At 64.2% G+C, this 55,829-nt stretch carries 55 protein-coding genes (1 of these 55 running past the window's edge); 14 read left to right on the top strand and 41 right to left on the bottom strand.

Going from position 1 to position 55,829, the window contains the following annotated elements; genetic code table 11:
- Both pyrC and rsmI read right to left on the bottom strand, forming a co-directional pair.
- On the bottom strand, positions 1-506 hold the 5' end (the start) of the coding sequence (gene pyrC, locus VJ673_RS05525; protein WP_324125046.1) for a dihydroorotase. It extends 529 nt beyond the left edge of the window; only the first 506 of its 1,035 coding nucleotides appear in the window; the start codon lies at positions 504-506; its stop codon lies beyond the left edge, outside the window.
- 41 nt (positions 507-547) lie between these two features.
- Positions 548-1,369, bottom strand: a complete 822-nt coding sequence (rsmI, locus tag VJ673_RS05520) for a 16S rRNA (cytidine(1402)-2'-O)-methyltransferase (protein WP_324125045.1) — start codon at positions 1,367-1,369, stop codon at positions 548-550.
- Positions 1,370-1,406: 37 nt separating this feature from the next.
- Here rsmI and VJ673_RS05515 point away from each other — a divergent pair, with 37 nt between their 5' ends.
- From VJ673_RS05515 to VJ673_RS05505, 3 genes are all read left to right on the top strand, one after another.
- Positions 1,407-1,826, top strand: a complete 420-nt coding sequence (locus VJ673_RS05515) for a YraN family protein (protein WP_324125061.1) — start codon at positions 1,407-1,409, stop codon at positions 1,824-1,826.
- A gap of 152 nt (positions 1,827-1,978) precedes the next feature.
- The gene (locus tag VJ673_RS05510; RefSeq protein WP_324125044.1) at positions 1,979-2,575 is read left to right on the top strand and encodes a phosphoheptose isomerase; all 597 of its coding nucleotides are present in this window, start codon (positions 1,979-1,981) and stop codon (positions 2,573-2,575) included.
- The gene (locus tag VJ673_RS05505) at positions 2,572-3,213 is read left to right on the top strand and encodes a BON domain-containing protein (RefSeq protein WP_324125043.1); all 642 of its coding nucleotides are present in this window, start codon (positions 2,572-2,574) and stop codon (positions 3,211-3,213) included. The genes VJ673_RS05510 and VJ673_RS05505 overlap by 4 nt, the downstream gene beginning before the upstream one ends.
- Positions 3,214-3,258: 45 nt before the next feature.
- On the opposite strand, the gene mpl is transcribed toward VJ673_RS05505, so the two are convergent.
- Complete coding sequence (gene mpl / locus VJ673_RS05500; protein ID WP_324125042.1) at positions 3,259-4,611, bottom strand: UDP-N-acetylmuramate:L-alanyl-gamma-D-glutamyl-meso-diaminopimelate ligase; 1,353 nt, start codon at positions 4,609-4,611, stop codon at positions 3,259-3,261.
- 165 nt (positions 4,612-4,776) lie between these two features.
- Between mpl and VJ673_RS05495 the strand changes: the two genes are divergently transcribed.
- Genes VJ673_RS05495 through VJ673_RS05460 form a run of 8 tightly spaced genes read left to right on the top strand, consistent with a single transcriptional unit; the run spans position 4,777 to position 10,999 of the window.
- Complete coding sequence (locus VJ673_RS05495; protein ID WP_324125041.1) at positions 4,777-5,334, top strand: hypothetical protein; 558 nt, start codon at positions 4,777-4,779, stop codon at positions 5,332-5,334.
- The gene (locus VJ673_RS05490) at positions 5,331-5,876 is read left to right on the top strand and encodes a TlpA family protein disulfide reductase (protein ID WP_324125040.1); all 546 of its coding nucleotides are present in this window, start codon (positions 5,331-5,333) and stop codon (positions 5,874-5,876) included. Before VJ673_RS05495 ends, VJ673_RS05490 begins: the two co-directional genes overlap by 4 nt.
- A gap of 57 nt (positions 5,877-5,933) precedes the next feature.
- Entirely contained in the window at positions 5,934-6,425 is a 492-nt protein-coding gene (gene aroQ, locus VJ673_RS05485; protein ID WP_324125039.1) for a type II 3-dehydroquinate dehydratase, read from the top strand.
- Positions 6,426-6,477: 52 nt separating this feature from the next.
- Positions 6,478-6,921 (top strand): acetyl-CoA carboxylase biotin carboxyl carrier protein, encoded by a 444-nt coding sequence (gene accB, locus VJ673_RS05480; protein ID WP_324125038.1) that lies wholly within the window; start codon positions 6,478-6,480, stop codon positions 6,919-6,921.
- Positions 6,922-6,928: 7 nt separating this feature from the next.
- A complete protein-coding gene (gene accC, locus VJ673_RS05475) occupies positions 6,929-8,290 on the top strand; it encodes an acetyl-CoA carboxylase biotin carboxylase subunit (protein ID WP_324125037.1) in 1,362 nt (453 codons plus the stop codon).
- A 15-nt stretch (positions 8,291-8,305) separates the two neighbouring features.
- Positions 8,306-9,214, top strand: coding sequence for a 50S ribosomal protein L11 methyltransferase (gene prmA / locus VJ673_RS05470; RefSeq protein ID WP_324125036.1), 909 nt, complete (start codon positions 8,306-8,308; stop codon positions 9,212-9,214).
- Positions 9,214-10,581 carry a zinc-ribbon and DUF3426 domain-containing protein gene (locus tag VJ673_RS05465; RefSeq protein ID WP_324125035.1) on the top strand — a complete coding sequence of 456 codons (1,368 nt, stop codon included), beginning with the start codon at positions 9,214-9,216 and terminating at the stop codon, positions 10,579-10,581. Before prmA ends, VJ673_RS05465 begins: the two co-directional genes overlap by 1 nt.
- Before the next feature lie 22 nt (positions 10,582-10,603).
- The gene (locus VJ673_RS05460; protein ID WP_324125034.1) at positions 10,604-10,999 is read left to right on the top strand and encodes a diacylglycerol kinase; all 396 of its coding nucleotides are present in this window, start codon (positions 10,604-10,606) and stop codon (positions 10,997-10,999) included.
- Positions 11,000-11,052: 53 nt separating this feature from the next.
- Here VJ673_RS05460 and VJ673_RS05455 read toward each other — a convergent pair whose 3' ends face one another.
- Together VJ673_RS05455 and VJ673_RS05450 are read right to left on the bottom strand one after the other, a co-directional pair.
- Complete coding sequence (locus tag VJ673_RS05455; protein WP_324125033.1) at positions 11,053-11,529, bottom strand: outer membrane lipoprotein; 477 nt, start codon at positions 11,527-11,529, stop codon at positions 11,053-11,055.
- Positions 11,523-12,458, bottom strand: coding sequence for a carbohydrate kinase family protein (locus VJ673_RS05450; protein ID WP_324125032.1), 936 nt, complete (start codon positions 12,456-12,458; stop codon positions 11,523-11,525). Before VJ673_RS05450 ends, VJ673_RS05455 begins: the two co-directional genes overlap by 7 nt.
- 140 nt (positions 12,459-12,598) lie before the next feature.
- On the opposite strand from VJ673_RS05450, the gene VJ673_RS05445 reads away from it, so the two are divergent.
- The gene (locus tag VJ673_RS05445) at positions 12,599-13,027 is read left to right on the top strand and encodes a hypothetical protein (protein ID WP_414635633.1); all 429 of its coding nucleotides are present in this window, start codon (positions 12,599-12,601) and stop codon (positions 13,025-13,027) included.
- A 120-nt stretch (positions 13,028-13,147) separates the two neighbouring features.
- The gene (locus VJ673_RS05440; RefSeq protein ID WP_324125031.1) at positions 13,148-13,891 is read left to right on the top strand and encodes a lysophospholipid acyltransferase family protein; all 744 of its coding nucleotides are present in this window, start codon (positions 13,148-13,150) and stop codon (positions 13,889-13,891) included.
- A gap of 12 nt (positions 13,892-13,903) precedes the next feature.
- Here VJ673_RS05440 and VJ673_RS05435 read toward each other — a convergent pair whose 3' ends face one another.
- The 13 genes from VJ673_RS05435 to VJ673_RS05375 all read right to left on the bottom strand — a co-directional run bounded on the left by VJ673_RS05435 (position 13,904) and on the right by VJ673_RS05375 (position 27,792).
- Positions 13,904-14,710, bottom strand: a complete 807-nt coding sequence (locus tag VJ673_RS05435) for a symmetrical bis(5'-nucleosyl)-tetraphosphatase (protein ID WP_324125030.1) — start codon at positions 14,708-14,710, stop codon at positions 13,904-13,906.
- A gap of 93 nt (positions 14,711-14,803) precedes the next feature.
- The gene (locus VJ673_RS05430) at positions 14,804-16,645 is read right to left on the bottom strand and encodes a polysaccharide biosynthesis protein (RefSeq protein WP_324125029.1); all 1,842 of its coding nucleotides are present in this window, start codon (positions 16,643-16,645) and stop codon (positions 14,804-14,806) included.
- Between the two features lie 122 nt (positions 16,646-16,767).
- On the bottom strand, positions 16,768-17,334 hold the full coding sequence (locus VJ673_RS05425; protein ID WP_324125028.1) for a NeuD/PglB/VioB family sugar acetyltransferase: 567 nt from the start codon (positions 17,332-17,334) through the stop codon (positions 16,768-16,770).
- Entirely contained in the window at positions 17,334-18,356 is a 1,023-nt protein-coding gene (locus VJ673_RS05420; RefSeq protein WP_324125027.1) for an MraY family glycosyltransferase, read from the bottom strand. Before VJ673_RS05420 ends, VJ673_RS05425 begins: the two co-directional genes overlap by 1 nt.
- Entirely contained in the window at positions 18,353-19,297 is a 945-nt protein-coding gene (locus VJ673_RS05415; protein ID WP_324125026.1) for an NAD-dependent epimerase/dehydratase family protein, read from the bottom strand. The genes VJ673_RS05420 and VJ673_RS05415 overlap by 4 nt, the downstream gene beginning before the upstream one ends.
- A 17-nt stretch (positions 19,298-19,314) precedes the next feature.
- Positions 19,315-20,502, bottom strand: a complete 1,188-nt coding sequence (locus VJ673_RS05410; protein ID WP_324125025.1) for a glycosyltransferase family 4 protein — start codon at positions 20,500-20,502, stop codon at positions 19,315-19,317.
- 349 nt (positions 20,503-20,851) lie between these two features.
- The gene (locus tag VJ673_RS05405; RefSeq protein ID WP_324125023.1) at positions 20,852-21,619 is read right to left on the bottom strand and encodes a glycosyltransferase; all 768 of its coding nucleotides are present in this window, start codon (positions 21,617-21,619) and stop codon (positions 20,852-20,854) included.
- Positions 21,620-22,282: a glycosyltransferase family 32 protein gene (locus tag VJ673_RS05400; protein WP_324125022.1), complete on the bottom strand. Its 663-nt coding sequence runs from the start codon at positions 22,280-22,282 to the stop codon at positions 21,620-21,622. It abuts the gene before it with no gap.
- Positions 22,283-22,300: 18 nt separating this feature from the next.
- A complete protein-coding gene (locus VJ673_RS05395; protein ID WP_324125021.1) occupies positions 22,301-23,491 on the bottom strand; it encodes a hypothetical protein in 1,191 nt (396 codons plus the stop codon).
- The gene (locus tag VJ673_RS05390; RefSeq protein ID WP_324125020.1) at positions 23,488-24,375 is read right to left on the bottom strand and encodes a glycosyltransferase family 2 protein; all 888 of its coding nucleotides are present in this window, start codon (positions 24,373-24,375) and stop codon (positions 23,488-23,490) included. The genes VJ673_RS05395 and VJ673_RS05390 overlap by 4 nt, the downstream gene beginning before the upstream one ends.
- Positions 24,362-25,378: an EpsG family protein gene (locus VJ673_RS05385; protein WP_324125019.1), complete on the bottom strand. Its 1,017-nt coding sequence runs from the start codon at positions 25,376-25,378 to the stop codon at positions 24,362-24,364. Before VJ673_RS05385 ends, VJ673_RS05390 begins: the two co-directional genes overlap by 14 nt.
- 496 nt (positions 25,379-25,874) lie before the next feature.
- On the bottom strand, positions 25,875-26,696 hold the full coding sequence (locus tag VJ673_RS05380; protein WP_324125018.1) for a Wzz/FepE/Etk N-terminal domain-containing protein: 822 nt from the start codon (positions 26,694-26,696) through the stop codon (positions 25,875-25,877).
- Positions 26,697-26,784: 88 nt separating this feature from the next.
- Positions 26,785-27,792, bottom strand: a complete 1,008-nt coding sequence (locus VJ673_RS05375) for an NAD-dependent epimerase (protein ID WP_324125017.1) — start codon at positions 27,790-27,792, stop codon at positions 26,785-26,787.
- Between the two features lie 162 nt (positions 27,793-27,954).
- Here VJ673_RS05375 and waaA point away from each other — a divergent pair, with 162 nt between their 5' ends.
- Positions 27,955-29,232, top strand: a complete 1,278-nt coding sequence (gene waaA, locus VJ673_RS05370; protein WP_324125016.1) for a lipid IV(A) 3-deoxy-D-manno-octulosonic acid transferase — start codon at positions 27,955-27,957, stop codon at positions 29,230-29,232.
- 9 nt (positions 29,233-29,241) lie between these two features.
- Here the strand turns inward: waaA and VJ673_RS05365 are convergent, their stop codons facing one another.
- From VJ673_RS05365 to VJ673_RS05255, 23 genes are all read right to left on the bottom strand, one after another.
- A complete protein-coding gene (locus VJ673_RS05365; RefSeq protein ID WP_324125015.1) occupies positions 29,242-30,552 on the bottom strand; it encodes a TolC family outer membrane protein in 1,311 nt (436 codons plus the stop codon).
- A 30-nt stretch (positions 30,553-30,582) separates the two neighbouring features.
- Positions 30,583-30,906 carry a rhodanese-like domain-containing protein gene (locus tag VJ673_RS05360; protein ID WP_324125014.1) on the bottom strand — a complete coding sequence of 108 codons (324 nt, stop codon included), beginning with the start codon at positions 30,904-30,906 and terminating at the stop codon, positions 30,583-30,585.
- Between the two features lie 11 nt (positions 30,907-30,917).
- A complete protein-coding gene (locus VJ673_RS05355; RefSeq protein WP_324125013.1) occupies positions 30,918-31,571 on the bottom strand; it encodes a protein-L-isoaspartate O-methyltransferase family protein in 654 nt (217 codons plus the stop codon).
- Positions 31,572-31,638: 67 nt separating this feature from the next.
- Complete coding sequence (locus VJ673_RS05350; RefSeq protein WP_324125012.1) at positions 31,639-34,857, bottom strand: efflux RND transporter permease subunit; 3,219 nt, start codon at positions 34,855-34,857, stop codon at positions 31,639-31,641.
- Complete coding sequence (locus VJ673_RS05345) at positions 34,854-35,942, bottom strand: efflux RND transporter periplasmic adaptor subunit (RefSeq protein ID WP_324125011.1); 1,089 nt, start codon at positions 35,940-35,942, stop codon at positions 34,854-34,856. Before VJ673_RS05345 ends, VJ673_RS05350 begins: the two co-directional genes overlap by 4 nt.
- Entirely contained in the window at positions 35,939-36,595 is a 657-nt protein-coding gene (locus VJ673_RS05340; protein WP_324125010.1) for a TetR/AcrR family transcriptional regulator, read from the bottom strand. Before VJ673_RS05340 ends, VJ673_RS05345 begins: the two co-directional genes overlap by 4 nt.
- A 122-nt stretch (positions 36,596-36,717) precedes the next feature.
- Positions 36,718-38,073 carry a sensor histidine kinase gene (locus VJ673_RS05335; protein ID WP_324125009.1) on the bottom strand — a complete coding sequence of 452 codons (1,356 nt, stop codon included), beginning with the start codon at positions 38,071-38,073 and terminating at the stop codon, positions 36,718-36,720.
- 14 nt (positions 38,074-38,087) lie between these two features.
- On the bottom strand, positions 38,088-39,542 hold the full coding sequence (locus VJ673_RS05330) for a nickel-dependent hydrogenase large subunit (RefSeq protein WP_324125008.1): 1,455 nt from the start codon (positions 39,540-39,542) through the stop codon (positions 38,088-38,090).
- On the bottom strand, positions 39,539-40,534 hold the full coding sequence (locus VJ673_RS05325) for an NADH-quinone oxidoreductase subunit B family protein (RefSeq protein WP_324125007.1): 996 nt from the start codon (positions 40,532-40,534) through the stop codon (positions 39,539-39,541). Before VJ673_RS05325 ends, VJ673_RS05330 begins: the two co-directional genes overlap by 4 nt.
- Before the next feature lie 159 nt (positions 40,535-40,693).
- Positions 40,694-42,139 carry a sigma-54-dependent transcriptional regulator gene (locus VJ673_RS05320; RefSeq protein WP_324125006.1) on the bottom strand — a complete coding sequence of 482 codons (1,446 nt, stop codon included), beginning with the start codon at positions 42,137-42,139 and terminating at the stop codon, positions 40,694-40,696.
- Complete coding sequence (locus VJ673_RS05315) at positions 42,136-44,052, bottom strand: hydrogenase maturation protein (protein WP_324125005.1); 1,917 nt, start codon at positions 44,050-44,052, stop codon at positions 42,136-42,138. The genes VJ673_RS05320 and VJ673_RS05315 overlap by 4 nt, the downstream gene beginning before the upstream one ends.
- Before the next feature lie 7 nt (positions 44,053-44,059).
- A complete protein-coding gene (gene hypE / locus VJ673_RS05310) occupies positions 44,060-45,115 on the bottom strand; it encodes a hydrogenase expression/formation protein HypE (RefSeq protein ID WP_324125004.1) in 1,056 nt (351 codons plus the stop codon).
- 89 nt (positions 45,116-45,204) lie between these two features.
- Positions 45,205-47,232: an FIST N-terminal domain-containing protein gene (locus VJ673_RS05305; protein WP_324125002.1), complete on the bottom strand. Its 2,028-nt coding sequence runs from the start codon at positions 47,230-47,232 to the stop codon at positions 45,205-45,207.
- 156 nt (positions 47,233-47,388) lie between these two features.
- The gene (gene hypD / locus VJ673_RS05300) at positions 47,389-48,525 is read right to left on the bottom strand and encodes a hydrogenase formation protein HypD (RefSeq protein WP_324125001.1); all 1,137 of its coding nucleotides are present in this window, start codon (positions 48,523-48,525) and stop codon (positions 47,389-47,391) included.
- Entirely contained in the window at positions 48,522-48,779 is a 258-nt protein-coding gene (locus VJ673_RS05295; protein WP_324125000.1) for a HypC/HybG/HupF family hydrogenase formation chaperone, read from the bottom strand. The genes hypD and VJ673_RS05295 overlap by 4 nt, the downstream gene beginning before the upstream one ends.
- A 3-nt stretch (positions 48,780-48,782) precedes the next feature.
- Positions 48,783-49,931, bottom strand: a complete 1,149-nt coding sequence (locus VJ673_RS05290) for a Kae1-like domain-containing protein (protein WP_324124999.1) — start codon at positions 49,929-49,931, stop codon at positions 48,783-48,785.
- Between the two features lie 10 nt (positions 49,932-49,941).
- Positions 49,942-50,865: a hydrogenase nickel incorporation protein HypB gene (gene hypB / locus VJ673_RS05285; protein WP_324124998.1), complete on the bottom strand. Its 924-nt coding sequence runs from the start codon at positions 50,863-50,865 to the stop codon at positions 49,942-49,944.
- 46 nt (positions 50,866-50,911) lie between these two features.
- Entirely contained in the window at positions 50,912-51,253 is a 342-nt protein-coding gene (hypA, locus tag VJ673_RS05280) for a hydrogenase maturation nickel metallochaperone HypA (protein WP_324124997.1), read from the bottom strand.
- Positions 51,246-52,349, bottom strand: coding sequence for a nickel-dependent hydrogenase large subunit (locus VJ673_RS05275; RefSeq protein WP_324124996.1), 1,104 nt, complete (start codon positions 52,347-52,349; stop codon positions 51,246-51,248). Before VJ673_RS05275 ends, hypA begins: the two co-directional genes overlap by 8 nt.
- A gap of 253 nt (positions 52,350-52,602) precedes the next feature.
- The gene (hybE, locus tag VJ673_RS05270; RefSeq protein WP_324124995.1) at positions 52,603-53,187 is read right to left on the bottom strand and encodes a [NiFe]-hydrogenase assembly chaperone HybE; all 585 of its coding nucleotides are present in this window, start codon (positions 53,185-53,187) and stop codon (positions 52,603-52,605) included.
- A gap of 29 nt (positions 53,188-53,216) precedes the next feature.
- Positions 53,217-53,498 carry a HypC/HybG/HupF family hydrogenase formation chaperone gene (locus tag VJ673_RS05265; protein WP_324124994.1) on the bottom strand — a complete coding sequence of 94 codons (282 nt, stop codon included), beginning with the start codon at positions 53,496-53,498 and terminating at the stop codon, positions 53,217-53,219.
- Between the two features lie 81 nt (positions 53,499-53,579).
- Complete coding sequence (locus tag VJ673_RS05260) at positions 53,580-54,098, bottom strand: HyaD/HybD family hydrogenase maturation endopeptidase (RefSeq protein WP_324124993.1); 519 nt, start codon at positions 54,096-54,098, stop codon at positions 53,580-53,582.
- Positions 54,098-55,810 carry a nickel-dependent hydrogenase large subunit gene (locus VJ673_RS05255; protein WP_324124992.1) on the bottom strand — a complete coding sequence of 571 codons (1,713 nt, stop codon included), beginning with the start codon at positions 55,808-55,810 and terminating at the stop codon, positions 54,098-54,100. Before VJ673_RS05255 ends, VJ673_RS05260 begins: the two co-directional genes overlap by 1 nt.
- Between the last annotated feature and the right edge of the window lie 19 nt (positions 55,811-55,829).

Genomic DNA, 55,829 nt, shown 5'->3' with positions numbered 1-55,829 from the left:
TGCAGGCCCGGGAACCGGGCGACCATCGGCGCGAGCACGCGATCGATGAAGACTTGTTCGCGATCGAAGACATCGACGTCGCCATGCGTCACTTCGCCATGGACGCACAGCACCATGCCGAGCTGCTCCATGCGCTCAAGGACGGGATAGACCTTGTCGATGGCCGTCACGCCGGCGTCTGAATTGGTGGTCGCGCCCGCCGGGTAGAGCTTGACCGCGACGACGGCACCGCTCGCCCTGGCGCGATCGATTTCGTCCGGCGCGGTGTTGTCGGTGAGATACAGACTCATCAGTGGCTCGAACTTCAAGCCCGGGGGAACAGCTGCATTGATCCGCGCGCGGTATTCAAGGGCTTGCGCGGTGGTCGTCACTGGCGGCCGCAGATTGGGCATGATCAGCGCCCGAGCGAAGCGTTGTGCAGTGTGCGGAACCACGGTGGCGAGGGCGTCGCCGTCGCGCACGTGCAGATGCCAGTCGTCGGGGCGAATCAGGGAAAGCGTTTGCATGACCAGTCCGTTTCTTGGGAGTGCACAATTATAGGCGCGCTTCAGTCGCCCTTGAGTTCTAGGGCGCGCGCGTAGAGGGCGTTGCGCGAGGCGCCCGTGATTTCTGACGCCAGCCGCGCCGCACTCTTGACGGGCAACTCGGCGAGCAGCAGTGCGAGCACGCGCTCGGCCTCCGCCCCGATCCCCTCGGCCGCCGGAGCCGCCGACACGATCAGGACGAATTCCCCGCGCGCGCGATTGGCATCTCCCGCCAGCCAGGCCGCGGCATCGGGGAGGGGCATGCGTACGATCTGCTCGTACATCTTCGTCAGTTCGCGCGCGATGACGATCTCGCGCTGCGGTTCGAGCACGTCCGCCAGGTCGGCCACGCACTCGGCAATACGATGGGGCGATTCATAGAATACGAGCGGCACCGGCTGCGCGCGCAAGGATTCGATCCCCGCCTTGCGCGCGGCCTGGCGTGCGGGCAGGAAGCCGACGAAGTGGAATCCGTTGTCGACGAAACCGGCGGCCGACAGGGCCGTGATGGCCGCGCAAGCACCGGGCACCGGCACGACCGGGAAACCCGCCTCCCGCACCCGAGCCACCGCACGGGCACCCGGATCGGACACGGCCGGCGTCCCGGCGTCGCTGATCAGCGCGACGTGCTGACCGGCTTCCAGCATCCGAATCACCTGGCCGACCGCCGCCTGCTCGTTGTGCTCGTGCAGCGCGATCAGCCGCGAGCGAATGCCGAGCGCATCGAGCAGCCGCTGGCTGTGGCGCGTGTCCTCGGCGGCGATCACCTCCACGGAAGCGAGGACCGCCTGCGCGCGCAGCGTAATGTCCTGCAGGTTTCCCAGCGGCGTGGCCACCACATACAATGACGGCGTACTTGAAAGAGGGGAAGGACTGGCGGCCATGAGAGAAGAGAAAGGCAATACGAGGGCAGGCATTGTCGACCCCGCGCGGGGCGCGAAGCAAGCGCGCGGCAAGGCAGCCGAACTGCTGGCCGAACGCTTCCTGTCGTCCCGCGGGGTAACGACCATTGCCCGCAATGTGCGCTGTCGCGGCGGAGAGGTCGATCTGATCTGCTTCGACCGCGGCGTGGTTGTCTTTGTCGAGGTGCGCCTGCGCACGAACCCGCGTTTCGGCGGTGCCGCCGCGAGCATCACGACAACGAAGCGCCGAAGAATCGAACTGGCGGCACGCTGGTGGCTCTATGGAGCGGGCCGACGCTATGCCGAACGCCCCTGTCGCTTCGATGCGGTCCTGCTGAAGAATCTCGATGTGGATGACATTGACTGGATTCGCGGCGCGTTCGACGCCTACTGCGCGTAACCGACTGTAAGCGAGCGTGACCGGCAAACGCGACCGATGCACACTCCCGGTCACTGCCGCAGTCCCCGGCGCGACACGCGTGGGGGCAAACTTCGAGCCTTGGCACACATGCTAGACTCTTGCCCCCGATCGAAGTGCCCCGAGGGCCCATCATGGACCTGATTCACCGCATCTCCCGACAATTCGAAGACAGCGCGCGAACCAAGCTCGACGCCCTGGAAGCGCTCGCCGCGCCGATCGCCGGCGCCGTCGAGATCGTGACCGGCAGCCTGCTCAACAACGGCAAGATCCTGTCCTGCGGCAACGGCGGCTCGGCAGCCGATGCGCAGCATTTCGCGGCCGAACTCGTCAATCGCTTCGAGATGGAGCGCCCGCCGCTCGCCGCCATTGCCTTGACGACCGACACTTCCACGCTGACGTCGATCGCGAACGACTACGACTACACCCAGGTCTTCTCGAAGCAGGTGCGCGCGCTGGGCCAGCCGGGCGACGTATTGCTCGCGATTTCGACGAGCGGCAATTCCCCCAATGTGATTACCGCCATCGAAGCCGCCCACGAACGCGAGATGCGCGTCATCGCACTGACCGGCAAGGGCGGAGGTCAGATCGGCGAAATGCTCACGGACCACGATATCCACCTATGCGTGCCATCGGACCGCACCGCCCGCATCCAGGAAGTCCATCTGCTGGTGCTGCATTGCCTGTGCGACGGCATCGATTGCCTGCTACTCGGAGTTGAAGACGAATGAATCAAAAACAAGCCCTGATCCGCAACCGCGCGCTCATCCTGGCCCTCGCAGCGGCAACCACGCTACCGCTGCTGCAGGGCTGCATACCCCTCGTCGCCGGCGGCGTCGGGGCGGGGGCCGTGATCGCCTCCGACCGGCGCACCTCGGGCACCTACATCGAGGACGAAGGGATCGAGTGGCGCGCCAACAGCGCACTCAAGGATCGCCTGGGCGACGCGGTACATATCAACGTCACCGCCTATAACCGCAACGTACTCCTGACCGGCGAAGCGCCGACCGAAGCCCACCGCGCGGAAGCCGAACGCGTTGCAGGCGGCATCAACAACGTGAAGGGCGTGATCAATGAAATCCAGGTCGCCGGCATTTCTTCGCTCACCTCGCGCGGCAACGACTCGCTCCTCACCTCGAAGGTGAAAGCGCGCTTCGTCGATGCGGACCAGTTCAGCGCCCATCGCGTCAAGGTCGTGACCGAGGCAGGCACGGTCTATCTGCTGGGCCTCGTGACGCGCCGCGAGGCCGACGCTGCAAGCGAACTCGCGCGCCGGACCGACGGCGTGCGTAAGGTGGTGCGAGCGTTCGAATACATCACCGACCAGCAGGCCCGCCAACTCGACGGGGTGTCGGACAAGCAGCAGTAAACGGCGGCGCGGTTCGCGGCACGCCGCGAACCGCGCCGGTTGTCGTCAGCAGAGCTGACGCAAGGCAGCGAGCAGCTTCTCGTGCACACCGCCAAAGCCGCCGTTGCTCATCACGAGCACATGGTCGCCCGGGCGCGCGTCCGCCGCCACGTCAGCGATGAGCGCATCGAGCGCCTCATAGGTAGTTGCCCGCTCGCCCAGCGGCGCCAGTGCCGATGCGGCATCCCAGCCGAGCCCATTCGTGTAACAGAACACCCGATCCGCAAGCGCCAGGCTCTCCGGCAGGCGATCCTTCATGACGCCGAGCTTCATTGTGTTCGACCGCGGCTCGAGCACAGCGAGAATTCGCCCGTCCGCTTCGCGCCGGCGCAGCCCCTCGATGGTCAAGGCAATCGCGGTCGGATGATGGGCGAAATCGTCGTACACCGACACGCCGCCGACTTCCCCGCGCAGCTCCATCCGACGCTTGATGCCCTCGAATCGGGCGAGAGTCGCGATCGATTGCGCCGGCGTGATACCAACGTGACGGGCCGCAGCGATCGCAGCGAGAGCATTGCTACGATTGTGGCTGCCGGCCATCGGCATCCGTCCGCGCCCCAGCTCCTCACCGCGCAACCGGAAAACCGCCTCCCCCTTCTCCGCGCCGACGTCGACAGACCAATCGGCGCCATCGCCGAACCACTCCACCTCGGACCAGCATCCGCGCCCAAGGACGCGCTTGAGACTTTCCTCGCCGGCATTCGCGATGATGCGGCCTGAAGCGGGAATCGTCCGCACGAGATGATGGAACTGCGTTTCGATCGCCGCCAGGTCCGCGAAGATGTCCGCGTGGTCGAATTCGAGGTTGTTGAGGATCGCAGTCCGCGGGCGGTAATGCACGAACTTCGAACGCTTGTCGCAGAATGCGGTGTCGTATTCGTCCGCTTCAATGACGAAGAACGACGAATCGGTCAGCCGGGCTGACACACCGAAATTGCCGGGCACGCCACCGACGAGGAATCCCGGGTTCAGGCCGGCATCCTCGAGCAGCCAGGCCAGCATCGACGTGGTCGTCGTCTTGCCATGCGTGCCGGCGACGGCGAGCACCCACCGCCCTTGCAGCACCTGCTCGGCCAGCCATTGCGGCCCGGAGACATAGGGCAGGCCGCGATCGAGGATTGCTTCCAGGAGCGGGTTGCCGCGTGAAATCGCATTACCGACCACGAACATATCGGGAGCAAGATTGATCTGCGCCGCGTCGTAACCTTCAGTCAGGGCGATGCCGCACTGTTCGAGCTGCGTGCTCATTGGCGGATAGACGTTCGCATCGCAGCCGGTGACCGTGTGTCCCGCCGCGCGCGCGATCTGGGCGATGCCCCCCATGAAGGTGCCACAGATGCCAAGAATATGGATATGCATGAAAACTCCGGGGCTTCGGCGCGCTGCAATGCGCTTGAAACCGGCCCGTGTAGAATGGTCGGCATTCTACATCGACCGTCCGCTGCACTCGCGACCATGACCTTCCGAGCGCCTCCTTCCCGATCAGGAACCCTGCGGCGCGAGATCGCTGCCGCAGCAGCCCGCATGATGGCCGAAGACGGCATCAGCGACTTCGGCTTCGCAAAACGCAAGGCCGCGCGACAACTCGGCGCCACCGACGCCGACGCCCTGCCGAACAACGCCGAGATCGAGGCCGAACTGCGGGCTTGGCAGGCGCTGTACCAGGACGAGGAGCAGGCCGAGCGCCTGCTCGAAATGCGAAGGGCGGCCGTCGAAGTCATGCGCCTGCTCGATGAATTCCGCCCCTACCTGACCGGCGGCGCGTTGGACGGCACTGCCGGCCGCTATACCGAAGTCGACATCGAGCTCCATCCGGAAAGCGCAAAAGAAGTCGAGATCTTCTTCCTCAATCAGAACATCCGTTACGAACATCGCGAACCGCGTCGGCCGGCACCCAATACGCCCGAAGCCATCCTCAGCTTTGACTGGGACCAGGTACCCATCCGGCTGTCGATCCATGAAGGGCAAGGCGAGCGCACGTCACGCCGGCATGGCGAACGCGCTCGCCTCCCGGCCGTGGAAGCCTTGCTTGCCGCCGACGAACTGGCGGCGGCGCAAACCGCGAACGTCCCTCAGGAATGAAGCGTTCCGGCACTGCGCTCCTTGTCGCGGCCGTCGCGGCGCTCTCCGCGTTCGCGGGCTACTGGACGCAGCATCGCGTGCAATCCGATGGCGCGTCTGGAGTGACCGCCGAGCAGGGCGCGCCCATCCTGGCCCTGACCCTGCCGGACGCCGACAATCGCCCGCAAGCGCTCGACCAATGGCGCGGCAAGGTGCTTGTCGTGAATTTCTGGGCGACCTGGTGCCCGCCTTGCCTGCGCGAACTGCCCGAATTCTCAGACGTCGCCCGGCGCCACGCCGACCAGCCGGTGCAGTTCGTCGGCATCAGCATCGATCGCCTCGAAAATGTGCGCCATTTTGTAAGCATCACCCAAATACCATATCCATTACTGATAGGCTCCCCGGAAACCGTGGACCTTACCGTTCCGCTGGGCAACACAGCACACGCATTGCCGTTCACGGCAATCTTCGATCGGGCCGGCACGCTTCGATTTGTGAAGCTAGGTACCTTGAACGCCGACGAACTAGCAGGCAAAATCCGCGCACTGCTCGACAGACCCTAAGCGCTGCAGTGCCTTTTTTCTGGACAAATTGCAGCGAATTGCGGCAAACTTGCCGACATGACGCGCTCAAAACGCAGCAAATCTTCAGAATCGGCGGCGCCGCCGCAAACCCGCATCCTGGTCTTGCACGGCCCCAATCTGAACCTTCTGGGCACCCGTGAACCCGAGGTTTACGGGCGCACTACGCTCGCTGACGTCCATTCCGCAATGGATGCGCGCGGCCGCGCCGACGGCGTGGTGGTGGAAAGCTTTCAAAGCAACCACGAAGGGCAGCTGATCGATCGCGTCCAGGCTGCCGCCGTAGAAGGCGTCGCCTACATCATCATCAACCCGGCTGGCTATACGCACACCAGCGTTGCGCTGCGTGACGCGCTTGCCGCCGTGGCGATTCCCTACGTGGAAGTGCATCTGTCGAACATCCACGCGCGGGAAGCCTTCCGGCATCACTCCTATTTTTCCGATCGCGCCAGCGGCGTGATCTGCGGGCTGGGCGCATACGGCTACATGGCCGCTCTCGAATTCGCCCTGACCCAGCTGCGGAAAACCTGAATAAACAACCCTCTGGCAGCGCCTCGCGGCGCCGGCCGTCTGGAGAACCACAATGGATCTGCGCAAGCTGAAGAAACTCATCGACCTCGTCCAGGAATCGGGCATCTCCGAACTTGAAGTGACCGAAGGCGAAGAGAAGGTCCGCATTGCCAAGCACATCGCGGCCCCCACCGCCGCCACGTATCTCGCTCCCGCCCCTGCCATGGCTGCCGCCCCGGCCGCCGCGCCTGCCGCCGCTCCCGCAGCCGACGCACTGCCCGAAGGTCACGTCGTGAAGTCGCCGATGGTCGGCACCTTCTATCGCGCCACCGCTCCGGGCGCCGCACCGCTGGTCGATATCGGCCAAAGCGTCGCCGTCGGCGACCGCCTGTGCATCATCGAAGCGATGAAGCTGATGAACGAGATCGAGTCTGAATTCGCCGGTAGCGTGAAGGCGATCCTGGTCGAGAACGGCCAGCCCGTCGAATACGGCCAGCCGCTGTTTGTGATCGGCTGATCCGCCTATGTTTGAAAAGATCCTGATCGCAAACCGGGGCGAAATTGCGCTCCGCGTCCTGCGCGCCTGCCGCGAGCTCGGCATCCGCACGGTCGCAGTCCACTCCGAAGCCGACACCGAGGCGAAATACGTCAAGCTCGCCGATGAGTCTGTCTGCATCGGCCCGGCAGCGTCCGGTCTGAGCTACCTCAACGTGCCCGCGATCATTTCGGCCGCGGAAGTTACCGACGCCGAAGCGATCCACCCCGGCTACGGCTTCCTCTCCGAAAACGCCGATTTCGCCGAGCGCGTCGAACAATCGGGATTCGTCTTCATCGGTCCGCGCCCCGACACCATCCGCCTAATGGGCGACAAGGTCAGCGCGAAGGACGCGATGAAGGCCGCGGGCGTTCCCTGCGTGCCCGGCTCCGACGGCGCACTGCCGGACGACCCGAAGGCGATCATCAAGATTGCGCGAGGCATCGGCTACCCAGTAATCATCAAGGCGGCGGGCGGCGGCGGCGGGCGCGGCATGCGCGTCGTGCACACCGAAGCGGCGCTGCTCAATGCAGTTGCGACGACGCGAGCGGAAGCCCAGGCGGCTTTCGGCAACCCGGTCGTGTACATGGAGAAGTTCCTCGAGAACCCTCGCCACGTCGAAATCCAGGTGCTCGCCGACGAGCACGGGAATGCCGTCTACCTCGGCGAACGCGACTGCTCGATGCAGCGCCGACACCAGAAGGTGATCGAGGAAGCGCCGGCCCCCGGCATCGACCGCAAGACGATTGCGAAGGTCGGCGAGCGCTGCGCCGAGGCCTGCCGCAAGATCGGCTACCGCGGCGCGGGCACCTTCGAGTTCCTGTTCGAGAACGGCGAGTTCTACTTCATCGAGATGAACACGCGCGTGCAGGTCGAGCACCCGGTCACCGAACTGATCACCGGCATTGATATCGTCCAGGCGCAGATTCGCATCGCCGCCAACGAGAAGCTGTGGTTCAGTCAGAAAGATATCGCCTTCCGCGGCCATGCGATCGAATGCCGTATCAACGCCGAAGATCCCTTCAAGTTCACGCCCTGCCCGGGGCGCATCACGAACTGGCACGTGCCCGGTGGGCCCGGCATCCGCGTCGATTCGCACGTCTATAACGGCTACATGATCCCGCAGCATTACGATTCGATGATCGGCAAGCTGATCGCCTATGGCGACACGCGCGAACAGGCGCTGCGCCGCATGCGGATCGCACTATCCGAAATGGCGGTCGAAGGCATCAAGACCAACATCGCGCTGCATCAGGAACTGATGCTCGACGCGCGCTTCATTGAAGGTGGCACCAGCATCCATTACCTGGAACACAAGCTGGCCGACCGCAACGAAGTGAAGAAGACCTGATCGAACGGAACGGACATGTGGATATCGGTCACGCTGCAGGCTGAAGCCCGCAAGGCAGAGGCGCTCTCCGACGCCCTGATGGAGGCGGGAGCGCTGTCGGTCAGCATCGAGGACGCCGACGCCGGCACCGAGGCCGAGAAGCCGCAGTTCGGCGAACCCGGCCACCTCCCCGTCGGACTGTGGGATCACAGCCGCGTGCTGGCATTGTTCGATGCCGATGGCGATATCGCAGTCGCGCTAGCCCAAGCGGCGGCAGAGGCGGGTTTCGACGCGGTGCCGCCGTTCACGCTGGAAGAAGTCGCCGAACAGAACTGGGTCCAGCTCACGCAAAGCCAGTTCGACCCGATCCAGATTAATGAGCGCATGTGGATCGTGCCCTCGTGGCACGAGGCGCCGAACCCGGACGCGATCAACATCGAACTCGACCCTGGCATGGCCTTCGGTACCGGCTCGCATCCGACGACGTCGCTGTGCCTTGGGTGGCTGTGCGATAACGTACAGCCTGGCACCAAGGTGCTGGACTACGGTTGCGGCTCGGGGATTCTCGGGATCGCGGCGGCGCGTCTCGGCGCAGGCGACGTGCTCGGCATCGATATCGACGACAAGGCGCTCGAAGCCGCGCAGGACAACGCGCATCGCAACGGCGTGTCGCTCCGCTTGCAGCATTCGCGCGAGCCGCTCGACGCCACCTTCGATGTCGTCGTCGCGAACATCCTGACCAATCCGCTGTGCGTGCTTGCGCCCGCGCTCGCCGCACGTGTCGCGCCCGGCGGCCGCATCGCCTTGTCAGGCGTACTGGACACTCAGACCGAGCAAGTCATCGCGGCTTACGCCCCCTTCCTCGAACTGCGCGTCGGAGCGACGCGGGAGGGCTGGGTGCGACTCGAAGGCTTCCGCCCGGCTGAGACGGGCGGCGTCCGCTGATGTTTGCGCGCTGCCCGGCCTGCCAGACAGTATTCCGGGTCCGGCCCGAGCAGTTGCGCACCCACGCCGGTCAAGTCCGATGCGGACATTGCCTGAACGCGTTCGACGCGCTTGAAAACCTGCTGGAGGACGCAGCCTCGCTCGCGATGCCCGCGCATCCTGCAGAGCCCGTGCATCGCGCGCCCGAAGCACCGTCCGCCTCCGCGGAGGAACCGGAGTTATCCGCACCTGAACGTGCCGCCGCTGCGGTGTCCGCAGCGCCTGCAATTGCACCGCGACGAGTGGACCTGGACCTGACCAGCCCGGACCCGGTCGAGCCAAATCCGCCCCCGGCGAAGGACGCGAGCGAACATTTTTTTGTACTGGAAGAGCGCATCGCTGAGCCTCAGCTGGCCGAGGCCACCTCACCGCCCGATCTGGATTTCGATATCCCGGAGACGCTGGTTCCGTTCCGCCGGCGCGGCGTGCCTCCACCTCAGCGCCCTCCCCGGCAGCCGCAAACAACGCCTTCTCCGAGCTTCGACGACTTCGTCCTCGAACCGATCGAGTTCATCGAGCCGCCTGCGCCTGGCTCGGCGCCGCCCGTCGCGGAGCCAGCGGGGAAGGATGGGGAACCAAGACCTGTGCCGGACAGCGGTGCCGCCCAAATGAGTCGCGACGCGGACCAGGAGGAGCCGCCGAACTCGCGCCATCTCTGGGCGAGCGAACCGCTCGACAGGATGGAGCCTCGGCTCGCAACGCCCCCCGCCCAGCAATCGGCTTCCCCGGCAGCGGAACCAACCGCGCTCATCCGCGGACTTGCAGGGCAAACCGACGAGGAGCGGGAGGACGAGCCCCCCGAGTCCGAAGCGGAGGCCACGGTCGATGACTACGCTCCGCCTGTCCTGTCAGCCACAAAACGTTGGCTGCTCGGACTTGGCATGGGTGTGCTGACGGGAACGCTCGCGGCCCAGGCGGCCTACATTTTCCGCAACGAGATCGCACGCGACTGGCCAGCGCTCCGTCCCGCGCTGCAGGCGGCCTGCGCGCGCTTGAACTGCACCGTCACGCTTCCCCGGGTCGCGGCCCAGGTCAGCGTCGACGCCTCCGACCTGCAATCCGAGCCAGGCCGCCCCGGACGCTACACGCTGAGCGCGACGATCCGCAACCGGGCCGAGTATGCCCAGGCCTATCCGCACCTCGAACTGACTCTGACCGACGCGCGCGAGCGCGCGCTCGCCCGGCGCGTGCTCGCGCCTACGGAGTGGGCTCCTGGCGCGGACTTGGAGCATGGGCTCGCCGCCGGGCGTGAAATCACGATCAACCTGCCCTTCGAGGCAACCGGCTTGAGCGCGGCCGGCTATCGCATCTATGTCTTCTATCCCTGACCCGATACCCGGCACCATCGCCATGGAACCTTCGCCTCACAAGGCCGGCACCGAAAGCCCCTTCAAGGGCAAGCGGGGCCTCATGCGCGTGCTCAACGCGCTTCGCTATTCGATGGACGGACTGAGCGCGGCGTTCCGCCATGAAGACGCCTTCCGCCAGGAATGCTTCCTTGCCGCGATCCTGATTCCGGTCGCCTTCTTCGTGCCGACGAGCGGCGCAGGGAAAGCGCTGCTCGTCGGCAGCGTGCTGCTGCTAATGGTCGTCGAGTTGATCAACTCGGCCATTGAGGCAACGGTCGACCGCGTGTCGCTCGAGCGTCACCTGCTCGCGAAGCGGGCCAAGGATATCGGCAGCGCGGCGGTCTTGATCGCGCTGATCAACGTGGCCGCGACGTGGGGCCTAGTGATTCTCGGCTGAAGAAAAGATCCGAAGCGGCCGCCCGTCGCGGCAGCCGCTCCCAGGCTAGGAACTTAGCGGCTCACGCGGGTCGTGCCGCCATCGCGCACAACGCGGACAGATTGACCCGGCCGGAAGCCTTCACCGCGGTCGTCCTGCACAACCGCAAGGATCTGACCGTTGTCGAGACGCACCGTCACTTCGACACCGTCGGAGCGCGTCGCGCCCTCTTCGATCGCCGAGCCGGCGAGACCGCCCGCCACGGCGCCGACCACTGCGCCGATGGCCGATCCGCGCTTGCCGCCGACGCCGCTGCCGGCGATGCCGCCGACGGCCGCACCTGCTAGCGTACCCACCGGCGTCTTCGTCCCCTCGAGCCTCACCGGCCGCACCGATTCGACCACCGCATACTCGACGGACATCGCCCGGCGCGCTTCGCCGCGGGAATAAGTGTCTCCTCCCAGTCCACCGGCGCACCCGCCGATGCCAGACATTGCGAGCACGAGCGCCAGAGCGCCCGCGACACGCCGCAAACCCATACTCGTCACCATAGCGTTTCCCCGAATGCTGCCCGGAAGCGGGCGGAAATTTCATCGCGGCTGGGAGCATGATTCTGTCCCCCGCGACTTGCAATCTTGATCGATCCCATCAGCGACGCCAGACGCCCCGTACGCTCCCAGTCGAAACCATTGGCAATGCCATAGAGCAGGCCAGCCCGGTAAGCATCACCGCAGCCGGTCGGGTCGACGACTTCGTCGGGCGGGGCCACCGGAATCTCGATATGGCTGCCATCCGCATAGATTCGGGACCCCTCGGGGCCCAGCGTGACGATCAACGCATCGACCATCCCGGCCAATTGCTCCTGCGAACAGCCCGTCCGCTCGCACAGCAACCGCACTTCATAATCGTTGACCGTGCAGTAATTGGCCAGTTTCAGGCAGTGCAGCAGCTCTTCGCCGGAGAAGAGCGGCATCCCCTGACCGGGATCGAAGATGAACGGGATACCCGCTCCGGCGAACTGGGCGACATGGTTCAGCATGCCGTCACGGCCATCGGGCGACACGATGCCCAACTTCACGCCGGCCGCATCCTGTACGCGATTGAGGTGGGACTGGCTCATCGCGCCGGGGTGAAAGGCGGTGATTTGGTTGTCGTCCAAGTCAGTGGTGATGAAGGCCTGGGCCGTGAAACTGCCGGGCACGAGGCGGACGCAATCCTGCCGCAGGCCAAGCCGCTCAAGATGCAGTCGGTACGGGCCGGCATCGTCACCCACGGTCGCCATGATCAGCGGGTCGGCGCCGAGCAGGCCGAGGTTGTAAGCGATGTTGCCCGCACATCCGCCAAATTCCCGCCGCATGTCCGGCACGAGGAAAGAGACGTTCAAGATGTGGATCTGCTCCGGCAGGATGTGCCGCTTGAACTGATCATGGAAAACCATGATCGTGTCATAGGCAATGGAGCCACAGACGAGGATGGACATGTTGAATCCCGGGATGGCAAAGCCCGCATTATAGGACTTCCACCGGGCATCCCGTCGTCACTGCTCCGTAGCCCTTCAGTCACGGGACTGCAATGCAGTCCATAGAAAATGCGCCGACATCATGACTCGATGAGTCGCGCATGCTGCAAGAACCCCCGCATTCCGACAATCGGACAAGGCCGAGCCTGCACGTCGGTCTGGTACGCTGTGAAACGGAGATTCTGATCGGGCGCTCGTGCATCGATGCGGAGTACCGCAGCGGCGCCGTGATGGCCTTGCTGCGTTCCGGCCTCGCCCGCTACATACAGGAAGACGGCTACGGCTACCGGATCGGCTGCGCCTCGATCAGCATGACGACGGCGGACGCCGGACGCGAGTCTGTACAATCGGCCCAAGGAAACCCGTTCGGCACCGCCCGAGTACCGCGTTTTCCCCCGCAGCCCCTTGCCGGTGGCCCCACTGCGTGCAGACGTCGCCGCCACAACGCCGCCGCTGATCAAGGGCTCTCTGCGTGCTGGAGGGTGGATCTGCGGCGCCGCGGCGGGGGATCCCGACTTCAATACCGTTGACCTGCCGGTTATGCTCCTGATGCGCCAGATCGAAGGCCGCTACGCCAAACACTTTATGGGACGCGCAGACTGAACACTCAAACCGCAAGCATCGCATCGCCGGCGCAATCCCTTCACGTATTGGCCCCGGTCCGCGCTTGGCGTTATCTGCGGCTCGCGCTGCATCTGGCCTCGGGGGTCGCGACGGCAACCGTCTTTCCTGCCGTCTCAGATGCCACGCGCAGGCACCTTCGGCAACGCTGGTCGCGGCGCCTGCTCGCCGCGCTCGGCGTCGACATGGAACAGCATGGGGTCGCGATCACGCCGGGCAGCCTGCTCGTCGCCAACCATATCTCGTGGCTGGACATTTTCGTCATTAACGCCCTGGCGCCGTCCGCATTCGTCTCGAAGGCCGAGGTCAAAGCATGGCCGGTCGTCGGCTGGCTTGCGGCACGCAACGAAACGGTCTTCCTGCGCCGCGGCAGCCGCGGCCACGCGAAGATCATCAATGCGGAGATCGGCGCCCTGCTCGACGGCGGGCGGAATGTCGCCATCTTTCCCGAGGGGACGACGACCGACGGCAGCCACGTGCTGCACTTCCACGCCGCCCTGCTGCAACCGGCGATTGAGGCGGGACATTTGATTCAACCGCTCGCCATGTCCTATCACCTTGCTGACGGCAGGCGAACGCGGGCGCCCGCCTACGACGGCGACCTCAGCCTGGGCGAGTGCATCGCGAACATCATCGCCACGCCGCGCATTGTCGTGCGCGTCGCCGCCATGCCACCGATCCAGAGCACGTTCGGTTCCCGCCGGCAAATTGCACACGAGGCCCGCAATCGGATCGCCGCAGAGGTCCAGCGAGCCGACGACGCCGCCGGCTAGCGCTTCAACCGCTCAGAGGGGTCTTGCCGGCACCTGGAACACCGCGCCATCGTCGAGACGCACCGCGGTCAGGACGTTGCCCCACACGCAGCCGGAATCGAGGGCGATCAGCCCCGGTTCGCGGTAGAACCCCAGCGCGGACCAATGGCCGCAGACAATCGTGTGCGAACGGCTAAGACGCCCGGGGACTTTGAACCAGGGCATCGTCCCCGCGGGCGCCAGTTCCGGCGGCCCCTTGGCCCGCAGCGCCATACGGCCGTCGACAGTGCAGAATCTCAGCCTCGTCATCGCGTTGACGATGACACGCAGCCGGTCCCAGCCCTCGAGATCGTCCGACCACTCCTCCGGGCGGTTTCCGGCCAGGTGCAGCAGCAATTTCTGCCCATCCGGGCTGCGTAGGACATCCGACACTTCCGCCGCCAAGGCAGTCGCCTTCTCGATCGACCAGCCAGGTAGGAGCCCCGCGTGCAGCTGCGCATGCGCGCCCTCGACGTGCATCAGCGGCAAGCCGGCCAGCCAGGCCAGCAACTCGTCGCGATCCGGAGCCCCGAGCACGTCGAACAGCGTGTCGTCATCGTCGAGACGCTTGTGCCCGGCAGCCACCATCAGCAGGTAAAGATCGTGGTTGCCGAGCACCACGGTTGCGGCGTCTCCGAGCCCCCGGAGGAAGCGCAGGGTCTGCAAGGATTCCGGGCCGCGGTTTACTAGATCGCCGACAACCCACAACCGATCTCCGGCCGGGTTGAAGCTGATCCGCTCCAGCAAGCGCCGCAGCACCGAATAGCAGCCCTGAATGTCGCCTACTGCATAGATCGCCATGAAGACTGAAGTTCGCCGGTCGCAAAGAGAAACGGGGGATTCTACCAACGTCCCCCAAGGGCATGCACTGCGGCCCTGCGCCGGACGGAGTTGCTACCCCTGCCTCGCCGCCCGCACGAAGTCTTGCTCGCCGGACTCGACCACCCGAAGTACCGGGGTATTGCGAGCGGGAGCGTACTCAGGGACCCAACGCTGCAGGCCCTTGCGGACTTCATCGTCACTGACAGGGCCTTTTCGACCGAGCCACGTGCTCAATTCGCCAAGGAACGAGGCAGGCACCGGTCGGGAGCGCGCAATCCGTAATTTTGGGTGAGGGGTTTCGCGAGTCTGCTCGGCGTCGGCCAACAGCTCTTCATACAATTTCTCGCCCGGGCGCAAGCCTGAGAACTCGATACGGATCTCGCCCTCCCTGTAGCCCGACAAACGAATCATGTTGCGCGCCAGGTCCACGATCTTCACCGGCTCTCCCATGTCGAGCACGAAGACCTCTCCACCGTTTCCCATGGATGCAGCCTGCAGCACCAACTGCGCGGCCTCGGGGATGGACATGAAATAACGGTTGATCTCCGGGTGCGTCACTGTCACCGGCCCGCCGCGAGCAATCTGTTCGGCGAACTTCGGGATCACGCTGCCGGTGCTGCCAAGCACATTGCCGAAGCGGACCATTTCCATCTGCGTCGCGCCCCTGCCCGCGCTGTGCAAGGCTTCACAGACCATCTCAGCCAAGCGCTTTGTTGCGCCCATTACGTTTGTTGGATTGACCGCCTTGTCTGTCGAAATCAGCACGAAGCGCTCTGCCCCCTGACGCTGCGCCTGTGTCGCCACATTCAGCGTGCCAAGCACGTTGTTGCGGACCGCCTGCCAAGCGTTACCGACCTCCATCAGCGGCACGTGCTTATACGCCGCCGCATGGAACACCAATTGAGGTTTCCAGACGGCAAAGATCTCTTCCATCCGTCCGACGTCCCTCACGTCGCCAGCAAGAGGCACGATTTCAACGCTCGGGCGATGAACATGAAACCACTGCTCGATGCTGTACAGTGCGAATTCGCTCGACTCGACCAGCACCAAGCGGGCGGGGGCGAAGCGAGCCACCTGACGACTGAGCTCGCTGCCGATTGACCCACCCGCACCCGTGATCAGAACCGTCTTGCTGGTGATCATCTGCTGGACGTGTACTGAATCGATCCTCACCGGCTCCCGACCCAACAGATCCTCAATATCCACCGGACGCATCGCGTTGACCGCGACCTTCCCGTTCATCAGATCTTCCAGACCAGGGACCGTGAACACATGAGCACCCGCCCCAACGGCGATGTCGGCCGCATGCTTGAGGGCATCATTTGCCGCCGATGGCATCGCGAGGATGACGTGCATTGCCTTGTAGTCCCTCAGCACCTGAGGGAGCGAGTTGACGCCGCCCGCAACCGGATGTCCGAAAAGCTCCAACCCCCACTTCGCGGGGTCATCGTCTACCAAGGCAACCACACGCCAGTCGGCACTACGGCGCAGTTCTCGCACCAACATCGCCCCGCCGGAGCCGGCGCCGACCACTACGACAGGCTTCCCCGCTGCGACCAGGCCGCCGAACATGCGGTATTCCCGCCACATGCGCCATGCCGCGCGCCCTCCGCCCATGACTGTGAGCAGCAGCACAGGATAAAGCACCAGCGTGGAGCGAGGAATCGCCGGGCCAGCTGCTCGCTCCACGGCGAGCAACACTAGCAACCCGAGGAAGGACAGCCCGACTGCCTTCAATACCCTTTTCAGGTCAGGAAGACTTGCGAATATCCACATGCCACGATAAAGGCCCGCCCGCCAGCAGGCGAACGTATGCACGACGAGCAGCCAAAGCAACCCGTTCAGAATCTTTCCGCCGTAATCAGAAGGCCAATCGAAGTTGAATCGGACGAGGAATCCTCCGATCCACGCCACTAGGACGGCACTCAAGTCAAAGAGAAAGACAAGTAGGGAACGAAATGACATATGCATATTTTTTGGCGCCAAACCGACGCTTACGCAGGTGTTTGCATTAGCTGACGTTAAACGGTCACCTCTCAAACCCTTGACTCACCAGGGATAAGGACAGACTCCGCCGGCACAACGACGCCATATCCCAGCGCCGACCCCGCCTGCATCCACGCTCCCCGCCCCAGCACCGCTCCGCCAGCCATGCAGGCGTTTACCCCCAAATGACCAAAATCGTTCACGATACATTGATGGTCCACAGTCGCATTGCAGTTCACGATTACGCCTTGCCCAAGTCGGGCTTCCGTTCCGACGACCGCTCCGGCCATCACGGCGCAGCCTGCCCCCAAGACGGCGCGCGGAGACACGATGGCCTTCGGATGAACAACCGTTGCAAGCGCTAAGTCCGACGCCAGTATGCGCGCATACAGACGCTCCCGTATCGCATTGTTGCCAATTGCTACGATTACATGACTTGCATACTCTCTGGAACCCTTCAACTCCGAGAGCTTCCCCAGCACAGGACAGCCGCACACATCCTTGAGATCAGGCCAAGCGTCGTCGAAAAATCCAATTACACGGTGCGTGCCGCCAAGCAATATCGCTTCGGCTACCGACCGGCCATGCCCACCGGCACCGACGATTAGCACATCCATCACGCACCTCCGGATTCCAATGCGCCTGCGTGGAACCGTATCGCCAGGGCCACAAGCGGTACGTATGCGACCACCATTCCGACCGTTCCGTCGAGCCAGCCGACACCAACCCCGAGCGCTATTGGCAGCAGCCAGATGACATTGATTGCCCCTACCGCAAGCGTCACTGGCAGGTGGCGCCCGAAGTGGCGTGACGCGTATTGATATGCATGACTCCGATGAGCCTCATAAACTTTATCTCCTCGCAGCAACCGCCGGAGCAATGTCAAGGTTGCATCTGTCACAAAAATGCCGAGGAGAATTACCCAACTCCAAAAGAGTTCCGGGGCCATCCAACCCGCCTCGAGCGATAGCACACCGAGAACGATGCCAAGAAAGCCGCTACCTGCGTCACCCATAAAAATCTTTGCTGGCGGAAAATTCCAGCACAGAAAGCCGGTTACGGCCCCAGCCAGCATCAATAGAACGGTTGCCGCGGCAAATTGACCGATCAATCCGTACAAGATCGCTCCGCCAATACAGACACTGATCGCCTCGACGCTCGCAATACCGTCAATACCGTCCATGAAGTTATACAGATTCAGGAGCCAAACCAGATAAACAGCTGCCAAACCGACCCCGACCCAACCTAAGTTATATGACGCCCCAAACAGAGCAATTGGCGGCGCTCCGCCCAACCAGACCAATGCCCAAGCAGCAGCGACAAAGTGCGCCAGCAAGCGCCAACGTGCGGCTATGTGTCCGTGGTCGTCGAGAAAGCCCACGAGGGCAACAAACACTCCCGCCCCCAACAGTGCCCCTGCGAATGACCAAGTCATTATTCCCATCGCAGCAAGCAATGGCAATGTAACGAGGAAGCTCGCGACTATTGCGACCCCGCCCCCTCGCGGGGTCGGCACCGAATGAGAGCTGCGCGCGTTCGGAATATCCATCAGGCATCGACCGAGAGCGTAACGGCGCAGACCATAAGTCAGGGCCATTGACGCCAAGGCCACACCAAGCAACAGAAACCATATCGTCATCTTGATATATGCCCAAGAAAATGCTTCGCAGTCTTCGCTAGGGCATCATCCACGCTAACCGGCGGCGTCCAATCCAGCAGTTCACGCGTCTTGCCAATGTCGACCTGCAATGAGCCGCAAAGGCGCTGCCCCAATGCGCGCCGACCAAGCAGCGCCGCGGCAGCTGCAATCAAGCGGCTGGGCAGCGGGATCAGGCGCGCCGGTCGATCGAGCGCCGCTGCCACCTTGCCCAACAGGCGGGTCGTTGACAGATCGTCCCCATCGCTCACCAGGAACACCTGACCAGCTGCCCTCGGGTGTTCGATGCACGTAAGGAGCAAATCAACCAGATTGTCAATTGCCACAAGGCTACGGCGGTTGTCGATCGCCCCGAGGGGCAATGGAACGCCCTTATCCAACCAGCGCATCATGCTAAGAAAATTTGCCTTCACGCCGGGTCCGTAGACCAGCACCGGTCGTACCACTACTACATCCAGACCGGTCTCGGCCGCAAGTGCGAACAGACCGCGCTCCGCTTCGAGCTTGGAAACGCCATAGGGATCAGTGGGTGCGGGCGCCTCATCCGCGGTAAAGGGCTGGCCGGGCAGGGTTGCCTCACCATTGACCTTGATCGAACTGACGAAGACAAAGCGCCGCACGCCGGCGGCAACCGCCGCGCGTGCCAATTGCAGCGTGCCATCAACGTTGCAGCGACGGAATTGAGCGAGCGGATCTTTCGCCGTGTCTGCCATCACATGCACGCGTGCGGCGCAATGCACCACAACATCGATGCCGGTGAGCGCCCCCCTCCAATCCACGGGCTCGCCGAGATCGCCATGAATGAAGACTTCGGCGCCGCTTGGCACCTCCCGCCGAGAGCGCATTGCCACTCGCAAGCGGTGACCGCCAGTCGCCAGTCGCGCGGCCAGCGAGCGCCCGACGAAACCATTAGCACCGGTCACTAATACAGTCCCTGCTCTCACTTCAACGCCCCGATGCCAGCTGTCGTCGAACCGCTAAATTCACCGCCGCCGCTGAACCCCATGATTCGCATCAGTGCGGCATTGCTGAGGTGAACGTCGAAGCGAGACTCGGCGAGCTCACGACTGCTACGGCCCATCGTCTCAATCAACGACGGCTCTCGCACAAAGGCAAGCATGCGCCCAACGAGCGAATCAACGTCGCGCATCGGCACCAAGAATCCGTTCTTGCCCTCGACCACCGTGTCGCGGCAGCCGGGCGCATCGGTGGTGATCACCGGCCGCGCCATCGCCATTGCCTCTTGGGTGCTGCGTGGCACGCCTTCGCGATAGTAGGACGGCAGGACGAACACGCTCGCCTGAGCTAACCAAGGGCGCACCGGAACGTGCCCCGGCCACTCGATCAGCCCCGCCTGAACCCAGGACTCCACCTCGCGACGCGACAGGCCGCCGGGATTGGGATCTAGCCCGCCGAGCAACACGAAGCGAACGTCGGGATATTCGTTCTTCACGCGCGCGGCTGCCTCGACGTATTCGACGATTCCCTTTTCGCGCAGCAGGCGCGCAGCCAGCACGAAGGTTACCGGGGTGGTGACCGCGGGTGCAGGCGACCATTCGGCCAGATCCACGCCGATTCCGCCCAAGCAATGCGTCTTATGTTCGTCCACCAACCCGGCACGCACGAAGTCGTCGATATCCTCCCGGTTGAGGAAGACCACGCGGTCCGCACGCGCGAGCGCGGAACGATACAGGCCGCGGACCATGGCGCGCAGCAAACGGCGGACAGGGGAGAGTTGCTCCCCGCCATCACTGAATACGAAGCCCAGCCCCTCGATCATCGAGTAGCGCCGCGGTACCCGCGCCAGCCAAGCAGCGAACGTACCGTAAATCACTGGCTTGATAAAATACCCAAGCGTCGCGTCCGGCCGCAGCCGGCGCAGCAACAGCGCGAGCCGCAACGTATCCACCCCATCAGAGAACGGGTTTACACCAGCCCTAGCAAGACTGTAGTCCACTGGCCGCGCGCCCAGCGCCGCGACCCCAGCGCGCGTATCCGCGTCGTAATCGGGTGCCAGCGCATCGACCTGCACCCCAGCGTCAACCAACTCGCGAATCAGCGGACCACGGAAGTTGATTAGCGAAAATGCCTGGTTAGAGATAATGGCGAGTCGGGTCATTTGTTTCATACTTTCATTCAGGTTGCCGCAGACTCTGCGCACCACCCGCTCCACGAGCCCAAGGCATACAGTCGAGGCCAAAATTGCATCACCACACCCTCACTGCCGCACAGACTGGTGAACCACTGATCGTCAAACGCGAAACCCCTCGATCTAATCGCTCGAGGCGAAGCGAGGCCGCATCAGACCTACGACCCGAACCGTCGCGATCACATCCAACGCGGCAACGTCCAGCACCACCCGACAGGACCGCAGCCCCGCCACACTCCGCCCCAACCCGCATAACTTCTTGAAGCCCACCACTTCTCTTCGTCTCACGCGAAAGACCTTGCTTCTCGCGAACGATGCACCTGTCCACTCACAATCTCGTCGGACGCACGAACGACTTCAACACGTGAAACATCAAAGCAAGGAATCTACGTATCGACTTTTCAAGAATAAATTCACGCATCGCCAATCCAGTAGCCTCCGCATACCCAAGCAAGCGCCTCTGCGACGAACCTTCGTGAATTCGATACTGGACCAAACAATCTGGCATATTATCCCATTTTGCCCCGATCCTCAACAATCGAAGCCATAAGTCATAATCTTCGGTATTGAATCCGGAATTATATCCTCGCACCTTTAGCAACAAGTCTTTTTTTGCAAGAATCGTGTTATGCGCGAAACAATTTGAAAATGGCAACCGGCCATCAATTTCACGCCCTTTTGGATAAACACGATTTCCAATGACCTTATCGTTTTCATCGATCAGGACAAGATCACATCCGATCAAATCCAAACGATATCGCTCCAGATACTGCAACTGTCGCTCAAGCCTTTCGGGAACAGCAACATCATCAGCATCCATGCGCGCGATGTAATCCGACCTTGCCATCGCAAGGCCGATATTTAAGGCGTTCGCCAGCTGGCCAATTGGCGACTCGACAACAATGAGCCTATTGTCGTCTACATGTCCTCTAACGTACTCGGCAACCTCCTTGGACTCCAATCCATTCGCGACGAATATCATTTCAAATTCGCGCAGAGTCTGATTTAAAACACTCTTCACTGCGTCCAACAAATAATTATCTACACAATTTGCCGCCATCAAGACGCTAACGCGCGGACTAAAAAATGAATCCATTCACTTCAGCCCAAAGACCATCTTCATCCGGCGAACCATCCTTTCCCCAAACGTATAACTCCAACTTTGGGCCCAATGATGCACAGCAAAAGTATTCGCGGTCACATCAGAGTAAAAAAGCTGTCCAACTTCATTCCGTGCCGCATCGAAGGGATTGTACGGATAAAAATACTCGGGCGCGTATATCTGTACCTTGCGATTGGCCTCTGCATCCGCCGCAATAAGATCAGTAATTATTTCCGGTATCGCGGTGAAACCCTTACCTGCCCTTCCATCCAAGTCATCCATGATCGTTTTCAATAATGGATACCCACGAACGGAGCCGACGATCCCAGCGTTGATATAGCGCTCGGACTCGCGCCCGACAAAGAACTCGCTGGACAGAAGGGGGTCCAGATTGCGAACAATCTCCATGTCGGTATCAAGATACACGCCTCCTTCAGAATGCAAAGCGTGAAACCTCACATAATCAGAGGCAAAGGCGAAGCGCCTCTCCTTTAACGCCTTTTCAACGTATGGCGCATTGATCGGTGAATTCTCCTCGGACCACTCCTTAAACTTCCATTCCGGGAGAAGCCTTCGCCAACTTTCCATACACTTTTCGACCAGCGCTGGCTTTCGCTTCCCACCAAACCAGCAATAGTGAATCGTTCTCGAAATCATAATATCACTCGTAGGCCATCATGCCTTTCGGTACACCCAAAGCGAGACGCACTGCGACAACGTCAAGCCGGCCAAAGTAGGAACCACACTGCCCATCCCAACGCAGATCACAACCCCGACGCAGAAAACGCCAAAGTTGAGAACATCCGCCCGTATTTGCACCCGGTAGAGCTGTAACAAGTATTTCGCTCTCGCATAGGGCTGTTCAAATGATTGAATAGCAAGCCAAATAACTACAGAAACCATCATCGCAAGAGCGATCGGCGACCACAGCATCTCAAGGCGCTTGTTTTTTAAAAGCGGCAATCCAGCAAGGACCACAAGCGATGCAGCCGCACACGCCAACAGGTAGGCAACTGCTGCCTTTTTTGCAACCCGAGAAAGACCAGGCTCGGAAAGCAGCGCTTCTCGGCCCTGAATGCCTGACACCCACTTGTTAACGATGTGAAGCGGGATGACCTGATACAAGGACAGCGCGACCCGAGCTACATAGGCATACAGCGTGACAAATCCATCGGCACCATACTGCCTCAGACAGATCGGCACTATGACATCCTTTCCGCTATACAACAGGCTCGCAATACGTGGCGCCACGCCCTTCCGTAACAACGAAAGTGAATATGATTTGCTGTAGGCGAAATTCAGGTACATGCTATTCAAAAAGAGATCAGCACCAAGCACCACCATCCACCCGAACGCCATAGCACCGAAAAGTGCATCCAGGCTTGGCTGAACTAAATCACTTGCTGCCAGTGCCACGAAAAAGCCGAGCGACAAAAAATAGCCCAGAGCATCGATTAAGTAATAACTCCCGAGTCTTTCATCAACCAAGTACAGTTGCTTGAAAAACAAATGGATCTGAAAAATTGCAAAGTATATAGCCCCCATCCCATTCAAGTACGCAGGATACCTACCCTCAAGCACAAAGGAGATGCCAAAATACGCCCCCCCTCCTACCATCAGATTAACCAACACCGTTGTAATTATTATTGATTTTTCCGGACCGCGGCTCTTGTCATAGACAATCGGGATTGCAGCATGCCATATAGACTGAAACAGAGCGCCCAAAACACTTTGGATCGCGAGTATCAGAAAGAATGTATCTGACAACTCAGAGAGTCCGAAAAGATACCCGATCGATAAAAAGCAAAGCCCCGACGCAGCTATGTTGAAGAGGGGAAGGACGTGATGCCATCTTGTAGCGGTCATCGCTTTGCAAACTTGTAGAGAGCAATCACGGGGAGTCCCAAGGCGCCCAAAACCACGTTCGTTTTCGCCCCCTCCCAGATCGACAAAAAGGCATAATAAAGGAATAGGCCGCACAGCTTCAGCGGAAGCGACTCGTTGCGCAACCTAAATTCCCTCGCTAACGCAAAATAGTATGAAAGCGTTCCGAAAGGATTGCTTAGAAGCAGCCTCGCGCTTCGCGATGTAAGTCCGCCTGGCAAATATTCACCGCAAAGCATGCTCTCATTGGAGAATATTTTTTTTCCGGGAATCGTCAGCCAAAGAGCATCTTCCGTCAGAAATCTTTCACCCGGGAATACGTTGAATCGTCGATTCAAGAAAACTTCGCTCTTGTAGAAATCGATCCGATCTCCAAAGTTTTTCCTGAGGTAGAACCATTCAAAATGCGTCGCTATTTCCCCCCCCTCACAACCTAGATGACTAATCGCCTTGCCTGAGGCATTTGTCTTCACCCCTGATATACCGCATATACCTTCACAATCGTTAACATTGTAACGCCGCAGCACTCTGTAGAAATTTTCCAGGCTCTCGTCATTTAGCCAGTCGTCACTATCAACAATTGCTACGTAATCACCCGTCGAGTGATTCAGCCCGTTATTGACCGCCACGTGCTTTCCGCTGTTGACTTGGCGTATGTAGACGATTTTTTGGATGTTTTTGGCAGCCTGCCTGAATCCTTCTACAACATCGGCCGTATTATCTTTTGAACCGTCATCGACTAATATCCACTCATGCACGGAATGACGCTGCCGCTCCAGACTCTCAAAAAGTGGTCTCAGTGTCGGCGCCCGATCATATGTTGGCGTGATCACCGTAACGGTTGGAGGCTTTTCAAAGATAGGCATTGAATGCTGCTCCGCCGTCGAATGTTACGCAAAAGTGATAGATTTTCGCCAGTCCATAGACGTAGATCGGCATTGCAACTAGCGGCCGTAAGGTCGGGCTATTGCTTTGTATGTATCTAACAAAAATTACAACGAAGAATAGTCTTGCATACTCAAGAAAACGAGCTGCGGGAGCCACATCAAATGACAGCACTACAATCACCACTGAGGACCACAGCATCGCCGAGTACCAGATGATTTCCTGGTCCGAGTACTGACTTCTGCCTTTCTGAAAAAGGATTATGGCCGCTGCCGTTTCCAAAACGTTCGAGATGCCGACACTCTCGCTTTCGACCAGATACCGCCCGATGTTTGGGCTCAACCCTGGAATGAACTCGGACCAGTCGACAGGCAGATGAAAAAATGCGAGAGAGAGAGCGATAACCAAAACAGCAACCAAAATCTTGTATGGTTGCCGCGCCATCATCGCCACCCACGACATGGCCGCGATCAATGCGCTCGCATGAAAAAATCCGGCGACCACAAAAGACGTGACCGACAGCATTTTTCTTTGGCGCAACAAGAGCCACACGCCGCTCAGTACGAATACGCTTGCGATCGATTGACGCAGCAAGATATGATCGAGCCAAATAAAATTCAATATATAGAAGACAAAAAGAGCCGTGACTGGAAACGCACAAGTTTTGTAAAAAAAATAGATCTGCGATGGAATTACGATAACTGCAATCAGGATGAGGAACTCCGTAAAACTCAGCCCGAGCGATAGCGCGAATCGATTTAACATCTCATAGAGAAATCCATACGATATTTTCGCATCATCCAGATTGATATAGTAATCTCTGTAATTATCGAGATCGGTCCCACCCCAAGATCTCAAGCCGGTAAATGCAATGAGAAACACGACAGCCAGAAGCAAGAGACCTTGCTTTGTTTGTCGGTTATTGGATAGCAGCTCGAGCAAAGAGAGCGCGGCAAAAAATATCGCTACAGATATATAGATCAATTATGGGAGCCTCGATAAACCTCGCCTGTTCTTTGCTCAGCCAGAAGTATTGGTAAAGGCCCGCGGCATTTGCCAAAATGACCTTCCACATGGCGACATCTTCACACCTCGAATTACTGTCGATTTTCGGGCGACTCGTTGTCGGCGTGGCGACTGCGACCAATGCTCGTTCAACGTCTTCAGGGGATTGGCACACCGGCTATGTGGAATCCATGACTTCATCGGCTGAAAGCCGATGACCAGCCGGTCATGTATACGTCACTCGCACAAGTTAGTTCAGCCGGCACCGCATCTTTTATTGCCCCGTGGGAGAAATGGGAACTCTGACTCAGCGGCTTCTCATCTCCTCCACTGCCGCGCCGCTCCAGCGCGGCCAAGTGTGCCGCGCCCACAAACTAACCGTCGTCAACAGCAACGCCACCTCGGTTCAAGTGGGGCGACTCCTGAAAGCAACACATTCACTCGCACGCACGCCCTCATCCCAAACGCAAAGAAATCAAACGGCAGCCCTAGCCCTCGCTTTGGCAACAAACTCCGCAACGAACGCCAGCGTCACACCACCTGAAATACCCAGGAGTACCGCAAGGGCAAGAGTCATTATCTTCCTTGGGGATGAAGGTCGCGCGGGAGCAACAACATCACTCGTCAATTCGGTCATGACGGTCCTAGGTGCGTTCATCTTCTGCAACCAGGCCGGCAACTCACGCTCCACCGAGGACAACTCGGCCGCAATCCGCGCCCGCTCCTGAGTCAGTAACGAGGCCTGAACGACATCCTTCTTTTTCAACGTCTCAAACAGGTCGTTCGAACCAATAAAGAGTCCGTTGAGCAAGCGCCGCTGGGCCTCGATCTGGTCGATTCGACGGCGGGCCAGGTCCACTTCCGATTTGAATATCACCCCGTGCCTTGCAATTACGTCGTCGACGACGCGCTTCATAAACTCCGCCGACTGCTCGGGCGTCGCACCATGAACCGCCAGCTCGATAACCTGCTTCGAATTTCGCTGCAGCGCCGCCGATTTGAGAAATGGAAGAGGCCGTTTGACGCCCGTTGAAACCTCCTCGCCATACTTGCCCATCAGCGACGTAGTAAGGACCTCGGGATCTTCAAGCCCCCCAGAATCTGCAACTTGTCCTATGCGAAGCGCCGCGTGGACCTCGAAAATTGGAGTCGCCACGAACAAGTAAACAACCGCACTGAGCAGACACAGTCCAAGGGTTACAACGACCCAGGACTTACGCCGAACCAAGATTTCCCATAACTCAAAAAAACTAAGCTCATCGTCGACATGGGTCGCAGAGGTATTTCGGTCTGACATTGGGAATATTAGTTATGATAAAACAGTCGATTATCGCACCATCTCACGTGCACGGCATATTGCACGAAGGTAATAGAGTGCTACGAATTTACATTCCGTGATACGCGCGGTACCACGCTACAAATCGCCCTACCCCCTCGCGCACGCTCATCGCAGGCGCAAAGCCGGTCCATGCGTTGAGCTCATTCGTATCGGCATACGTCGCTGGCACGTCACCATCCTGCATTGGCAGGAAATTCTTCTCGGCCTTCTGCCCGACGGCCTCTTCGATGGCTTCGATGAAGCTCATCAGCTCCACGGGGTTGTTGTTGCCGATGTTGAACACGCGGTAGGGCGCCTTGCCGCGGCTCGGATCGGGATTCAGCGGATCGAAGGCCGGATCGGGCTCGGCGACGCGGTCGAGGGTGCGGATGACGCCTTCGACGATGTCGTCGATGTAGGTGAAGTCGCGCTTCATCTTGCCGTGGTTGAAGACGTCGATCGGACGGCCTTCGAGGATCGCCTTCGTGAAGAGGAAGAGCGCCATGTCGGGGCGTCCCCAGGGGCCATATACGGTGAAGAAGCGCAGGCCGGTGGTCGGAAGGTCGTAGAGATGACTGTAGGTGTGGGCCATCAGTTCGTTGGCCTTCTTCGTCGCGGCGTAGAGACTCACCGGATGGTCGACGCTGTCGTGCTCTGAGAACGGCATCTTGGTGTTGCCGCCGTAGACGCTGGAGCTGCTCGCGTAGACGAGGTGCTGGACCTTGTTATGGCGGCAGCCTTCGAGGATATTCGTGAAGCCGACGACGTTGCTCTCGATGTAGGCGTGGGGGTTCTGCAGTGAGTAGCGGACACCGGCCTGGGCCGCGAGGTGGATTACGCGATCGAACTTTTCTTCGGCGAACAGCTTTTCCATACCAGCGCGGTCGGCGACGTCGAGTTTGACGAAGCGGAAGCCGGGATTGGGCGTCAGCCGGGCGAGGCGGTCGAGTTTGAGTTGGGGGTCGTAGTAGTCGTTGAGGTTGTCGATGCCGACGACCTGGTCGCCGCGCGCGAGTAGTACCTGGGCGGCATGCATGCCGATGAAGCCGGCTGCACCGGTGACAAGAATTTTCATGGCGGGGATAGCGTGCGAGCAGTGAATGGGATAGGCGCGAATTATCGCATAGCCGCCCGAGCGCTCCTTGCTCCGTACAGCAAGACCGCACCCGCGGAGCTCGACGAGCGTGCGCGCGAGCGGGGGCGATATACTTGTGCGCTTTGCTCCGCGCCGCTTCCGATGCTCGCCCGCCTTGCCTATTCCCTGCTGTGGCTGATCGCCCTGCCCTTCGTCGTGGCGCGGCTGATGTGGCGTGCGCGCCGTCAGCCAGAGTATCTGCAGAACGTCGGCGAGCGCTTCGGGCGGTATCCGGTGACGGCTCCGGCGCAGTTGATCTGGGTGCATGCTGTGTCGGTTGGCGAGACTCGGGCCGCCGAGCCGCTCGTGCGCGCGATACTTGATCGCTGGCCGGAGTGCTCGGTCTTGCTAACGCACATGACGCCCACCGGGCGGGAGACGTCCGCAGCGCTGTTTGGCAGCGAACGGCGTGTGCTGCGCGCCTACCTGCCCTACGACCTGAAGCCCTGCGTGACGTCTTTCCTGCGCCATTTTCGCCCGCGGGCGGGGATCGTCATGGAGACAGAGTTGTGGCCGACGCTGCTCGGCGCGTGCCGCGATCGGGCAGTGCCGGTGCTGCTTGCGAATGCCCGACTGTCGGAACGCTCCGCCCGCCGTTACGCGCGATGGCCGTCGCTGACCCGGCTGACGCTCGGTGCGTTGACTGCGATCGGGGCGCAGACAGAGGCTGATGCTGTGCGTCTGCGGGAGCTCGGCGCCCATGGGGTCGAGATCACGGGCAACATCAAGTTCGACATGGCACCGCCGGCGAGCCTGATCGAGATGGGAAGGAGCTTCCGCGAGCAGACCGCCCAGCGGCCGGTAATTCTCGCCGCGAGCACGCGGGACGGCGAAGAAGCGCTGATCCTTGATGCATTTGCCTCTATGGCACCGCTGGAAGCGCTGCTGATCGTCGTGCCGCGGCATCCCCAGCGCTTCGACCAGGTGGCGGCGCTCGCGACGAGTCGGGGGCTGGCCTTGCAGCGGCGCTCGGACGGCGAATCGGTGTCAGCAGCGACGCGCGTATGGCTCGGAGACTCGATGGGTGAAATGTTCGCGTATTACGCGGCGGCCGACGTCGTGTTGATGGGCGGAAGCTGGTTGCCCTTCGGCGGACAGAATCTCATCGAGGCGTGCGCGGTCGGCGCGCCGGTGATCCTCGGCCCCCACACCTACAATTTTTCCCTCGTCGCCGAGCAGGCGGTCGCTGCGGGAGCGGCACTCCGGCAAGACGAGGTCGGAGACGGGATGCGGACTGCCCTGGCGCTGCTGGCCGAACCGGACCGCCGTGTAGCGATGGGTCGCGCGGGTCGCGCGTTCTCCGCGAGTCACCGTGGCGCCACGGCGCGGACCGTGGCGCTCGCGGCGGCCCTACTGGAGCGCCGCGAAGCTGAGGCCTGAGGGTGCCGCTTATTCGCCAAGCAGGGCGTTGATGACCTGGATGTCCTCTTCGCCGAGGGTGCCGGCTGCTGCCTTCAGACGGAGCTGGGCAAGCAGCGTGTCATAGCGGGCCCGGGCAAGCTGGCGCAGGGTGTCGGCGAGCTGACTCTGGGCGTTCAGGACGTCAATGTTGATGCGCACCCCGACTTCGTAGCCGAGACGGTTCGCTTCGAGCGCCGAGGTCGAGGAGACCTTCGCGGCCTCCAGCGCCTTGATCTGCGCGAGACCGCTGGTCACACCGAGGTAGGCCTGGCGCGCAGCGAGCGCAGAGCTGCGCCGTGCGTCCTCGAGGTCGGCGTCGGCCTTCACTTTGAGGGCTGCCGCCTCGCGTTCGCGCGACGAGATCGCGCCGCCGGCGAAGAGCGGCACATTCAGTTGCAGGCCGACGGTCGTCGCTTCGGTGACCTGCGCCCCCCTCGTGCTGGTCGTGAAGCCGACGCTGTTGCGCCCCTGGGTCGCGACCAGATCGACGGTCGGATAATGTCCGGCGCGCGAACGTTCGACTTCGCGCTCGGCGATCTGCCGCGCCAGTTGCTGCGCCTGCACGGTGTAGTTGCCCTGCTCCGCCGCCGCCGCCCAGTCCACGATGTTATCGGGCTGGGGCCGTGACAGGCTCAGACCGACGCGTAGCCCCGCGAGCGGAGAGGTTTCCTTGCCAACGATCTGCGCGAGCGCCTGACGGCGGACGTCGAGGTCGTTCTGCGCAGCGATTTCCTGTGCCGACGCGAGGTCGAAGCGCGACTGGGCTTCATGCACATCGGTAATCGTGACGGTACCGACTTCGAAGCTCGCCTTTGCGAGCTGCAACTGCTCGGAGGCGGCCTTGCGCAATTCCGACACGGCACTCAGGGAGTCCTGCGCGTTAAGGACGTCGAAGTAGGCCTGCGAGACGCGCAGGACCAGGTCCTGGCGCGCGAGCCCGAGTTGGGCCTCCGCCAGCGCGGTCTGCAGTTCGCCCTGCTTGTACTGAACCCAGTTCTGCCACCGAAAGAGCGGCTGCGTGAGCTGGACGCCGTAGTTATTGCTGTTGTACTGATGGGAACCCAGATCCGGGCGTCGGATGTCGAGGTCATTCCAAGTCGTGCCGGCGCTGGCGCCGATCGCTGGCAGAAGGCCCGCCCGGCCCTGGACGACCTTTTCCTGTCCGGCGTCGTATTGCGCGCGCGCCGAGGCATAGCGCGCATCGTTGGCCAGCGCGTCGCGATACACCTGCATCAAGTCGGCGGACCATGCCGCGGTCGACAAGAGGCTCGCCAGACAGACTACTGCCGCACGTTTCATCTACATCTCCGATGGATAGGCAGCGCTGGCTCAGTAACGAGGCATGCCCGGATCAACCAACTCGGCCCAGGCATGGACGCCGCCGGCGAGGTTGATCACATGCGAGAAGCCTTGCCTCTCGAGGAACATGCAGACCTGCGCGCTGCGGCCGCCATGATGGCAGATTACTACGATGTCGGCATCGGGATCGAGCTCCTGCTGGCGCGCGGGCACGGTGCCCATGGGCATCAGCTCGGCGCCGGGGATGCGGCAGATGTCGAACTCTGCCGGCTCGCGCACGTCGAGCAGCATCGGTTTTGCGCGTTCGGGGTCGGCCAGCCATTCGGACAGCTCGGTGACGCTCATCTGTCGCATCCGGAACTCCTTCAGAAGCGGAATTCGTCCTTGCGCTGAGCGTTCTTCAGCATCGGGACGATGGTTTCGAAAACGTCTTCGGTCTTGAACTGGCCTTCGCCGGTGCAGGTCACGAGACGCCCTTCCATCACCGGCGCGTCGCCGACGAAGGCGAACAGGCGGCCGCCGACCTTCAGTTGCTGGAGCAGGCTCTGCGGCAGCATCGGCAGGCCACCCGAGACGACGATCACGTCGTAGGGCGCGCGAGCCGACCAGCCGCCCGCGGCATCACCCTCTTCGACGATGACGTTCTCGACGCCGTAGCGGTTGAGGTTATCGCTCGCGAACTTGGCGAGTTCCGGTTCGATTTCGATCGTGCGCACCCAGTCGGTGCGAGCGGCGAGCAGCGCCGCGAAGTAGCCGGAACCGGCACCGATCTCGAGCACGGAATCCGAACGCTTGAGCTGCAGCGCCTGCAGGATCTTCCCTTCGATCACCGGCTTGAGCATCACCTGGCCGCAGCCGATCGGGATCTCGCCGTCAGCGAAGGCGAGCGTCTTGTAGGCGGCGGGAACGAATTCCTCGCGCTTGACCGTCATCAGCAGATCGAGGACGTCCATATCCAGCACATCCCACGGGCGGATCTGCTGCTCGACCATGTTGAAGCGGGCACGTTCGAAGTTCATGGCTTTGGCTTCCTGTCCAAATATTAGCACACGCTAATAAAGCGTGCTTTGAATAAACTTTCGCATTCTAACCCACTTGCTGCGTTGCAAGGCGGCCGGGTGATCCGACGGGATCCGGCGCGTCGCGCTGCACCCGATACCACGCCGCGTACAGTGCCGGCAGGAAGATCAGGGTCAGGAGCGTCGCGACGGTCAGTCCGCCCATGATCGCGACCGCCATCGGCCCGAAGAAGGCGCTGCGCGTGAGCGGGATCATCGCGAGGATGGCGGCGGCAGCGGTCAGCATGATCGGACGGAAGCGGCGCACGGTCGATTCGACGACGGCGTCCCATGCGCTGCGGCCGGCCTCCCGGTCCTGCCGGATCTGATCGACCAGGATCACGGCGTTGCGCATGATCATCCCCGACAGGGCGATGGTGCCGAGCATCGCGACGAAGCCGAAAGGCTTGTTGAAAGCGAGCAGGAAAGCCGTCACGCCGACGAGGCCGAGCGGCGCGGTGAGGACGACCATCGCGACGCGGGAGAAGCTCTGCAGCTGGAGCATCAGCACCGTCAGCACCGCGACGATAAAGAGCGGCATGCCGGCGGCGACCGATCCGCCACCCTTGGCGCTCTCCTCGACCGAGCCGCCGACCTCGACGTGATAGCCGAGCGGCAGCTTTGCCTGCAGCGCGTCGATCTGCGGGGCGAGCTGGGCGACGATGGCGGCGGGCTGGACGTTTCCGTAGAGCGTCGCGCGCACGGTGACGGTCGGCGCGCGGTTGCGGCGCCAGATCACGCCCTGCTCGAAGCCGTATTCGGGCGTCGCGATCTGCGACAGCGAGACGCTGCGGCCGTTGCCGGTCGGGATGGCGAGATCGGGCAGCAGGCCGAGATGGACGCGCTCGGACTCGGCGCCGCGCAGCAGCACGTCGATGGTCTCGGTGCCTTCGCGGAACTGCGTGACCGCGAGCCCCTGCAGTGAGGTGTTGAGGAGCGTCGCGACGTCCTGGCTGGACAGCCCCAGCAGGCGCGCCTTGTCCTGGTCGATGCGCAGGCTGACGCGTTTGGAGGGCTCTTCCCAGTCGAGATGCACGTTCGACAGCTCGGCGTTGCCGCGCATCACTTCGGCGACCTGATGGGCGATACGGCGCGCCTCGTCGGCGTCCTGGCCGCTGACGCGATACTGCACCGGGAAGCCGACCGGCGGGCCGTTTTCGAGGCGATTGACGACGCCGAGCACGTCCGGCGGGCCCTGCTCGAACAAGGCGATCGTTTTCGCGCGCAGCGCTTCGCGCGAGGCGGGGCCGTCGGTGAGGACGACGAACTGGGCGAAGCTCGTCTGTTCGAGTTGCTGGTCGAGCGGCAGGTAGAAGCGCGGACTGCCGCCGCCGAGCCAGGCGACGTAGTTCTCGATGCCGGGCTGGCCGTCGAGGAAGGCTTCGATGCGCTTCACCGCGCGCTCGGTCGCGTCGTGGGAAGCGCCTTCGGCGAGACGCAGGTCGATCAGCAGTTCGGGCCGGGTCGAATCCGGGAAGAACTGCTGCGGCACGAAACGCGCAAAGACGAACAGGGAACCGACGAAGATCGCGACGGTGAGCGTAATCACGCGCCAGCGATGGGCGACGCTGGCGTCGACGAGCTTGCGGAAGCGCGTGTAGAAGGGCGTGTGGTAGATCGCGTGTTCGTCGTGCTGGGCATGAGACTGTGCGGCGCGCGCGGCGAGGCGTTGGGCAAAACGGGGGGACACCCGTGCGAGCAGCCGCGCCAGCGGCGAGGGTTTGCCGGTGGCGGCACGGAAGTCCGGCAGCAGGTGCAGGCCGAGCCAGGGGACGAAAAGCACCGCCGCGACCCAGGATACGAGCAGCGCGATCACAGTGACCTGGAAGATGGAGCGCGTGTATTCGCCGGTCGACGAGGCGGCGGTCGCGATCGGCAGGAAGCCCGCGGCGGTGACGAGCGTGCCGGAGAGCATCGGCATCGCCGTCGAGGTGTAGGCAAAGCTCGCTGCGCGGACACGGTCCCAGCCCTGCTCCATCTTGGTCGCCATCATCTCGACGGCGATGATGGCGTCGTCGACCAGGAGGCCGAGCGCGATGATCAGCGCGCCCAGCGAGATCTTGTGCAGGCCGATGTCGAAGAGGTTCATGAAGAGAAAGGTGATCGCGAGCACGACCGGGATGATCACGAGCACGACGATGCCGGTGCGCAGGCCGAGCGACATCAGGCTCACGACCATGACGATCAGGACCGCCTCGGTGAGCACGCGGACGAATTCGCCAACCGAGCGCGAGACGGCGCGCGGCTGGTCGGCGACGCGTTCGAGGCGAAGGCCGACCGGCAGTTGCGCCTCGATGTGCGCGACGGCCTCGTCGAGGTGCTTGCCGAGCGCGATGATGTCGCCGCCGGCGCGCATCGACACGCCGATGCCGAGCGCGTCCTCGCCCTTGAAGCGCATACGCTCGCGCGGGGGATCGGCATAGCCGCGGCGGATCTCGGCGACGTCGCCGAGGCGGAAGCTGCGGCCCTGGGCGCGGATGACGGTCGCGCGGATCGCGTCGAGGTCGTCGAAGGCGCCGGTCGGGTGCAGCCAGATGCGCTCGTCGGCGGTCTCGAAGAAGCCGGCGCCGGCGGTGGCGTTCTGGCCGGCGAGGGCCGCGACGATGTCGCGCGCGGACAGGCCGAAGGTCGCGAGCTTGGTGTTGGAGAGCTCGATGAAGACGCGTTGCGGCTGCTCGCCGAAGAAGCTGACTTTCGCGACGTCATGCACGCGCAGCAGTTCGCTGCGGATCGCCTCAGCGTAGCGCTTGAGCTCGGCCTGGTCGAGCCCTTCGCCGACGAGCGCGAAGATGTTGCCGTAGGTGTCGCCGAATTCGTCGTTGAAGCTCGGCCCGACGATGCCCTGCGGCAGCGTGTAGCGGATGTCGCCGATCTTCTTGCGCACCTGGTACCAGACGTCGGGCACTTCGCGCGCGGGGGTCGAGTCGCGGGCGACGAAGAAGACCATCGACTCGCCGGGTCGCGAGAAGCTGCGCACGACGTCGACCTGGGCGACTTCCTGCAGCTTCTTCTCGATCTTGTCGGTGACCTGGCGCGAGACCTCCTCGGCAGCGGCACCCGGCCACTCGGTGCGGATCACCATCACCTTGAAGGTGAAGGGCGGATCCTCGGACTGGCCGAGACGGCCGAAGGAGTACGCGCCGATCGCAGTCAGCACGATCATGAGATACAGCACGAGCGATCGGTGGCGCAGGCCCCAGGCGGAGATGTTGAAGCGCCCGTCGCGATGTTCGGTGGCGGAGCTCATTTGCGGGTATCCAGGGCGACGGGGGCGTTCTCGTCGACGGGGCGGACGGTCTCGCCGGCGACCAGCCGATGAACGCCGGTCAGCACGATCCGCGCCCCGGGCGGGAGGCCGCCGCGGATCGCGACGCCATCTTCGCGGAACTCGCCGACTTCAACCGCGATAGGGCGGACCTGCGACGCATCATCGACGAGCCAGACGGTCGCATGCCCATCCGCACGGGTGACGGCGGTGAGCGGCAGCTGCGCCTGAGCTACAGCGGTCGTCGAGAACACGACGCTGGCAGTCGCGCCGAGCGGCAGGCCGGCGTCCGCCGCGGGAATGCTGACGCGCGTGGCGTAACTGCGGGTAGCGGTGTCCGCGGCCGGAGCGATCTCGCGGACCGTTGCCGGATAGTCTTTCTGCGGGCTGGCCCAGGCCCGGACCACCGCCGGCATTCCTGGCTGGAGCGATCCAATGCGGCTTTCGGGAACGGCGATGAGCACTTCGCGCTCCTCGGGCCGCGCGATGCGCACGACGGCCTGGCCGGCGGTCACGACCTGCCCGGCTTCACCCATCGCGGCGGTGACGACGCCGTCGTGATCGGCGACGAGCGTCGCATACGTTGCCTGATTGCCGGCCGTGGATGCCTGGGCGCGGGCTTGGCGCAGCCGCGCTTCGGCTGCCTGCAGCGCCGTCCGGCGCGTGTCGAGGGCCGAGGCGCTGACGAAGTTCTTCGCGTGCAATCCTTCCACGCGCGCGAACTCGGCACGTGCGAGCGCGACGTCGGCCTCGGCGGCCGCGACCGCGGCGCCGGCGGCCTGTTCGGCGAGGCGGGTGTCCTGCGGGTCGAGCCGGGCGAGAATCTGGCCGGCGCGGACCTGGGCGCCGACATCAACGCGACGCTCGATGAGCTTGCCGCCGATGCGGAATCCGAGCTCGGCTTCGTGGCGCGCCTTCACTTCGCCGGTGTACACATTGAGGTTTTGCGCGTCGCCGGATGCGGAGAGGGTTCTCACGATCACGGCGCGGGGAGTCTTCTCCGGCGGAGTCGGACTGGAACAGGCCGCCAGCGCCGCCGCCAGAAATGCGCTTGCCAGGACTTTCATCGGGCGTCTCCGGAACGAAGCGGTTGTACTCGCAGACCATCGAGGACGACGTCGAAATAGGTCTGCAGGTAGCGCTCGACGTCGGTGTCGGGGCCGCAGCACGATGCGAACGAGTGGCGCCACAGCGCGAGATGCAGCAGCGGCGCGATCAGCACGCTGCCGACCGTTTCGAGGTCGACTTCGCGGAAGATGCCGCGCTCGATGCCGCGCGAGATCGCGACGCGGATGAGGCCCATGCCGCGCTGGATCACCACCTGGTGGTAATAGACGGCGACGTCAGGGAAGTTGCGCGCCTCCGACATCATCAGTTTCGGAATCCCGCCGAGTTCGGTACTGCCGATGCGCTCCCACCAACCGTCGAGGATGGCCCGCAGCAGTTCGACCGGGTCGTCGTGCTCGTCGAGCAGCGCCTCGCCCGCCGCGATGGCCGGCACGACGCCCTCCTGGATGACGGCCTTGAAGAGCGCTTCCTTGCTGTCGAAGTAGAGGTAGAGCGTGCCCTTGGAGACACCGGCGCGGGCGGCGACGTCGTCGAGCTTGGTCGCGGCGAAGCCCTTTTCGACGAACAACGCCAGGGCCGCCGAGGTGAGTTCCTGCGGTCGCGTCTCCTTGCGTCGCCTACGCTGACGCTGGCTCGCGGTGTTTTCATTCATTCCTGCCTCCCGACGGCCTGAATTACTGACTGACTAGTCAGTACTATAGACGACCGGGTTACCTACGCCAAAGGCTTCCCGTGCAGACCTTCCGCATTGGCGCGGAGGCCAGCCGCCAGCGCCTAGCCGGGCGCCAGCAAGGGCAGATCGATGATGAACAAGGCGCCGCCCGCGGGGTCGTTTGCGACGGACAGCCGTCCGCCGTGGCGCTCGACGATGCCATAGCTGATCGCGAGCCCGAGGCCGGTTCCCATGCCGACCGGCTTGGTCGTGAAGAAGGGGTCGAAGATGCGGTCGAGGATCTCGGGCGCGAGGCCCGGTCCGTTGTCGTGGAAATGCAGCCGCACGCGCCCCTTCTCGACTTCGGCGGTGATGTCGAGCCGAGGTTCGGCGAGTTCGGCGGTCGCATCCCAGGCGTTCTGCACGAGGTTCATCACGACCTGCTGCATCTGGCCGGCCGAGCCGGTGAGCGGCAGATTTTCAGGCAGGTCGATGTCGACGCGGAAGTTCTCGCGCGAGGCCTTGCACACCCAGCGCACGGCGCGCTCGACGACTTCCGTGAGGTCGAAGGGGCGGTTCTCGTCGCGGTCGATCGCGGAGAAGCGCTTGAGGCCATCGACGATGTCGCGCGTGCGCTCGGCGCCTTCGATCGTGCCTTCGATCAGCGGCGGCAGGTCGGCGAGGATGCGGTCGATGCGCAGTTCGGCGCGCAAGTCCTCGAGCACTTCGCGGGGTTCTCCGCGATGCATGGCGGCAAGGTAGCGTTCGAGGCGTTCCGCGTAGCGCTTGAGCGCATGCACGTTGCCGAGCACGAAGCTGATCGGGTTGTTGAGTTCGTGCGCGACGCCGGCGACGAGGCGCCCGAGCGAGGCCATCTTTTCGGAATGCAGCAGTTGCTGCTGGGTCCGCTTGAGGTCTTCGTGGGCTTGGCGCAGCGCGTGGTAGGCCTTGCGCAGTTCGCCGACGGGGCGGCCGGTGATGACCATGCCGAGCGTCTTGCCGATCGAGCTGAAGCGCGGCGTGCAGTTGAGGGACACCGGCACGGCGCTGCGGTCGCGGGCGCGCAGGGGCAGCTCGCAGTCGTGCACGGCCGCCTGGCCGAAGCTGCCGAGGAGTTCGCGCGCGCGGTCGTGCGAGACGTCGTCGGCGAAGAGGTCGTAGATCGGCCGGCCGCGCAGCTCGGCAGCTTCACGGCCGCAGAAGTCGACGAGCGAGCGATTGACGTCCTCGATCACGCCGTTGCGGTCGCACACGACCATGATGTCGGACATCGAGGTGAGGACCGACAGGATGAACTGCTGCGACTCTTCGAGCTTGGCGTTCTTCTCTTCGAGGGCGACTTCGTATTGCAGCAGATCCGAGTAGACCTCGTCCATCTTGTGGATGACGTCCATCCACATGTCTTCGTCGACGGCGATCAGCTCACCGGGGTGGCCGGTGTGGCCGGGGGTTTTTGCAGGCGGGCGTTGGTCGCTCATCGCGTCTTTCTGGGTCAATGGACCGTGCAGACCATGCACGGATCGAAGGATCGGACGACGTGCTGCACGGCGAGCGGGACTGCCTCGCCCTCGCCCACCGGCGTGCCGACGAGTGCCTGTTCGAGGGCGCCGGGCGTGCCGGCGGCGTCGCGCGGCGAGAAGTTCCAGGTGGTCGGGGCGACGACCTGATAGTTCGCGATGCGGCCCTGGCGGATCACGAGCCAGTGACCCAGCGCCCCGCGCGCAGCTTCGACCATGCTGAGTCCTTGCGCTTCATCGGGTATGGGGCCCTGATGGCAGAAGAGTTCCCCGGGTTCGATCGCGCGGATCCAGTTTTCCATCGCCGGCACGACGCGGGCGAATTCGAGCAGGCGCGCGATGACGCGGTTGGCGACGTTGCCGCCGGTTTGGCCGACGAGCTCGCGGACGAGCGGGTGGCCGTCGACGACCTGGCGGGCAAGCGCGCCGCATTCGACAACCTCGCCCGCGAGGCGCGGAGCCTTGCACCAGCTATAGGCGCCAGGGCGGTCGATGTCGACGCGGGTGTCGCCCTGCCAGGGGTGCAGCGGATGGGCGTCGGCCATCCAGGCGTGGCTCGCGTCTTCGGCGATGTCGGTGTGGGCGACCGATGCGAGGGTCGCTGTCGGCGCGTGCCAGAGGCCGCGCGCAAAAAGCGACGAGCCGGCGAGCGGGTAGTTGCCGTAGCTGAGGAAGCGGTCGGTGGCGCGGCCGAGGCGGTCGAGCGCAAGGGCGTCGGCGATTTCGAGGAAGAGGCGGAAGTCGCTCGATGCGGGGGTGCGTTTCGCCTTCCAGGCATCGAGGGCGGCGATCGAGTCGAGCGCGGCGATGGCTTCGAGGGTGTCGCCGAAGAGGTGGCGTTCGAGCCAGCCTCGGAACTGGCGCAGCAGCGCATGCACGCGGATCTTCTCGGAGGCACCGATGGCGCGCGCGGAGCCGCCGGGTTGCAGCGTGAGGCTGTGCGGCCATTTGCCGGCGAGGATGCCGAGGATCTGCAGGAAGGCGGCGCGGGCGGGCAACGCGTCGGCGGTCGCGGTGCCTTCGGTCGCCTTGAAGCGGGCTCGGGCGGCGTCGAACCAGGGCCGGCCGGCGTAGGCATCGCGCGCGAAATCCGGCATGAAGAAGAGGTAGAAGTGGGTGAAGTGATCGGCGAGGTTTTCGTTGGCGAGGATCAGGTTCGCGGCGAGTTCGCCGTTCGGGGGCGGCGTGAGGCCCATGGCGTCGCCGAGCGCGCGGGCGGCGGCGGCCGATTGCGAGACGGAGCAGATGCCGCAGATGCGCGGGACGAAGACGAGCGCGTCGCGCGGGTCCTTGCCGAGGAGGATCTGTTCGAAGCCGCGGAAGAGCGGCGAGTTGACGTGTGCAGCGGTGACGCGGCCGTCCGTCACGTCGAGCGTGACTTCGAGATCGCCTTCGACGCGGTTGAAGGGGCCGACGATGAGGCGGGTCACTTCGTACGTCTCCAGCGGATCGGCGGAGCAACGACGGTGTGGTCGACGCGTGAGTTGTCGCGGACGCGTTTCGGGGTCGCGGATTTCGATAGCGCGGCGAGTGCGACGAACCAGGCTTTGGGCATGTCGGACGGGAGCGCGATGGGGATGCCGGCGACCTTGGGGGTCATCGCGAACGGGTGGCCGGGTTCTTCGAAGCCGGGTTCGGTGCAGGCGATGCAGGCGTAGCCGCCGGTGATGCAGGAGCCGCCGCCATTCCAGGGGCGGACGTTGCAGTCGGCGTGGGCCTGGGTGCCTTTGCAGCCGAGGTTCTCCATCAGGCAGCCGAGGTCGGAGGCTTTTTCGGCGCTGGCTTTGAATTCGTAGAATTCGTTGCGACTGCAGCCGTGGTGGACGAGTTGGTCGGCGTAGAAGCGCGGGCGGCCGACGGGGTCGAGACTCTCCCCGTCGAGGTCGCCGAGGGCGAGTCCGAGGAGGGTTTCGACGATCCACGCGGGGTGGGTGGGGCAGCCGGCGACGTTGATGACGGGGAGGCCCGCAGTCCCCGTGTAGTGGGCGCCGAGGAGGCCGCTCCGGGTTTCGCCGTCGTATTGGAGGCCGCAGGCTTCGGCCGGGTTGATGCCGCCGGCGGTGATACCGCCGTAGGCGGCGCAGCTGCCGATGGCGAGCGTGTGGCGCGCGCGGGCGGCGAGGTCTTGAACCCAGTCGATCATGGGGCGGCCGGTGCCGGCGAGCATGTGGAAGCGGCCGGTGCCTTGCGGGCCGCGGAGCATGGAGCCTTCGATGCAGAGGAGGTCCACTTGGGTGTCGCCGCGGACGCAGGATTCGAGGAGCTCGACGACTTCGGCGCCGGTTTGTTCGGACAGCGCAGGATGCCAGAGGATGTTGATGCCGGCGTCGCGGAGCATGGCGATGAGGTCGCGGGCGTCATGGCACAGCAGTGACATGGTGCAGCCGCCGCAGCCGCCGGATTGGAGCCAGAGGAGGTTCATTGCCTTTCTGCTGGGGTGTTGTTCGTCAAAACCGCCCCCGACAGCGGGTGTTCCGCACTTCGTTGGCGCAAGCGGACGCCTCAGCACGGAACACCCGCTGTCGGGGGCTGGGCCGTGCCATTCGGGACGTGATGTGGGGTGCGCGGACGTCCATCTACATCAGTTTGTTTCTAGGCCGTATCTGGCGAGTTTGCTGCGGAGGCCGACGCGCGAGAGGCCGAGTTCCTGCGCTGCCCTTGTCTTGTTCCAGCGGTGACGGATCAGGCTTTCCTTGACGATTCGGGCTTCCAGGGCTTCGAGGCGGGTCTTGAGATCGCCGTCGAGGCCGGCCAGGAGTTGCAGTTCGGGTTCCTGGTGGTCTTCGGCGGCGCGCAGGACGCGCGGCGAGAGGTGGCTCGCGGAGAGTCGGGGGCCGTCGGAGAGCGCGATCATGCGCAGGACTTCGTTGCGCAGTTCGCGGACGTTGCCGGGCCAGCGGTAGGCTTGGAGGCAGGCGAGGAGGTCGGCGGAGAGCGGTTCGAAGCGGCGGTCAAGGGATTCCTGGGCGCTGTCGACGTATTGCTGGGCGATCAGCGGGATGTCCATGCGGCGTTCGCGCAGCGGCGGGACGGTGACGGTGATCGCGGCCAGGCGGTAGTAGAGGTCTTCGCGGAAGCGGCCTTCGCGGACGTCGGCTTCGAGGTCGCGGTTGGTCGCGGCGATGACGCGGACGTCGACGGCGACGGGGCGCGCGGCGCCGACGGGGCGGACTTCGCCTTCCTGCAGCACGCGCAGGAGTTTCACCTGGAAGGCGGCGGAGGTTTCGCCGATTTCGTCGAGCAGGATGGAGCCGTTGTCCGCTTGGCGGAAGAGACCTTCACGGTCTTCGTGAGCGCCGGTGAAGGCGCCGCGGCGGGCGCCGAAGAGTTCGGATTCGAGCAGCGTGTCGGGCACGGCGCCGCAGTTTTCGACGACGAAGGCTTGTTCGCTGCGACTGCTGCCGTAGTGCAGTGCCCGGGCGAGGAGTTCCTTGCCGGTGCCGGATTCGCCGGTAAGCAGCACCGGGATGTCGAAGTCGGCGACCTTGGCGACGAGCGCACAGATGGCGTTCATCGGCGAGTCGGGGGCGCGCAGCAGGGCGTCGGCGCCGAAGCGGCGGCGGACGGTGTCTTTCTTGCCGGCGACGCGTTGGCGCAGCACGGGACTTGCGACCTTGAGGTCGAGCGAGAGGCGCTGGTTTTCGCGTTGCAGGCGGTACATGTCGGCTGCGGCGCGCAGGGTCAGCAGGAGTTGCTCGGGCTGCCAGGGCTTGAGGAGGTACTGGTAGATGCCGCCGTCGTTAATGCCGGCGATGATGTCCTCGGAGTCCGTGTAGCCAGAGATGATGATGCGCACGGCGTCGGGCCAGCGTTCGCGGACTTCGCGCAGGAGTTGCACGCCGGAGGTTCCGGGCATGCGCTGGTCGCAGAGGACGATCTGGATCCATTCGCGTTCGAGGATCGCGAGGGCTTCGGCGGCGGAGGATGCGGTGAAGACCTCGAAGTCTTCGTCGAGAGTGCGGCGCAGGGATTCCTGCGAGCGGACTTCGTCGTCGACAACGAGAACGGTGGGCAGCATTCGGCTCATGCGGCTTCAGCCTCTGCGGGCACTTGCCAGCCGAGATCGCGGTGGCGGGCGAGGTGGCGCGGGGTCCAGGATTGCGGGCTTTTCATCACGAAATGGTAGCGCGCGACGTGGTAGCTGGGGTCGAATCCGTAGAAGTTGCGGCGCATCGCGGCCAGTTCTTCGTCGCGGTAGGCGGCGAGTGGTTTTTCGGCTTCGTCGGCGGCGCGGCGTGCGGATTTTTCGGCGATGCGGTCGATAAGCGCGGGGTCGGCGGCGAGTGTTTCGACGCGGCGTGCGACTTCGGCTTCGAAGCCGGCGAGGTCGGCGCCGAAGGTGTCGTCGATGAGGCCGGCGTTTTTGGCGTCGCGCGCGAGGAGCGGCAGGCGGTTGGCCATGATCTGACGGCCGGTTTCGATGCCGACGCGGCGGGGCAGGAGGTAGCTCCAGTATTCGGAGCCGTAGAGGTTGCCCATGTTCTTGTAGTGCGGGTTCATGATGATGCCGTCGCGCGCCCAGACGAGGTCGGCGGCGAGCGCGAGGAAGCAGCCCCCTGCCCCGGCGTTGCCGCGGAGCGCGGCGACGGTGAGGCGGTCGGTGAGCGTGAGCAGCGCGAGGCAGACGTCGTTCATCGCGTTGATGTTGGCCCAGGATTCGTCTGCAGGCGAGGGGGCGGCTTCGATGCGGTTGAGGTGGATGCCGTTGGACCAGAAGTCGCGTCCGCCTTCGAGGACGAGGACGCGGGTCGGGCGGGTTGCGGCGAATCGAATCGCGGCGGTGAGCCGTTCGCACTGCTCGGTCGCCATGGCGCCGTTGTAGAAGTCGAAGGCGAGGAAGCCTGTCGTGCCGTCCGCGCTTTCGCGGTAGCGGAGTTCGCTCCAGCGGGGGTCGGTGGCGTCGCGCATCAGGGGGATTTCGAGTTCGGGCAGCGCGGCGGCTTCGGTGGCGAAGGCGACGGTTGCGGGAAGCTTGAAGGGGTGGTCGTGGTCGGCGCGTTTGACGTGGCCGATCCAGACGGCGCCGTCGATTGTGGCGCGCAGGAGGGCACTGTCGCGGCGGGCCATGACTTCGCCCGGAATGGCCGGGCCGAGTTCGTCGGGCGTCGCTTCGTGAGCGTCGAAGAGCTGGCAGGGTGTTCCGAAGAGCGAGTCGGAGACTCCGGGGAAGCCGTCGGCGGCGCGGAGTTTTTGCAGGACGGTTTCGGTGGTGTCGTTCGTCCAGTCGATTGCCCGGTTGGACTGTTTCATCAGGGGGCGTTCGACGCCGACCGTTACTTGTTCGGGTGCTAAACCGCCCCCTCCGGGCGCTGTCTCGCGCTTCGTTGAACGCGTGGCGGACGCCTCAGCACGAAACACCGCCCGGAGGGGGCTGCCGTGTGCAGGACTGGATGAGGGTTCGTTGTCTTGGGCGTTTTGCTTTGCGGCGCTTGCTGCGCTTTCCAGGATTTGCGCCAGCGGGGTCGGCGCCCATTTGTCGATCCGCCACTCGGGGATGTTTTCGATGGCCGTTCTGACGGCCTGCAGCGCGGCGGCAGTCACTTCGTTGCGGTAGAGGCTCGCCTTCGTGCCGTCGCGCATTGGGAAGGTGACGCTCGCCCAGACCGGGCCGGCGTCCATCTCGGCTTCGGCCTGCAGGACGGTGACGCCCCACTCCCCTTCCCCGTTCATGATCGCCCAGTCGAGGGCGGAGGGGCCGCGGTCGCCGACGATGCCGGGGTGCACGATCAGCGTCAGGTGCCGCGACCAGATCGATTCGGGCACGGCGCGCTTGAGGAAGGGTGCGAGGATCAGGTCGGGGCGGAAGAGTGCGACGGCTTCTTCGGCGACGCGGTCGGCAATGTCGAATTCGACGGAGAGCTCGTGGCCGTCGGCCTTGAGCTCGGCGAACAGGCGCTGCGTGAGGCTGTTGAAGCTGTGCGTGAGGAGCAGGATGCGCATGTCGATCTCAGCAGATACGCGGCAACTGTTCGCCGGAGAGCCAATCGACCATGCGCCGGCCGCCGAAGGCGGTGCGGATCTGGACGAAGCAGTTGGCGTCCGTGGTGACGGTGCCGATGCGGGCGGCGCGTTCGCCGAGCGGGTGGGCGCGCATCGCGGCGAGGAGGCGGTCGGCGTCGTCGGCCGGGCAGATCGCGATCAGCTTGCCTTCGTTCGCGACATAGAGCGGGTCGAGGCCGAGGAGTTCGCAGGCGGCGGCGACTTGGGGCTGGATGGGGATCGCGGCTTCGTCAAGTTCCATGCCGACGCCCGACTGGGTCGCGATCTCGTTGAGGGTGGTCGCGAGGCCGCCGCGGGTCGGGTCGCGGAGCACGCGGATCGAAGGGACCGCTTCGAGCATCGCCGCGATCAGTCCGTGCAGTGCGGCGGTGTCGGACGCGATTTCGGAGTCGAAGGCGAGCGATTCGCGCTGGGCCATGATCGCCATGCCGTGGTCGCCCAGAGTGCCGGAGACGAGGATCGCGTCGCCGGTACGGGCGTTGGCGCCGCCGATCTCGCGTCCGGCGGGCAGTGCGCCGACACCGGTGGTCGTGATGAAGACGCCGTCGCCCTTGCCTTGTTCGACGACCTTGGTGTCACCAGTGACGACGGGCACGCCGGCTTCGCGCGACGCGTGGGCCATCGACTGGACGATGCGCGCAAGGTCCGCGAGGGGGAAGCCTTCTTCTAGGATGAAGCTCGCAGCGAGGTACAACGGACGGGCGCCCATCACGGCGAGGTCGTTGACGGTGCCGTGGACGCTCAAGCAGCCGATGTCGCCGCCCGGAAAGAACAAGGGGCTGACGACATGAGCGTCGGTCGCAACGACGAGGCGTTCGCCCGCAGCGGGCGCCGGGAGCACCGCCGCGTCGTCGCCGCGTTCGAGGTGTTCGTTCGCGAAGGCCGCGGCGAACAACTCCTCGATCAGTTGCGCCATCGCGCGGCCGCCCGCGCCATGGCCCATGTCCACGCGTCCGCCCTTCAAGTCGAGCGGGCGCACGTAGCCCTTCTTCACAGTTCCCATCGTCGCGCTGTCCTGCCGTGTCACGGCCCTTGCGGGCCCTTGGTTGATGATGTGCGCGACGCGGGACCTGATACGGGCCCCGTGCGCGCTCAGGCGAGGCGGCCCTCCGCTCGCGTGAGTTCCTTCAAGGCATCGGCGACCTGCCGCGTCTGGCCGGCTGCGGCCGAGGTCTCGCCCGCGCTCGACTCGATCGTCGCAAGCAGCGCCGACAGGCCGTCGACGCCCTCCGAGTGGGCCTCGATCTCGTCTGCGACGTGACGCATGTCGGCCGTGAGCTGGACGACGTCCTTGCCGATCACTTCGGCGCTGGTGCGGCTCTTCTCGGCGAGCTTGCGCACCTCGTCGGCGACGACCGCGAAGCCGCGCCCCGCCTCGCCGGCGCGCGCGGCCTCGATCGCGGCGTTCAACGCGAGCAGGTTGGTCTGGTCGGAGATCTGCTGGATCACTTCGACGACGCCCTGGATGCGCGAGCCGGCGCTCGCGAGTTGCGTCGCCTCGACAGCGACATCGCGCGCGCCCTGCGAAAGGCCGTGCACCCCGCTCGACGCCTCCGCGACGGCCGCGAGTTGGCGCTCGATACCGGCCGCGAGCGAATCCATCGACGCATTGAGATCGCTCGCACAACCTTCGAGCTGTCCGGAGACCGTCTCGCGCTGCCGATGCGCCGCCTCGAAGATGCGTCCCATGTCGTTGAGGCCGGAGAACACCTGGCCGACGCGCTCGTCGAGCCCGGCCGGGTCGAGCTTCATCTCGAAACGCTGGTTCTCGAAGTCCTCGATCTGCTGCACGACGACGCGATTCAGGCCCGACAGCTTCGCGATCTCGCGCCGCAGGAAGAAGGCCTTGAACTCTCCGTAGTGCGCGACGAACTTGTCGATGTAGTCGTCGCGGAAGGTCTCGCCCGGCTTGACGCGGAAGAAGAAGATCGCGGTCAGCGTCTGGTTGAGGTTGAGGCCGAGGATCTCGCCGAAGGTCGAGAAGCCGGCGACCGGGATGTTGCCGATCACGCCGCCGAGGCCGGCGAGCTCGCGCTCGTTGTACAGGCGGCGCAGGATGCAGTCGTTGAGGATGCCCGCGACCGGCTTGCCGGGTTTGCCCTGCATGAAGCGATCGAAGTCGCGGCGCGTGCCATCGACGAAACCGGTTCGCCGCACGAGCAGCAGTTCCTCGCCGGGGCCGATGTCGCAGTAGAAATGGATGTGCTCGTTCGCGAGGTCGATCGACGACACCGAGCGCACGAAGAGCTCCTTGCCGACACGGATCGCGAAGGAGTATTCGCCGAGCTTCTTTTCGAGCTGGTCCGGCGAGCATTGCAGCGCGCGGCACAGCGCCTGGACCGGCGAGCCGATGTTGCCCTGACCGTCGATGACCTGGCTGATGTAGCGCTTTTCCATCGACGCGGTGAGCGTGTGGAAGCTCGTGCCGGTCGGCTCGAAGTTGTGGCTCTTGAAGACGCCGAAGCGCACTTGCGGTGGCACTTTCAGGAAGGCGATCAGCGCGTGGTTTTCGAGGCGGCCGTTGCCGTCGTGCAGCCAGGTGTTACGGAAGTCGAACTTGCCGCCGGCCGAGCCCCCGACGAAGAGACAGGGGAAGCGGCCGCTGTCGTAAAGCGCTTCCATGAAGAAGGATTCGGAAGCGGAGAGCCCGTCGAAGAGCACGTAGGCGAGCGTGTCGCGATGATCGATGTCGATGCCGACGTCGACTTTCTCGAGCGTGCGTGCGAGGTTCGCGACCCGGTCCTTCAGTGACTTGTCGCAGCGCCCCTGGCGCAGATCCTCGCAGCCTAGCGGAACGCGCACGACCTGGGCGCGCGCGACGAGCGACGCGTCGAAGAACTGCAGCACGACGTTTTCCCAGCGCTCGCCGGTGCTGCAATACACCGAACCCGCTTCGCCGCAGAGCTCGCCCGCCGTGGAGCACAAGGCCATCGGAACGTTCGGATAACGGCTGCGCACAGCGCGCGCTACCGCGTCGATGTCTACGTGGGGCGACACGTAGCCGGCGACGAAGGTCGGCGCGACGTGCAGGCCTTCGAGCTTCTGCGTGAGCTCGTCAGGGCGGCATCGGACGATGACGACACCGCTGGCACTCCTGGAACCGGTTTTTCCGAAAAACATGACGAGAACCTCGGGATGGGATGCAATGCCTATTGATTACATTCTCTTACGGCAGTGCAGGTCGGAAGTTGAGCCTCGTCAGAAGTCCTATAGATGACCTCTCCTTCATTACATTCGTCATTTCGTGACGCGGGATGCATATTCACAATCCGAAAATCACGCATGCGAAACGTCGCGGAAGCGGCCGTAGTTGTAGTGGGCCGCACAGGCGCCTTCGGAGGACACCATGCACGAGCCCATCGGGTTCTCGGGCGTGCAGACGGTGCCGAAGAGCTTGCAGTCGGTCGGCGTCTTCACGCCGCGCAGGATCGCGCCACATTCGCACGCGCGGTTGTCTGGCACGGAGACGAATTCGAGGCCGAACTTCGCCTCGGCGTCCCAGTTCGCAAACGGCGCGCGGATCCTCAGCGCCGAATACGGCACTTCGCGCAGCCCCCGCCATTCGAAGCTGCGGCGCAGCTCGAAGACCTCGGACACGAGCGCCTGCGCCTTCACGTTGCCATCCTCGGTGACGGCGCGCGTAAATTCGTTCTCGACCTCCGCGCGGCCCTCGTTCACCTGTCGGATCAGCATGCGGATTGCTTGCATCACGTCGAGTGGCTCGAAGCCGGCGATCACGACCGGCTTGCGGTATTCCTCGGCGAAGAAGGCGTAGGGGCGGCTGCCGATGATCGTCGACACGTGGGCGGGGCCGATGAAGCCGTCGAGCGGCACGGTGCCGAGCTCGCGCACTTCGGGGGATTCGAGGATCGTCAGGATCGCCGACGGCGTCAGCACGTGGTTGCACAGGACGCTGAAGTTCGCGAGGCTCAGGGCCTGAGCCTGGCGTAGCACCAGCGCGGTCGGCGGGGTCGTCGTCTCGAAACCGATTGCGAAGAACACGACTTCGCGCTCAGGCGTCTTTTGGGCAAGCGCGAGGGCGTCCGCCGCCGAATACACCATGCGGATGTCGGCGCCGCGCGCCTTCGCCTTCAAGAGTGACAATCCGTTGGAAGCCGGCACGCGCAGGCAGTCGCCATAGGTGCAGATCGCAACCTCGGGGCGCGAGAGCGCGAGGCGGATCGCCATGTCGATGCGCCCGATCGGCAGCACGCAGACGGGGCAGCCCGGGCCGTGGATCATGCGCACGTTTGAGGGCAGCAGATCGGTGACGCCGTAGCGCGAGATCGCGTGCGTGTGGCCGCCGCAGAATTCCATGAAGGCGTAGTTGCGGCCGGTGGCGGCTTCGCGCGCGATCGCCTCGGCGAGTTTTGCAGCCAGCGCGCCGTCGCGGAATTCGTCGACGTATTTCACGCGGCGCCTTCTTCGGATGCCGCAGCGAGCGCAGGGCCGGTAAGGCCGGCTTCGGCGAAGAGCGCGAGCGTCTTCTCGGCTTCGTCGGCATCGAGTTTCGACAGCGCATAGCCGACGTGGACGATCACGTAGTCGCCGAGCTCGGCGCCATCAACGAGCGCGAGCGACACTTCCTTGCGCACGCCGCCGAGATCGACGCGGCAGGCGTCACCAGGCAACAGTTCGACGATGCGGGCGGGGATGGCGAGACACATGCGTCAAAGTCCTTCGTTCAGATGGTGGATCGCGACCCAGGCCTGGCCGAGCGCAAGACCCGCGTCGCCGGGCGACAGGCGCTGCGCTTCGAGGACCGTGAGGCCGCGGGCGCGTAGCGCCGCTCCCAGGCGTTGCGACAGGATGCGGTTGTGCAGGCAGCCGCCGGAGAGCGCGACGACATCGAGGCCGCTGCGCTCGACGGCGCGTGCAGCCCATTCGACGAGTGCCGCGGCAAGCGTCAGGTGGAAGCGCGCAGCGCCGCGGCCCACGTCGCTTTCGTCGGCGAGGGACCCGAGGATCGGCAGCAGACTCAGTTGGCCGGCACTGTCGATCGTCCAGCCTTCAGCGTCAGCCGGCACGTCGTCGCCGTGAGTGAGGTAATCGGTCGCTGCGCGTTCCAGCGCGATCGCCGCTTCGGCCTCGACCCTCATCACAGGGCACAGGCCGAGCAGCCCGGCGGCCGCATCGAAGGCGCGGCCGAGGCTCGACGTAGGGGGGCACAGCGCGGCGCGATCCAGAAGCTGTGCAAGCATCGCCGCCGCAGGCTGCGCCGCAAAGCGGCTCGCAATCTCATCGCCGCGTCCGGCCCGATGCAGCACCGCGGCCGCCATCCGCCACGGCTCGCGCGCCGCGCGGTCGCCGCCGGCGAGCGGCAGCGGTGCGAGGTGACCGAGGCGCTCGAAGCGTGCGCCATCGACCTGCAACAACTCCCCGCCCCAGGCCGTGCCGTCGGTGCCGAGTCCGACGCCGTCGAGCGCGAGGCCCAAGGCCGGCCCCGCGTGGCCGTTCTCGGCCAGGACCGCTGCAACGTGCGCGTGGTGGTGCTGCACGGCGATCGCCGGCACGCCGAGGCGCGCGGCCAGGGCGCACGCACTGCGGCTGGAATGGAAGTCCGGATGCAGGTCGTGCGCGATCGCAGCAGGTGAGCCCTGCGATAGCAGCACATGGCTCCAGGCGTCCATTTCGCGGCAGGCATCCGGCGTATCCAGATCGCCGACCGTCGCGCTCATCTGCGCCGCGCCGTCCTGCACGAGGCACAGCGCGTTCTTGAAATAGGCGCCGAAGGCGAGCACAGGAGGCCCGGCCAACGAGAACGGCATCGGCGCCGGCGCGAGCGGAGCGCCGCCGGGCGAATTCACGAGCGAGTTCATGTTGGTCGTCTCACGCCGGCTGCGTGGTCACAGCGCGCGCGGCACGCGCCTTCGTCATGCCGCGTTCGAGCCACGCGAGCCACTCGCCGATGCCCTCGCCGCTCGTCGAGGACGTGCGGATCACCTCGATGTCCGGGTTCACGCGTCGCGCATAGCGGATCGCGCGCTCGACGTCGAAAGTCAGATGTGGGAGCAGGTCGACCTTGTTGAGCAGCATCAGGTCCGCGGCGGCGAACATGTCCGGGTACTTCAGCGGCTTGTCCTCGCCTTCCGTCACCGAGAGGATCGCGACCTTGTGCGCCTCGCCGAGATCGAAAGCGGCCGGGCACACAAGGTTGCCGACGTTCTCGATCAAGAGCAGGCTGTCGTCGGCGAGCTGCATCTGCGCGAGCGCGCGGCCGACCATGTCGGCGTCGAGATGGCAGCCCTTGCCGGTGTTGATCTGCAGCGCCGGCACGCCGGTCGCGCGGATGCGCTCGGCGTCGAACTCGGTCTGCTGATCGCCTTCGATGACCGCGGCTGGAACCCGCCCCGCGAGTTCGGTCAGCGTGCGCACGAGCAACGTTGTCTTGCCTGAGCCCGGACTCGAGACGAGGTTCAGCGCAAAGATTCCGCGCGCCGCCAATTGCCGGCGGTTGGCCTCCGCGCAGGCGTCGTTCTTGCCGAGGATGTCGCGCTCGATCTTCACCATCTGCGTTTGCGACAGGCCGGGCGCGTGCGCGTGCGCAGGACCGGCGCCGAAATGGAGATGCTGATGATCGGCGTGGATGTGGCTCGCGTCCTGGTGAGCCGGCTGCGCCTCGGGCGCGTGTTCATGGCCCGGCGTCGCGGCTTTCCACGCGCGTGTCGGGCCTTCCTTCGGGCGCGCGGACTTCGAACGCCCTGCCCCGCCGATATTCACTTCACCCGCCCCGCAACCGCACACCGTACACATCGCCCTGCTCCGTTCCAACCGCGACCTACGAGGCCGCATCATCCTGTCAATCGACTTCGATTTCCTTGACCCGCATCATCGTCCCGTCGGTCGGCCGGACCTGATAGCTGCCGCAATGCGGACACGGGTCGTAGCGCTGCGCGAGCGGCACGCTACGGTCGCAGGCGAGACACCAGCCCACTCCCGGCACGCTGTCGACCTCGATTGCCGCGCCCTCCGCGAGCGTGTCGCGCAACACCGCGTCGAGGCAGAAACGCAGCGCCTCGACCTCGACCGACGACAGTTCGCCGATCTCCAGCACGACCGTCTTCACGCGCGTACAGCCTTGCGCCTGAGCGGTCTCCTCGACGATGCCGCGGATGCTCTCCGCGAGGGACATCTCATGCATGGCCCGCATCCTCGATCGCGATGTCATACTCGATGCACGGATCGAGCGACAGCGCGAGCGCCTTCAGGCGCAGCATCGCGGCTTCGTCCGACGGCGCCTCCCAGCCGGTCGCTTCGCAGACGAACGCGCCCTGCGCATGGAAATTCCATTCGGTCGGCGCGACGATCGCGTATTCGGCGATGCGGTCGCCGTCGAGACGCACCGCATGCATCAGCATGCCGCGCGCGGTTTCGACACAGGCGAGGCCCGTTCCATCGCCCATCGGCGCCGCATCGACGATCTTGGGCATGTCACTCGCGAGGGGATGGCGCAGGCGGCTCGCGCAGTCGGAGAGATCCACGACGCGCGCGAAGAGGCGTGCCGCGATGCGGTGGCGGTGATGCAGGAGGTTCCGCACCATCATCGAATCGGCATGACGGGCGAGCACGCCCGTCTCGTGCGGACGGCCGAACAGCGTCGGCGCGGCGCAGAAATCGGCGGCCGGCACGCCGCCCAACTCGTTCGCCCACGCGCCCGCCGCGAGCGTCGGCAGCAGGGGAACGGCCTCGCCTTCGGACGTCGAGGATCCCATTTCGATCAGGTCGGCGAGCGCCGCGCCGATCGTCCCGCCGCGTCGCGCACGTTCGCCGAATTCGCGCAGACCGCTGGGCTCGCGCGTCGTGCGGAAGAAGCCGGCGAGCAGTTCGACCGCGACGAGGTCAAGCAGATCGCCGCCCAGCTCGTAAGCAGCCCGCGCCTCGCTGACACGCGCGAGCCGGCGGTGCAGTTCGGCGAAGCGCTCGCGCCGCGGCACATGGCCGAACAGCGCGGGCCAGTCGAGCATCAGTCGCCACAGGTTTTCCTGTGCCGCCTCGGTCGCGAGCACCCGCTCTTCGGCCCAGGGTTCCGCGCGCGCGATGCCGGCTGCACCGGCCGCGACGCAGGCCGCCGTCGCGGCGATGCCTTGCGCCCGGGAACACAGGCTGAAGAGCGCCGGCACCAGTTTCAGGGCCTCGTCGACGGTTCGTCCGACCAGGACCTGCGCCGCCTGCGGGCGCGGATTTCCGATCGCGACGCCGACTGTCCGGCCGCTCTCGCGACGCACCACAAGCCGCATTCTGCCGCCCGCGTTCATTGCGCCCCCAAAAGGAAACCGGGGTTTTCGATCGCGACACCTGCGGCGGCCAGCCGCCCGCTGCCCTGAATCATGCTTTCTCCTTGTGCACACGCCCGCCCCGGGCCGATCGACGCGCTGCAGTCGAAGCGGACGGCACATACGCGGGGGCGGAACGATGATATGCGCTGCCGCACGAGGGCGAAAGCGCGGCGAGACAAGGTTTTGCATGTCGCTGATCGCTGCGCGGCCCATCTCAAATGCGCCCGCGCAGGAAGGCGCGGCGTGACGTCGAACGGGGGACATCGGCGGCAGGCTTCGGCACTTCGGCAAAAGCAGCGGGCGGCGCTGGCTGCGGCGTATGCGCCGCGGGAACGAGGACAGCCGCGAGCGCGTCGCGGGCGATTGCGCAGGCGGCGTCCGTGTCGGCGAGATGGTCGAGCGGTGAAATCAGCGGGCAGTACAGGAAAGCCGGGAGCGGCGCGTGCGCTTCATCGCTTTCCTCACCGATGAAGACCAACTCGCCGACCGGCAGGCTCAGCGTGCGACGCACACCGGCCGCCGTGTCCTGCCACAGCGCGCCACCGCCGGGCAGGAGCACGAGCTGGATGCTCCACGGCGTCACGGCCGCCGCAAGCCAGTCGCCCGCGTGCCGAGTGCAGCCCACGACGCGGACTTCCACGTTCGGATTCAGGAAGGGCAACCCGGCCATGCGCGTTTCGCTGACGTGCTGGAAATGCCGCAGCAGTGCCGCGGAAGGATCGTCGTGCCAGGGCAAAGCTGCCTTCGCCTCGGCGGGCCGCAACGCCGGCACCCGCACGACGGACAGCAACTCGCTCACTGGCCGTTCCTCCGATTGCTGCGCGGCGCTCATGCGGCCGGTCGCGACGCGAGGTCGCGGAACCACGCGTCCGGGTCATACTCGCCGTCGAGCGTCGCGGCTAGGGCCGCCAGCGCCTCCTCGGTCAGCGCGAGACTTTCGGCGTCGAGCACTTCCTTCGCGAAGCCGAGCGCGACGAGCACCCAGGTGCCGACCGGCTGCGGGCCGACGAGCAGCATGTTGGCCTGCTCGCGGCGCTCACCGCGGACGAGCCAGGCGATCTCGCCGTCGCCGACCCACGATTCGACCTGCATCGGCACCGACAGGCACATGTCAGGCCTCCCGCCGGGTCGCCCCAAGGCGGGCCTCGGCCCCCTTGGGGGGCAGCGAACAAAGTGAGCGTGGGGGCACCATTACGCAGCCTCCGCTAACACCTTCGCCGGCGTTTGCAGCCCATACCCCGCCAGCGCATCGCGAATCGCCTGCAGCGCCGTCGGCATCGCCGCGCGCACCGGCGCGCTCTGCTCCATGCAGGTCGAGATGTCGAAAGGCTGCACGCCGACGACCACCACGTGGCGCGGCGCGCGCTCGGTGATTTCGAGCGTCGCGAGCACGTCTGACAATCCAACCTGATGCGGCGAGATGCGCGCGCGGAAGAAGGCCGGCACCTCGTCGTCCTTCAGCACGACCACGGAAGCCGGCGGCTTGCCGACGCGCACGCAATCCGCGATCACGAGCAGGTCGAGGTTCTCGAGATCTTCGAGGAGCTCCATCGCCGCCGTGCCGCCGTCGAGCACCGTGAGCACCTCGGGAATCTCGTAGCCTGCCTGCAGCTGTTCGACGAGCCGCACCCCAACGCCCTCGTCGGTCAGCAGGATGTTGCCGACGCCCAACAGCACGGCGCGGCGGATCGGGGTGTCGATCGTGCTCATCAGGACGCCTTCACGCGCACGACTTCGCTGTTCTCGGTGTCGAGGATATGCACCGCGCACGCCAGACAAGGATCGAAGGAATGGACCGTGCGCAGCACTTCGAGCGGCTTCTCGGCGTCGATCACCGGGTTGCCGATCAGGCAGGCCTCGTACGGCGCCATCTCGCCCTTCTCGTTCTTCGGCGCGGCGTTCCAGGTCGAAGGCACGACGCACTGGTAGTTCTTGATCTTCTGATTCTCGATCACCACCCAGTGCGACAGGATGCCGCGCGGCGCCTCATGGAAGCCGACGCCCTGGATCTCGCCCTTGGGGAAGACCGGCGCGTTGAAGGTATCGAGGTCGCCCTTTGCCATGTTGTCGACGAGGAGCTGCCACTGGCCCTTCAGCGTATCGAGCTCGACACCGCACATGATCGCGCGCGATGCGTGGCGGCCGATCGTCGAATGCATCGCATCCAGTCCGACCTTGGTCTTTGCCAGCGACGACACCGTGTCGAGCATCCCGGTCGCGTACTTGGTGATCCCGTCGTGCTTGGCCGCGAGACCGCACAACACGCGCGCCAGCGGGCCGACCTGGGCCGGCTTGCCGAGGAAGGTCGGCGACTTCAGCCACGAGTACTTGCCGTCGTCCTGGAAGTCCGTGTAATGCGGCTTCGTCTCGCCCTTGTACGGATGCAGCGAAGTCGTGTCGCCACCGCCGTACTCGTACCACGAGTGCTTGATCGCTTCCGATACGCCGTCCTCAAAGTACTTGTCACCGAAAGCCGTGATCGGCTTGAACTGGGACAGGTCGCCGTTCGGGATGTAGCCGCCGGGGATCGCGAACTGCGTTCCGGCGGAATCCAGCGGAATGTCCGGCGCCGCGAGGTAGTTCACCACGCCACGGCCGACCTGGGTCCATTCGGGGTAGAAGGCGCCGATCGCGGCGACGTCGACCATGTAGACGTTCTTCACGAAGTCGTCGAGCTTGTTCATCCACTCCTGGATGGCCATCAGGCGCTCGATCGTCAGCACCGACTGCGAATCGGTCGACAGCGGGTTCGCGACGCCACCGACGGCGACGTTCTGGATGTGCGGCGTCTTCGAACCGAGGATGGCCACGATCTTGTTCGCGTAGCGCTGGATCTCCAGCGCCTGCAGGTAGTGCGCGACCGCCAGCAGGTTCACCTCCGGCGAGAGCTTCATCGCCGGGTGGCCCCAGTAGCCGTTCGTGAAGATGCCGAGCTGGCCGCTCGCGACGTAGCTCGCGAGCTTCTCCTTCACTTTCCGCATCTCGTGCTTGCTGTTGCCCGACCACGTCGACAGACTCTCGCCGAGCGCGGCGGCCTTGTCCGGGTCGGCCTTCAGCGCCGAAACCACGTCCACCCAGTCGAGCGCCGACAGGTGGTAGAAATGCACGATCTGGTCATGCACCGCGTGCGCGAGGATGATCATGTTGCGGATCAGCTGGGCGTTCACCGGGATGTCCAGCTTCAGCGCGTTCTCGACCGCGCGCACCGAGCAGATCGCATGCACGGTCGTGCACACGCCGCAGATGCGCTGCGTGATGGCCCACGCGTCGCGCGGGTCGCGGCCGATCAGGATGTTCTCGACGCCGCGCCACATGGTGCCCGAGGACCAGGCCTTGGTGACCTTGCCGCCGTCGACCTCGACGTCGATCCGGAGGTGGCCTTCAATCCGGGTGACCGGGTCGATGGTGATGCGTTGGCTCATGGGAAAAGTCTCCTCGGAA

It is taken from the genome of Aromatoleum sp., assembly GCF_035254505.1.
Lineage (GTDB): Bacteria > Pseudomonadota > Gammaproteobacteria > Burkholderiales > Rhodocyclaceae > Aromatoleum.
Note: the sequence above shows the minus strand (reverse complement) of the source record. Positions and strands in the feature narration are given on the sequence as shown.

What these genes read in the sequence shown, in the direction of transcription:
- VJ673_RS05375 (WP_324125017.1), bottom strand. Translation starts at nt 27,792, where the DNA reads ATGAAAATTCTTGTCACCGGTGCAGCCGGCTTCATCGGCATGCATGCC.
- VJ673_RS05515 (WP_324125061.1), top strand. Translation starts at nt 1,407, where the DNA reads ATGAGAGAAGAGAAAGGCAATACGAGGGCAGGCATTGTCGACCCCGCG.
- accB (WP_324125038.1), top strand. Translation starts at nt 6,478, where the DNA reads ATGGATCTGCGCAAGCTGAAGAAACTCATCGACCTCGTCCAGGAATCG.
- VJ673_RS05255 (WP_324124992.1), bottom strand. Translation starts at nt 55,810, where the DNA reads ATGAGCCAACGCATCACCATCGACCCGGTCACCCGGATTGAAGGCCAC.
- prmA (WP_324125036.1), top strand. Translation starts at nt 8,306, where the DNA reads ATGTGGATATCGGTCACGCTGCAGGCTGAAGCCCGCAAGGCAGAGGCG.
- VJ673_RS05435 (WP_324125030.1), bottom strand. Translation starts at nt 14,710, where the DNA reads ATGGCGATCTATGCAGTAGGCGACATTCAGGGCTGCTATTCGGTGCTG.
- VJ673_RS05455 (WP_324125033.1), bottom strand. Translation starts at nt 11,529, where the DNA reads ATGGTGACGAGTATGGGTTTGCGGCGTGTCGCGGGCGCTCTGGCGCTC.
- VJ673_RS05400 (WP_324125022.1), bottom strand. Translation starts at nt 22,282, where the DNA reads ATGATTTCGAGAACGATTCACTATTGCTGGTTTGGTGGGAAGCGAAAG.
- VJ673_RS05275 (WP_324124996.1), bottom strand. Translation starts at nt 52,349, where the DNA reads ATGCGGCTTGTGGTGCGTCGCGAGAGCGGCCGGACAGTCGGCGTCGCG.
- VJ673_RS05295 (WP_324125000.1), bottom strand. Translation starts at nt 48,779, where the DNA reads ATGTGTCTCGCCATCCCCGCCCGCATCGTCGAACTGTTGCCTGGTGAC.
- VJ673_RS05390 (WP_324125020.1), bottom strand. Translation starts at nt 24,375, where the DNA reads ATGCCTATCTTTGAAAAGCCTCCAACCGTTACGGTGATCACGCCAACA.
- VJ673_RS05405 (WP_324125023.1), bottom strand. Translation starts at nt 21,619, where the DNA reads ATGGATTCATTTTTTAGTCCGCGCGTTAGCGTCTTGATGGCGGCAAAT.
- VJ673_RS05380 (WP_324125018.1), bottom strand. Translation starts at nt 26,696, where the DNA reads ATGTCAGACCGAAATACCTCTGCGACCCATGTCGACGATGAGCTTAGT.
- VJ673_RS05265 (WP_324124994.1), bottom strand. Translation starts at nt 53,498, where the DNA reads ATGTGCCTGTCGGTGCCGATGCAGGTCGAATCGTGGGTCGGCGACGGC.
- VJ673_RS05505 (WP_324125043.1), top strand. Translation starts at nt 2,572, where the DNA reads ATGAATCAAAAACAAGCCCTGATCCGCAACCGCGCGCTCATCCTGGCC.
- hypA (WP_324124997.1), bottom strand. Translation starts at nt 51,253, where the DNA reads ATGCATGAGATGTCCCTCGCGGAGAGCATCCGCGGCATCGTCGAGGAG.
- accC (WP_324125037.1), top strand. Translation starts at nt 6,929, where the DNA reads ATGTTTGAAAAGATCCTGATCGCAAACCGGGGCGAAATTGCGCTCCGC.
- VJ673_RS05335 (WP_324125009.1), bottom strand. Translation starts at nt 38,073, where the DNA reads ATGAGCGACCAACGCCCGCCTGCAAAAACCCCCGGCCACACCGGCCAC.
- VJ673_RS05425 (WP_324125028.1), bottom strand. Translation starts at nt 17,334, where the DNA reads ATGGATGTGCTAATCGTCGGTGCCGGTGGGCATGGCCGGTCGGTAGCC.
- VJ673_RS05340 (WP_324125010.1), bottom strand. Translation starts at nt 36,595, where the DNA reads ATGAATGAAAACACCGCGAGCCAGCGTCAGCGTAGGCGACGCAAGGAG.
- VJ673_RS05445 (WP_414635633.1), top strand. Translation starts at nt 12,599, where the DNA reads ATGCTGCAAGAACCCCCGCATTCCGACAATCGGACAAGGCCGAGCCTG.
- VJ673_RS05350 (WP_324125012.1), bottom strand. Translation starts at nt 34,857, where the DNA reads ATGAGCTCCGCCACCGAACATCGCGACGGGCGCTTCAACATCTCCGCC.
- VJ673_RS05510 (WP_324125044.1), top strand. Translation starts at nt 1,979, where the DNA reads ATGGACCTGATTCACCGCATCTCCCGACAATTCGAAGACAGCGCGCGA.
- VJ673_RS05460 (WP_324125034.1), top strand. Translation starts at nt 10,604, where the DNA reads ATGGAACCTTCGCCTCACAAGGCCGGCACCGAAAGCCCCTTCAAGGGC.
- hypE (WP_324125004.1), bottom strand. Translation starts at nt 45,115, where the DNA reads ATGGGAACTGTGAAGAAGGGCTACGTGCGCCCGCTCGACTTGAAGGGC.
- VJ673_RS05495 (WP_324125041.1), top strand. Translation starts at nt 4,777, where the DNA reads ATGATGGCCGAAGACGGCATCAGCGACTTCGGCTTCGCAAAACGCAAG.
- VJ673_RS05325 (WP_324125007.1), bottom strand. Translation starts at nt 40,534, where the DNA reads ATGAACCTCCTCTGGCTCCAATCCGGCGGCTGCGGCGGCTGCACCATG.
- VJ673_RS05490 (WP_324125040.1), top strand. Translation starts at nt 5,331, where the DNA reads ATGAAGCGTTCCGGCACTGCGCTCCTTGTCGCGGCCGTCGCGGCGCTC.
- VJ673_RS05320 (WP_324125006.1), bottom strand. Translation starts at nt 42,139, where the DNA reads ATGAGCCGAATGCTGCCCACCGTTCTCGTTGTCGACGACGAAGTCCGC.
- aroQ (WP_324125039.1), top strand. Translation starts at nt 5,934, where the DNA reads ATGACGCGCTCAAAACGCAGCAAATCTTCAGAATCGGCGGCGCCGCCG.
- hypB (WP_324124998.1), bottom strand. Translation starts at nt 50,865, where the DNA reads ATGTGTACGGTGTGCGGTTGCGGGGCGGGTGAAGTGAATATCGGCGGG.
- VJ673_RS05410 (WP_324125025.1), bottom strand. Translation starts at nt 20,502, where the DNA reads ATGAAACAAATGACCCGACTCGCCATTATCTCTAACCAGGCATTTTCG.
- waaA (WP_324125016.1), top strand. Translation starts at nt 27,955, where the DNA reads ATGCTCGCCCGCCTTGCCTATTCCCTGCTGTGGCTGATCGCCCTGCCC.
- VJ673_RS05360 (WP_324125014.1), bottom strand. Translation starts at nt 30,906, where the DNA reads ATGCGACAGATGAGCGTCACCGAGCTGTCCGAATGGCTGGCCGACCCC.
- VJ673_RS05345 (WP_324125011.1), bottom strand. Translation starts at nt 35,942, where the DNA reads ATGAAAGTCCTGGCAAGCGCATTTCTGGCGGCGGCGCTGGCGGCCTGT.
- VJ673_RS05315 (WP_324125005.1), bottom strand. Translation starts at nt 44,052, where the DNA reads ATGCGCATCCTGCTCCTCACGCACAGCTTCAACAGCCTCACGCAGCGC.
- VJ673_RS05395 (WP_324125021.1), bottom strand. Translation starts at nt 23,491, where the DNA reads ATGACCGCTACAAGATGGCATCACGTCCTTCCCCTCTTCAACATAGCT.
- VJ673_RS05355 (WP_324125013.1), bottom strand. Translation starts at nt 31,571, where the DNA reads ATGAACTTCGAACGTGCCCGCTTCAACATGGTCGAGCAGCAGATCCGC.
- mpl (WP_324125042.1), bottom strand. Translation starts at nt 4,611, where the DNA reads ATGCATATCCATATTCTTGGCATCTGTGGCACCTTCATGGGGGGCATC.
- VJ673_RS05420 (WP_324125027.1), bottom strand. Translation starts at nt 18,356, where the DNA reads ATGACGATATGGTTTCTGTTGCTTGGTGTGGCCTTGGCGTCAATGGCC.
- VJ673_RS05450 (WP_324125032.1), bottom strand. Translation starts at nt 12,458, where the DNA reads ATGTCCATCCTCGTCTGTGGCTCCATTGCCTATGACACGATCATGGTT.
- VJ673_RS05260 (WP_324124993.1), bottom strand. Translation starts at nt 54,098, where the DNA reads ATGAGCACGATCGACACCCCGATCCGCCGCGCCGTGCTGTTGGGCGTC.
- VJ673_RS05365 (WP_324125015.1), bottom strand. Translation starts at nt 30,552, where the DNA reads ATGAAACGTGCGGCAGTAGTCTGTCTGGCGAGCCTCTTGTCGACCGCG.
- VJ673_RS05465 (WP_324125035.1), top strand. Translation starts at nt 9,214, where the DNA reads ATGTTTGCGCGCTGCCCGGCCTGCCAGACAGTATTCCGGGTCCGGCCC.
- VJ673_RS05305 (WP_324125002.1), bottom strand. Translation starts at nt 47,232, where the DNA reads ATGTTTTTCGGAAAAACCGGTTCCAGGAGTGCCAGCGGTGTCGTCATC.
- VJ673_RS05290 (WP_324124999.1), bottom strand. Translation starts at nt 49,931, where the DNA reads ATGAACTCGCTCGTGAATTCGCCCGGCGGCGCTCCGCTCGCGCCGGCG.